The organism is Alsobacter sp. SYSU BS001988, from assembly GCF_054796215.1.
Window position 1 is genome coordinate 108,723 of the sequence record NZ_JBTAMK010000004.1, and the last position, 54,248, is coordinate 162,970.

Below are 54,248 nucleotides of genomic sequence, written 5' to 3' on the forward strand. Positions count from 1 at the left end.
CGGCTCCGCGCAGCGGTTGTTCCCCGGCCGCCGGCGGCGCGATGATGACCAGCCCTCTCCGCCGGCCGAAAGACCGTGACCGGGGTCTCGCCGAGCGCCAGCGTCTCGATCGCCGCCCCGTCCCTGGCGGCCTCGAGCCGCCGCACGGACGTGCGGCGAGGAGGCGTCGGCGGCTCGCGATGACCCCGTCGGGGCCGGTTCAGTCCTGGGGGGCGGCGGCCTTGCGGGCGCGCACGGCGTCGGTCAGCCCGTCATGGCCGCCCAGCGGGCGCGGGGGAGCGTCGTCCCACCAGTCCTCGCGGTAGTCCTTGCGGTCCGGGTTCACCGGGTAGAGCACCTTGTTCTCGGGCCGGGGCGTATCGCCGACCACCATCAGGCGGACCTCCCGGTCCGTGTTGTTGAGGAAGCTGTGGGAGAGCCCCGTCCCGGCCGGGAAGCCGACGCCGTCGCCGGGCCGCAGCCGGTGGAGAACGCCGTCCAGCCACACGTCCGGCTCGCCTTCGAGCACATAGACGAACTCGTCCTCCGCGCTCTCGGCGTGCGGGAACGAGGTGCGCCGGCCCGGCGGCAGCCGCTGGTGGTGGACGCCCAGCCGCTTCAGCCCGAAATGCCGGCCGAAGGGCGCGCCGACGCCCATCAGCTCGTCGTCGCCTTCGTAGCGTGAATCGTCGGGTCCCTCGATCTCGCTCCAGTGCACGATGCAGGACGGGCGGTCGGTCGGCGCCATGGGCGAACTCCATCGGGGCCTGCCCCCGGACGAGCCGAGCCTAGTCCAGTCGATTTCCCGGCGCCAATCGCGCCGACGGCCGCGGCATCGCAGGCATCTCGCGAAAGGGGGTTGTGGGTTGTGCGCCCCGGCGCAATCATCCCGCCGGACGCAGCCGGGGCCCCCGGTCCGACCGTCCGGCGGCCGCGGCCGCTCCGCCCCATCCCCCGTTGACCTGCACGGTGTGACATGACGACGACCAGGACGCTTCTCGCCGCCGCCGCCCTCGGACTGGCGCTCGGCCTCGCGGCGACCGGCCCCTCCCAGGCCGGACGCGACCAGTTCGTGGTGGACCTCGTGAACGAGCCGTCCTCGCTGGACCCGCAGGTGCAGTGGAACCCCGACAGCTACTACGTCTACCGCAACATCTTCGACAATCTGGTCACCCGCGACGACAAGGGCGCGCTCGCGCCGGAGATCGCCAAGTCGTGGAAGCAGGTCTCCGACACCGAGATGGAGTTCACGCTGCGCGACGACGTCACGTTCCACGACGGCCAGAAGCTGACCGCCGAGGACGTCGTCTTCAGCGTCAGGCGCATCATCGATCCCAAATTCGGCAGCCCGCAGCTCGGCCAGTTCAACAAGATTGTCGACGCGGCCGCGACCGGCCCCAACACCGTCAAGCTGGTCACGGACGGCGCCTACCCGGCCCTGCTGGCCCAGCTGGTGAAGCTCTCCATCGTGCCCAAGCACGTGGTCGAGGCCGTCGGCAAGGACGCCTTCAACCTGAAGCCGGTCGGCAGCGGCCCCTATGTCTTCCAGGAGTGGAAGCGCGGCGTCGCCGTCACCCTCAAGCGCAACGACGCCTATTGGGGCCGCAAGGGGCCGTTCCCGACCGCCGTGTTCCGGGCCGTGCCGGACGCCTCCACCCGGGTGGCGAACCTGCAGGCCGGCAGCAGCGATCTCGGCGTCAGCCTCGACAGCGACCTCGCCGCGCAGCTGAAGAACTCCCCCAAGGCCAAGCCGCTCTCGGTCCTGACCGAGCGCGTCGCCTATCTGCGGCTGAACCCCTCCAAGCCGCCCTTCGACAAGGCCGACATCCGCCGCGCCGTCGCCATGGCGATCGACAAGCAGGGCCTCGTGGACGGCATCCTCGGCGGCTACGACAAGCCGGTGCCCGAGATGCTGACGCCGACCCATTTCGGCTGGGTGGAGGCGATCGAGGCGCCCGCCTACGATCCCAAGACCGCCAAGCAGATCGTCGAGTCGGCCGGCGCCGCCGCCAAGCAGGAGATCGAGCTCTCCACCGCGCCGGTCTTCGACCAGCGCATCGTCCAGGCCGTGCAGCAGATGCTCGCCGAGGTCGGCCTGAACGTGAAGATCAACATGTCCGACATGGCGTCCTACCTGAAGCGGGCGCAGAGCGGGCCGGAGAACACGCCGGCGCTCAGCTACGGGCGCTGGTCCTGCGCCTGCCAGGACGCCGACGGCGTGCTGTTTCCGCTGATCCACCACTCGAGCGGCTGGTCGGCCTACCGCAACCCGGTCGCCGACAAGCTGCTGGAGGCGGCGCGCGCCACCCTCAACCAGGACAACCGGATGGCGGCCTACAAGCAGGTGCACGAGATCGTCGCCAAGGACGCGCCGCTGATCCCGCTCTACCAGTCCGCCATCATCTATGGCGGCGCCAAGGCGCTGGTCTGGCAGCCGACCCCGAACGAGAGCATGTTCCTCAACCGCATGGACTGGAAAGACTGAGCCGGGCCGGCCGATGGCCGCCTTCCTGGCCCGGCGGTTCGCCCAGGCCCTGCTGACGATCTTCGGCGTCGCCACGCTGATCTTCTTCCTGCAGCGCCTGACGGGCGACCCGACCTACCTGCTCGTGCCCGAGACCGCGACGCCGGCCGACATCGACGCGATGCGGCGCACGCTGGGCTTCGACCGTCCGCTGGTCGTCCAGTACGTCGCCTTCCTGGCCGACCTGGCGCGCTTCGACCTCGGCCGCTCCGTCATCCAGAACGTGCCGGTGACCGCCATCATCGCGTCGCGGGTGCCCTACACGCTGGCGCTCGCGGCGGGCGCCTTCCTGGTGGCCTGCGGCGTCGGCATCCCGGTCGGCGTGGCGCTGGCGCTCTGGCGCGACAGCCTCGCCGCGCGGGCGCTGGCCGGGCTGGTGCTGGCGGCGCAGAGCATGCCCACCTTCTGGAGCGGCATCCTGCTGATCCTGGTCTTCGCCGTGACGCTGGGCTGGCTGCCGCCCTCCTCGACGGGCGGCTTCTCGCACATCGTCATGCCGTCGATCGCGTTGGGCCTGCTCAGCATGGCGACCTTCGCGCGCATCACCCGCACCTCGCTGCTGGACGAGCTCTCGCGCGACTATGTCCGCACCGCCCGGGCCCGCGGGGTCGGCAAGGGCCGGCTGCTCGCCCGCCATCTCGCCCGCAACGCCGCCATCCCGGTCATCACCGTCGCGGCGCTGGAGATCTCCAACCTGCTCGCCGGCGCCGTCATCGTGGAGACCGTGTTCGCCTGGCCCGGCCTCGGGCAGGTCACCGTGCAGTCGATCCTGGCGCGCGACTTCCTGGTCGTGCAGGGCGTGGTGCTGTTGGGCGCCGTCGTGACGGTCGCCCTCAACCTCGCGGCCGACCTGCTCTACAGCGCCGTCGATCCGCGCATCCGGCTGGAAGGCGGCCGCGCATGACGCAAGCCGCCCTGCCCGCCCGCCGCCGCGTCCGCCGGGCGATCCGCCCCGCCGCCTGGGCGCCCGTGGCGCTGATCGCCGCCTTCGTGATCGCCGCCCTGGCCGCGCCCTGGCTGGCGCCCTACGAGCCGAACCAGCAGAACCTGCTCGCCCGCCTGAAGCCGCCGGGCTTCGCCTCGCGCGGGGTCACCTACTGGCTGGGCAGCGACGAGCTCGGGCGCGATCTGCTGAGCCGCCTCGTCCATGGCTCGCGCGTCTCGCTGGTGGTGGCCTTCTCCTCCGTCATCCTGTCCGGCGTGGTCGGGACCACGCTCGGCATGGCGGCCGGCTACCTGCGCGGCCCGGTCGAGACCGCGGTGATGCGCATCGTCGACGTGTTCCTGTCGGTGCCGGCCATCCTGCTCGCCATCATCACGGTCGCGGTGCTGGGCCCGGGGCTCGCCAACGTCATCCTGGTGCTGGCGCTGACGCGCTGGCCCCGCTACGCCCGCGTCGCCTACGGGCAGACGCTCGGCGTGGCGACCGCCCCCTATGTGCGTCTCGCCGCCTTCATGGGCGCCGGAGCGCCGCGCATCCTGCTGCGCCACGTGCTGCCCAACATCATCGGCGCGATGACCGTGGTGGCGACGCTGGAGTTCGGCCTGATGGTGCTGTTCGAGGCCGGCCTCAGCTTCCTGGGGCTCGGCGTCCAGCCGCCCACCGCGAGCTGGGGCGCGATGCTCAGCACGGGCCGCAACTACCTCGCCAACGCCTGGTGGATCGCCACCTTCCCCGGCCTCTGCCTCTTCCTGCTCGTGCTGGCCGTCAACCTGATCGGCGACGACCTGCGCGACCGCTTCGATCCCCGCTCGACCCCATGAGGACGCCATGACCGCCTTTCCTGACCTCGCCGGCAAGCGCGCCGTGGTGACCGGCTCCGGCGGCGTGATCGGCCGCTGGATCGCCGAGAGCCTCCGAGAAGCCGGATGCGCGCTGTGCCTCACCGACGCAAGCCAGCAGGACCTCGACGCCCAGGCGGCCGCGCTCGGCCTCTCGGGCGACAGCTTCGTCGCTCCGGCGGACCTCACGGACGAGGCCTCGATCGAGGCGCTCGTCGCCGAGGTTGGGCGGCGCTGGGGCGCGGCCGACATCCTGGTCAACAACGCCGGGATCTATCCTTCGGGCTTCCTGCTCGACATCTCGACGGCCGAGTTCGACCGCATCTTCGGCGTCAATCTGCGCGCGCCCTTCATCCTCACCAAGGGCGTCGCCACCCAGATGGTGCGCAAGGGCGTGAAGGGGTCGATCATCAACATCTCCTCCGGCGCGTCGCGGAAGATGCGCCGCACCGTGGTTCCCTACTGCACGTCCAAGACCGCGCTGGACCGCCTGACCAAGGGCTTCGCGGTGGAGCTGGCCGAGTTCGGCATCCGCGCCAACGCGCTCGAGCCGGGCTTTGCGGCCGGCAGCACGGTCAGCGAACTCACCGAGGAGCACATCCGCAACACGGTCGCCCAGATCCCGCTGGGGCGGCCGTCGTCGCGGGCCGACGTCGCCAACGCGCTGCTCTATCTGGCCAGCGACGCCTCCGGCTATGTCACCGGCTCGACCCTGACGGTCGACGGCGGCAACTCGATCGGCTCGCTCGCCGTCCACCAGGCCAAGAAGCATCCGCTGTGAGGCGCCCATGACCGCACCTTCCGCACCAGCGCCCGGCGGCGCCTATGAGTGGCCCGCCGGCAAGCGCAGCGCCTTCTGCTTCACGGTCGACGTGGACGCCGAATCTCCCTTCCTGTGGAGCCTCAAGGACGCGCCGCCCCCGCGCCTCCTGGGCCAGATGGAGCAGCGCCTGTTCGGCCCGCGCGTCGGGATCTGGCGCATCCTCGACCTCCTGGACCGCTACGGGATCAAGGGCTCGTTCTATGTCCCCGGCGTCGTCGCCGAGAACCACCCGGAGCTGCTGCCGGCCTTCGTCGAGCGCGGCCACGAGGTGGGGCTGCACGGCTATTTCCACGAGCTCGCCACCCAGGCGTCGGACGCCGAGTTCGACGGCGCGCTCGACGCCGCCCTGGCGCTGTTCGCCCGGCAGGGCGTGACGCCGGTCGGCTTCCGCTCTCCGGCCTGGGAGATGACGCCCCATATGCTGGCCGAAGTCCGCCGCCGCGGGCTCTATGACAGCTCGCTGATGGGCTACGACCATCCCTACACGATCGATGGCGTCGTCGAGGCGCCGGTCCAGTGGGTCCTGGACGACGCGGTCTATTTCAAGTTCGTCGGCGGCGGGGCCGACCACTGGCCGCCCGCCGCGCCGGGGCCGATCCTCGACGGCTGGATCGACGAGTTCGAGACCCTCCATCGCTACGGCGCGATGACGATGCTGACCGTTCATGACTGGATCTCCGGCCGGGCGCACCGCATCCGCATGCTGGAGCGCCTGCTGGACCGCGTCGTCGCCGACCCTGCGGTCTGGGTCGCCACAGTCGCCGAGGTCGCCGCCCACCACGCCGCCTCGCCCAACGCCGCCCGCTTTTCGGTCCCGGCCCGGACCCCGGAGGCGATCGCCTCCCGCCGCCATGGAGGAGCCTGAGATGCAGACTTTCACCTTGCGCAAGGCGCAGGTCCGCTCGCGCCACGGCGTCGTCGCCGCCCAGAACCGCATCGCGGCCGAAGCCGGGGCCGCCGTGCTGGCGCGCGGCGGCAACGCCGTCGACGCCGCCGTCACGACGGCGCTGACGCTCTCGGTGGTGGAGCCCTGGCTGTCGGGAATCGGCGGCGGCGGCTTCCTGCTGCGCGCCGACGGGGCGACCGGCGAGGTCGAGACGCTGGACTTCAACGTCGTCTCGGCGCGGCGGCTGGACCCGGCCGACTATCCGCTCAGCCGCTCGGGCGAGGGCAACTGGTTCGCCTGGCCGGCCGTGGAGGGCGACCGCAACGTCTCCGGCTACACGTCGATGGCGGTTCCCGGCGCGGTGGCGGGCCTCTCCGAGGCGCTGGCCCGCCATGGCTCGATCTCCTGGGAGGACGCGCTGGCGCCCGCCATCGAGCACGCCGAGCGCGGGCTGGAGATCGACTGGTTCGCGGCGCTGACCTTCGCCGTCGAGGCGGCGGGCCTCGCCCGGCATCCCTCCACCGCGGCGCTGTTCCTGGAGGACGGCCGGGCGCCCCGGCCGGGCGAGGCCGGCGCGACCAACCGCAAGCCCATGCCGCGCAAGGCCGCCACCCTGCGCCGCCTGGCCAAGGCCGGCCCGCGCGACTTCTACGAGGGCGAGATCGCCCGCATGGTCGCGGCCGACCTCGCCGAGGGCGGCTCCAAGATCGACCTCGCCGACCTGGCGGCGTTCCGCCCCGAATGGCGCGCCCCCTTGCGGGGGACCTATCGGGGCGTCGAGGTCAACGCGATCGCCGGGCTGAGCGGCGGCCCCAGCTATCTCCAGGCCTGCGCCGAACTGGAGCCGCAGGACGTCGCCCCCGTCCGCGATCCCGCCGCCGCGGCGCTCGCCTATGCGACGGCCATCCGCAACGCCTATGAGCGGCGCCTCACCGAGATGGGGCACGCGGCGAACCCGCAGGCCGGCTGCACCACCCATCTCAGCGTCGTCGACGCGTCCGGGACCATGGTGTCGCTCACCAACACGCTGCTGTCGCGCTTCGGCTCGCGAGTGGTCCTGCCCAACGCCGGCTTCCTGATGAACAACGGCGTGATGTGGTTCGACCCGCGGCCCGGCCAGCCCAACGCCATCGCGCCCGGGGCCAAGCCGCTGGCGAACATGTGCCCGCTGATCCTGCGGCGGGACGGCAGGCCCTGGTTCGCGCTCGGCGCCGCCGGGGGCCGCACCATCTTCCCGACCCTGCTGCAGCTGATGTCCTATGTGGTGGACGGGGGCCTGTCGCTGGAGGACGCCTTCCACGCGCCCCGGCTCGACGCCAGCACGCCCACCATCCGGGTGAACGCCAAGGCGGGCCCCGACGTCGCGGCCCGGGTGGGCGGCGCGTTCCCGGTCGAGGTGGTCGAGGACACGGTCTTCCCGACCAACTTCGCCGTTCCGTCGGCCGTGATGCGGACCCCCGAGGGCGAGAATATCGGCATGGCGCATCCCACCAGCCCGTGGGCGGCCGTGGCGGTCGGAGGGCCGGCTTGACCGCTGCGCTGTCCCCGGACGCCGCCGTCCCGGCGCCCCTGCTCGCCATCGAGGATCTCGGGATCGAGATCGGCGGCGTCGCCGTGGTGGACGGCGTCACCCTGCGGCTGCGGGCCGGGCGGGTCCTGGCCCTGGTGGGCGAGAGCGGATCGGGCAAGAGCCTGACGGCGCTGGCCGTGCTGGGCCTGCTGCCCGGCGTCGCCCGCCGCACCAGCGGGCGCATCCTGCTGGAGGGGCGGGACCTCACCGCCATGGCCGAGGACGGCCTCGCCCGGGTGCGGGGCGACCTCGCCTCGGTGGTGTTCCAGGAGCCGGTGGCGTCCCTCAACCCGCTGCTGCGCGTCGGCGACCAGGTCGCCGAGGCGCTGCGGCTGCATCGCGGCCTCTCCGGCCGGCAGGCCTGGGCCGAGGCGGTCGCCATGCTGGGCACGGTCGGCATCCCGGACGCGGCGCGCCGGGCCGAGGCCTATCCGTTCGAGCTGTCCGGGGGCATGTGCCAGCGCGTCATGATCGCGGCCGCGCTGGTCTGCCGCCCGCGCCTGCTGATCGCCGACGAGCCCACCACCGCCCTGGACGTCACCATCCAGGCCCAGATCCTCGCCCTGATGCAGCGCCTGCGCGCCGAGGCCGGGACCACCATCCTGCTGATCACCCACGACATGGGCGTGGTCGCCGACATGGCCGACGACGTCGCCGTCATGTATGGCGGCCGCATCGTCGAGAGCGGCCCGGTGGAGGAGCTCTTCGCCGACCCCGCCCATCCCTATACGCGGCTGCTCCTGGCCACGATCCCGCGGCTGGACGGCGCCCGGAAGGAGGCCCTGCGCACCATCGAGGGCGTGGTGCCGAGCCCGGAGGACTGGCCGGACGGCTGCCGCTTCCGCTCGCGCTGCCCGCTCGCCGCGCCGCAATGCGCGCAGGTCCCGCCGCTCGCCCCGGTCCGCGACGGCGGCGAGCGCCGCGCCGCCTGCTGGCGCGTCGGCGAAGCGGGGAGCCTGGCGTGACGGAGCCCCTGCTCAGCGTGCGCGACCTGCGCGTCCATTTCCCGCTGCGCGGCAAGGCCGGGCTGGTGCGCGCCGTCGACGGCGTGTCCTTCGAGGTCCCGGCCGGACGCACCGTGGCGCTCGTCGGCGAGAGCGGCTGCGGCAAGTCGACCACCGCCTACGCCATCCTGGGCCTGGAGCCGATCACCTCCGGCGCGGTCCGCTTCGACGGCCGCGACATCGGCGGGCGCCGCGACCGCGCCGCCCGGCGGGCGCTGGCCGGCGACATGCAGATCGTCTTCCAGGATCCCTCGGCGGCGCTGGACCCCAAGATGTCGATCGAGGACAGCGTCGCCGAGCCCCTGGCCATCCGGGGCTGGAGCCGGGCCGACCGCCGCAGGCGCGTCGCCGAGGCGCTGGACCTCGTCGGCCTGCCGGCCTCCTACGCGCCGCGCACCCCGAACGCGCTGTCGGGCGGCCAGCGCCAGCGCGTCGTCATCGCCCGCGCCCTGGCGCTCTCGCCGCGGCTGCTGGTTCTGGACGAGCCGGTCTCGGCGCTGGACGTCTCGATCCGGTCGCAGATCCTCAATCTGCTGATGAGCCTGCAGGCGGAGCTCGGCCTCGCCTACCTGTTCATCTCGCACGACCTCTCGGTGGTGCGGCACATCGCGGACGACGTCCTGGTGATGTATCTGGGGACCATCGCCGAGCGGGGCGCGACCGACGCCGTCTTCGGCGCCCCGGCGCATCCCTACACGGAGGCGCTGCTCTCGGCCATTCCGCTGCCAGACCCCGTGGAGCAGCGCCGCCGGCCCAAGATCGTGTTGCGCGGCGACCTGCCGAGCCCGCTGGCCGCGCCGGCGGGCTGTCCCTTCGTGACCCGGTGCCCGCTGGCGCAGGCCCGCTGCGGCGAGGTCAGGCCCGTGCTGGCGCCGGCGGCCGGCGGGACCGAGGCGGCGTGCCTCGTGCGCGTCCCGGCGGCCGATCCGGCGGCGCAGGCCTGCGCCTAGACCCCGCCGGCTTCGGCCAGGGCGGGGGCGGCCCGCATGTCGCGGGGCGTCTTGAAATCCCGGGCCGCCCCGCGCGCCTGCTGCAGCCCTTTCGGGAAGCCGCTGCGGTTCCGGTAGCGGTCCGGCGAGGAGGGCGCCGCGCGGGCGTGGCGCGCCGCGCTGGCCTTCGCGGCCGCGATGTCGAGGATCGTCACCCCGACCACCATGGCGAGCGCGAGGCCGACATTGTCCCGCTTGGGGTTGCCGGGCCTCATCGCCGCGAACAGGGTGGCGATGTCGAGGCCGTCTCCGGCGACGCGGGAGGCCAGCCCGACATTCTTCTCCGTCGACAGCGTCATCATCCCGGCCATGATCTCGCGCAGGCCGTAGACCCGCACCAGCGTCTCGGAGCCCTCCATGCCGAGCGCCCGCGTCAGCCGGCGCGGCGCGATCAGTTCGGCCGCCCCGAGGGCGATGCTGAACCAGCCGAGGCCTCGGGCGAGCCGGTCGGCCACGCCCAGCGAGCTCGGGCCGGACTTGACGATCTTGGGATCCCCCGCCGAGCGGGTCAGGTTGGAAAGGTGGAACATCGCGTCCTCGCCGGCTCAGGGTTTCAGAACGACCTTGACGCAGCCGTCCTGCTTGTCGCGGAAGACCTTGTACATTTCGGGCCCCTCTTCGAGGCTGGCCGTATGGGTGATCACGAAGGACGGGTCGATTTGGCCCTCCTCGATCCGCCGGAGCAGGTCGTCGGTCCAGCGGTTGACGTGGGTCTGGCCCATCCGGAAGGTCAGGCCCTTGTTCATGGCCTGGCCCATCGGGATCTTGTCGACGAGGCCGCTATAGACGCCCGGGATCGAGATCACGCCCGCCGGGCGGCAGACATAGATCATCTCCCGCAGCACGTGCGGCCGGTCGTTCTCCATCATCATCAGTTGCTTGGCGCGGTCATAGACCGTGTCGGGCTGCGAGAACGAGACGTGGCTCTCCATGCCGATCGCGTCGATGCACTTCTCCGGCCCCTTGCCGTCGGTGAGGTCGTTGAGGCGGCCGACCACGCTCTCCTTCATGAAGTCGATCGTCACGGCCCCGCCGGCCTCCGCCATGCCGAGCCGCTCGGGGAGGCAGTCGATCGCCACGACCTGCTTGGCGCCGAGCAGGATGGCGCTGCGGATGGCCATCTGGCCCACCGGCCCGCAACCCCAGATCGCGACCGTGTCGGTCGGCTGGATGTCGCACTGGACGGCGGCCTGCCAGCCGGTCGGGAAGATGTCGCCGAGGAACAGCACCTGCTCGTCCGACAGGCTGTCCGGGACCTTGATGTGCGTCTTGTCGGCGAAGGGGACGCGCAGGTATTCGGCCTGCCCGCCCGGATAGCCGCCGGTGAGATGCGTGTAGCCGAACAGCCCAGCCGTCGCGTGGCCGAACACTTTGTCGGCGAGGTGCTTCTTGCGGTTGCTCCGCTCGCAGACGGAGAAGTTGCCGCGCCTGCACTGGTCGCATTCGCCGCAGAAGATCGTGAAGGGGACGACGATGCGGTCGCCCTTCTTGAGGGCCCCGTTGACGCCGGACCCGACCTCCACCACCTCGCCCATCATCTCGTGGCCCATGACGTCGCCGGGCATCATGGCGGGGATGAAGTTGTGGAAGAGATGCAGGTCGGAGCCGCAGATGGCGCAGCTCGTCACCCGGATGATCGCGTCACGCGGATCCTCGATCTCGGGATCCGTGACCGAGTCGCAGCGGATGTCTTCCTTCCCGTGCCAAACCAGCGCTTTCATCGCGTTCTCCTGTCGGAATCTTCGTATCGCGGGGCCGGCGTCGCCCAGGAAGCCAGCGGCATGAGAGAGAGACCGCGCGGCCGATGCGCGGTCGCTTGGCCGCGACGGCGGAGCGTCGGTGGGAGTAATATTCGCCGCGCGGGAGTGTTCCTGCGTCGGCCACGAAAGATCGGCAGCGAACCGCCGGGGGCCGGGCGCGTTGCAAGCGGACCCGGCGCCCGCCGCCGGCGAGGGCGAACCAGGAGAGCCGAGCATGACCCAGCGCAGGGGCGAGGACGATCCGGCCGGCCAGCCGGGCGTGACGAAAGCGGCCCAGGCCGCGCCCGATCCGGCCCAGGCCCCGGCCGAAGCCGCGGATGACGCGGCCGAAAAGGACATCGCCGAGATGTTCGGCTTCGCCGACCGCGACGGCTCGGAGAGCTGGCCGCGCGAGCAGGACCCGCCGGATGGCGAGACCGCCGGCGCGCCGCTGCCCCAGGGCGAGGGCTGACCCCGAAACGAAAGCGGCCGCTCCCAGGAGCGGCCGCCGCGTTCACGGTGAGGGGGAGTTCAGCGCTGGTCGATGATGCGCACGACCTGGCGGCTGCGGGGCTCCACCACCACGATCTTGTCGTCCGGGGAGAGGAAATAGCCCAGCCGCTGCAGCCGCTGCGACCCGATCCCGTTCATCGGCTGCAGCTCGACGTCCTCCGGCACGATGCTGCCGACCCGGACGGAGCCGCGCTGGATCTCCACCGGGGCGAGCCGCTCCTCGATGATGCGGCGGCGGATGACCGTCTCCTGCTCGGGCGCGAACTCGTAAGGTTCGTCGATCGAGCCGGTCTGGTCCTCGATGATGGTCGTGGTCTGGGCCCGGACGCCCGGCGCCGCAAGCAGGCCCGCCGCGGCGACGCCGAAGAGGGCCGCCCGCATTGCGATCCGTAATGTCATGGTGTCGCTCCTTCCATTCAGGCTGGAGCAACGCCCCGCCTCAGGCGGGGTTCCGCGACGCGGCGGCGGCGGCGTCGGCCGCCGCCCCTAGTGGGCGAACAGCACCGGCAAGGCGGCGTTGGACAGGATGTGGCTCGTCGCGCCGCCGAAGATCATCTGCCGCAGCCGGCTCTGGGTGTAGGCGCCCTTGATCAGCAGGTCCGCCCCATAGGCGGAGGCGTGGTCCAGGATGGCCTCGCCGATGGTCCGGCCGGTCGGCGTCACCGTGACGGCGTCCGCCTCGACGCCGTTCTGGCGCAGGTGCCGGACGAGGTCCTCCCCGGACGGCCCCGGGGTGTTGCCGCCCTCCACGGTCAGCACCCGGATGCGGCGCGACTGGGCCAGGATCGGCATGGCGAGGGCGACCGCGCGCGCCGTCTCGGTGCTGCGGTTCCAGGCGATCACCACGGTGTCGCCGATGGGCGTCCCCTCGGGCGGCGCGATCGGCGGCGCCATCAGGACGGGCCGCCCGCTTTCGAACAGCACCGCCTCCAGCAGCGACAGGCGCGGGCCGGACGAGCCCGAGCCCGGCCGCCCCACCACCGTGACGTCGAACACCCGGGCGTGCGCCGCCACGGCGCTGTCGCCCATCAGGGCGCCCTCGCGCAGCGTCCAGCTCGGCCCCTCCGGGGCCCGCTCCCGGCGCTGCACGCCATGGCGCTCCATGAAGCGCTCGAACGTCATGAGCGCCTCGCGCGAGCTGTCCGCGGTGCCGTTCTGGGCCGGCGGCCACAGCGGCACCATCTCGCCCACGATGTAGTTGTCGATGAGCGGCAGGGTCGCGACGGCCTCCACGCAACTGCCGAAATGGCGCGCGAAGACCAGGGCGGTCTGCAGCACGGATGAGGCGTTCTCGTGCTCCTCGACCGGCACCAGCACCGATTTCATGACCATTTCGCGCCTCCCCGATGTGCGCTTCCCCCTGGTCAGAGTAGCACGGTTGCAAGACGCCGCGAGGGCTTGCTGCGAAGGTCGCGCCGGCCGGTCCACCGCATTTCGCGGGACGATCCTTGCGATTCGGCCGGAACTTTGCTGGATGGTCGCTGAATTCGAGGACGCTTCGATGATTTCCCGCCTCATTTTCGGCTTCGTCGCCGGAGTCCTGTCCGTGCTCGTGGTCCACCAGACCGCGCTCTATTTCGGCGCGCGGCTCGGATTTCCGGGCGGCCCGGCCTGGTCGATGGCGCCCTGGGCCGCCCCGGTTTCGCTGCCGCTGCGCGTCCCGCAGGTCGCGGCGACCGCCCTCCTGGGCGGGCTCTGGGGCGTCGCCCTCACGGCCGCGCTGCCGCGCATCGGCGCCGGCGTCGTCGGGGCCGTCTCCGCCGTACTGATCTTCGCCCTGCTGATCAGCGCGGTCGGCTGGCTGCACGGGCCGGCCCTCACGGGCGGCCCCGGCTTCGTGGCGAGCCGCGCCATCTACCCGCTGGCCTACAACGCGGTCTGGGCGATCGGCGCGCTGGCGGCGCTGCGGGTGGCGTCGCGCTAGAGCATGCTGCGAAAAGGTCGAATCCGGCTTTTCGCACGAAGCGTGCGACCCCCCAGAAACCTGGACCATGCTGTGTTTCCATCACAACACAGCATGGTCTAGCTCGTCTGCTCGCAGCGGCGCCAGATCTCGGCCTGCTGGCCGTCGCCGGCCTGCACCTGCACGGCGTTTTCGCTGATCAGCCCCATGGTGACGGCGGCCCCGGCGGGGGTCTCGCGCTCCGGCACCGTGTAGGCGAAGGAGTGGCGCGAGTAGCGCCCCTCGATCCGGCTGCCGCCCGGCGTCACGATGGACGGCCCCTGGATCTGCATGGTCTTGCCGGTCTTCTCGTTGCACCAGTTGCCGTCGATCGAATCGGCCAGGCCCGGCGCCGTCAGCGCGGCCAGACCGATGAGCGCGCCGGCGCCCCGGACGGACATGCGGAACCCGAACCCGCCAGACATCCACGGTTTCATGCGACGATCCTCCTCGCGCTCGTCCAGCGCGACGGCCAGCGTAGCCGGTCGCGCCGGAAACGACAGCCGGACCGGCGCCGCCTCACCGCAAGGTGATCAGGCCGGAACGCCGACGGCCGCATGCGGGGCCGGGGCCGGGGCGCGACGCGGCGCGGCGACCTCGATCGGCCGCGAGACGGGCGGAGCCGGCGCCAGGATCGGAGCGCCCGGCGCCAGGATCGGCGCGGAGGCCTCGCGCGGCTTCGGCTCCGAGAGCCAGTGGTCGAGGAAGCCGTCGAGCCAGCGCCGGACGGCGGAGTCGTGCAGGAACCAGCCGCCGAGATGCTCGTGCCGCTGCCGGGCGCCGGGCAGCGCCATGCGCTCATGCGCCCGCACCGTCCACCGGCACATCATCGCGTAGGTCACTTCCGGGTGGAACTGCAGCCCGTAGGCCCGCTCGCCGCAGCGGAACGCCTGGTTGGGGAAAATGTCGCCCTCGGCCAGCACCTCGCAGCAGCCCGGCGCGTCGAAGCCCTCCCGGTGCCACTGATAGACCCGGCCGGGCCACGCCACCCCGAGCTCCTCGGCGAAGCCATGGCCGTGCGGGTCCGTCGGCCGCAGGTCGTAATAGCCGATCTCGGCGTGCCCGTGGGGATGCGTCTCCACCTTGCCGCCGAGCTGGCGCACCAGCATCTGGGCGCCGAGGCAGAGCCCCAGATAGGGCTTGCCGGACTTCAGCACCGCGCCGATCCAGTCCGTCTGCCGCTTGATCCAGTCGTCCGGGTCGTTGGCGCTCATCGGCCCGCCGAACACCACCGCGCCGGCGTGCTCGTCCATGGTGTCCGGGAGAGGCTGGCCCAGCGGCGTGCGCCGGATGTCGAGGTCGTAACCGCGTTCGCGCAGGAGACGGCCCACGCGCCCCGGCGTGGAATGCTCCTGGTGGAGCACGATGAGGATGCTGTTCGGCACGGATTCGACGGTCCTGGGGTAGCCGGAAGAGTGCGTGGCTCGATCAAGCATCAACCGTGCCACAGACCGGCGGCCGGGTCGAGGCGCGCGCCGCAACGCCGCCATGCGTCCGCTCAGGGCGCCGGCGCGCCCTCGGCGGCCCGGATCGCCGCGGCGTCGGCCGGCCCGACGCCCAGGAGCTCGCAGGCGCGGCTGATCAGCGTGTCCTCGAACTCGTGGATGGAGCCGTCCGCCAGCGCCATCCGCCACATCATGGCGACGAGCTCGCGCTTCTGCCCGGCGTCCAGGCTGCGCCTGAGATTCGAGAGCGTCTCGGCGACGTCGCCCGCCTCGAGGTCGCGGCGGCTGGCCTGGGCGACGAAGCGCTCCGCCGCGTCGTCGGCGAGGCCGGTGCGCGCCTGCACGGTGTTGAGCAGCCACAGCCGCTCCGCGTCCGTGAGCGTTCCGTCGACCTGCGCCACATGCACCAGCACGGCCGCGGCGGTGAGCAGCCGGTCGTCGACCGGCGGGGCCGCCGGCCGGGGCGCCGCCCCCACCAGGGCGTCGAAGAAATGCGACAGCGCTTTCAGCATTCCGCTGGCTCCAGGCAGGACGATGGCGCCGCGCGGGCGATCTCGGGTCGAACGCGAGCATCGCCGAGTCGGGTCCGCCGCGGCCTGACCGCGGGCGGTTTTTCGTTCAACTTCACGTGATCCGGCGGCGCGTCTAGCGCGTCGAGGCCGCCGCGCAGTTGCGCCGGCCCGCCTCCAGGCAGTCCTGGACCTTGCTGGCCCGGTGCAAGGATTCGACGACGAAGAGCCCGGCCCCCAACAGGACGAGGCAGACGATGGCCACGATCAGGTTGGCCGTGGTCCTCTGCGCCTCGTCGGGATCGGTGTCCGCCGCCCCGCCGTCCTGGTCGCGCCGCGCCGCCATGAAGACCTCCAACTCGCAGGATACGCCAGTCCCGCGCCGAGGTGAACGGCGGTGCAACTCTGGTCGCGCAACGTGCGTTGGCCCGCATCCGCCGCTCCTCGCGGATCGGCGCGGGACGGGCGCGGAGCGGCCCTGTCCCGAATCGGCGCCTTGGAATGCCCCGCGACACGGCCCGTGCGATCCGGGCGCGGGGTCCCGATGACACTGCGTTCGGCCGACGCGAACGACGTCGGCGCGCCCGACTCGACAGGATGCCGTCATGAAGCTTGGACCCGCCGCGTGCGCGTTCGCGTTTTGCGTCGCTGCGTCGCCAACCGCCATCAGTCACGACTTCTGGATCAACAGCGGTCGATACAGGGACCCGCTGAGCGGGGTGCATTGCTGCGGGCCCAGCGACTGCGCCGCGATCACGCCGGCGCGGATCGTCGTCAACAAGGAGGGCTACCTCATCGACGGGCAGGAGCTGGTGCCCTTCGCCGAAGCCTATACGTCGGAGGACCGGGAATTCTGGCGGTGCCGCAAGGCCGACGGCTCGCGCCGGTGCTTCTTCGCCCCGACGATGAGCTTCTAGAGCATCATCCCGCCAAGTGGATTCCGGTTGGTGGAAGATGATGCTCGATCGGATTGCTCGAGCGACGACCTGATGCAATCAGGTCGGACTCCGCTCCAACCTAGCGCGGGATCCACCATTCCGACGGGTCGCGGACCCAGGACTTCAGCGAGCCCGACCGCGGGATGGGCGCGTAGCCCAGCGGCTCGGGCGCCATGCGCTTGGCCGCCGTCTGCGTCCGGCTCGCCTTGTGGCCCGCCACATGGGAGCGGCCGGACTTGCTGGCGACCGCGCTGGCCGGCGACACGCCCGTGATGGCGATGACGGCGCTCTCGCGCTGGACCATGGCGTAGAGCTGCGCCGCGTTGGCCTTGGAGAGCCGCACGCAGCCATGCGAGGCGGGACGCCCCAGCGCGCCGACCGCGCCGGTGCCGTGGATCGCGTAGCCGCCCTTGAAGAAGATCGAGTGCGGCATCGGCGACATGTCGTATTTGCGCGAATAGTGCATCTTCTCGAGCCGCTGCGCCCGGTAGACTCCGCGCGGCGTCGCGTAGCCGGACCGCGCCGTCGAGACTTTCCAGGTATAGACGCCCTGGTCGGACTGGACCCGCATGGTCTGGGTCGTGAGGTCGACATTGATGCGCACCACGGCCTGGGCGCTGTGGGCGGTGGCGAAGCACGCCAGCGCCATCGCGGCGAAAGCGGCGGCCCAACGGCCCAATACGCGCGACATCAACGACGCAGCCACGAGACGCATGGCGAACTCCCTCGGAATATCGGAATGACGACGACCCTGTCGGGCGACCGGTCGCGCCGGTCGCCTCGTTAACGGCCATCAAGACCCGCAAGTCTTTACGCCGCCCTACATCTTTCGCAGGACTCGGCCTCGGGCGCCAGCATCAATAAGAAGGGGTGAATTGAAATAACGGCGTTTTGATCGAATTGAATCAATCCAAAGGATAGGCGTGCCGGCCGCCGCGATAGTCCTCGACCTCCGCGCCGTCGAAGGCGTCCGGGGCCACCGAGGCCTTGCCGAAGCCTCCCGGGATGTCGAGCACGTAGGTCGGCTGGCACAGGCCCGACAGGCGGCCGCGCAGCGCCTTCACGAGCGCCCGGCCCTCGGCCAGCGAGGTGCGCAGATGCGAGGTGCCCGGCGCCAGATCGCCGTGGTGCAGGTAATACGGCTTCACCCGCGCCTCGACGAAGCCGCGCATCAGCGCCGACAGCGTCTCCACGTCGTCGTTGACGCCCTTGAGCAGCACCGTCTGGCTCACCATCGCGACGCCGGCCTCGATCAGCCGCGCGCAGGCCGCCCGCGCCGCTTCGGTCAGCTCGCGCGGATGGTTGGCGTGGAGAGCCACATAGGTGGTCAGCCGCGGGCCCGTCAGGGCCGCGATCAGCTCCGGCCCTACCCGCTGCGGATCGACGACGGGCAGCCGGGTATGCCAGCGCACGACCTTCACGTGCGGGATGGCCGCCAGCGCCTCCACCACGTCCTGCAGGCGCCGGGGCGACAGCACCAGCGGGTCGCCGCCGGTGATCACCACCTCCCAGATCTCCGGGCGGGCCGCCACATAGGCGACCGCGGCCGCGAAGGCCTCGGGCGACAGCATGCCGGACCCGGCCGGCCCTACCGTCTCGCGCCGGAAGCAGAACCGGCAATACACCGCGCAGACATGCACCAGCTTCAGCAGGACCCGGTCCGGATAGCGGTGGACCAGGCCCTCGGTCGGGCTGTGGACGTCGTCCCCGATCGGATCGGCGCGCTCCTCCGGCCGGGTCTCCAGCTCGCGCGGATCGGGCGTGAACTGCCGCGCGATGGGGTCGTCGGGATCGCCCGGAACGATGAGCGCCTGCATGGCGGGCGTGACGGCGACGGCGTAGCGCCCGGCCACGGCCTCGGCGCCGGCCCTCGCGGCCTCCGGGATCAGGCCCGCGGCCACGAGGTCGTCGGCGGTCCGCAGGGTGCGGGGAAGGGGCGTGGGCGGAACGGCGCGTGGGGCGCTCGACATCGGCAGGCTCGGGTGCGGAGGAAGGGACGGCGCGGGCCTCGTCATCTCACGGCGGCCTTGCGCTTACAACGCCGGACCCTGGGGCCCGGCCGGCAGCGGCGTCCAGATCACCTGGTCGATCCGGCTCGCGCCGGTCGCCAGCATGACCAGGCGCTCCAGCCCCAGCGCGGCGCCGCTGGCGGGCGGCATCAGGCGCAGCGCGGCCAGGAAGTCCTCGTCCACCGGGTAGCGCTCGCCATAGACGCGCTGCTTCTCGGCCATCTCGGCCTCGAAGCGGCGGCGCTGCTCGTCCGCGTCGGTCAGCTCGCCGAAGGCGTTGGCGAGCTCTACCCCGCAGGCGTAGAGCTCGAAGCGCTCCGCCACGCGCGGGTCGCCGGGCTTGGGCCGCGCCAGGGCGGCCTCGCCGGCCGGGTACTCGCACAGCAGCGTCGGACGCCCCATTCCCAGATGCGGCTCGATGCGCTCGACCAGCACGCGGCTGAACACGTCCGACCAGCCGTCGTCCTCCGCGATCCGGACGCCGGCCCGCGCCGCCGCCGCGGCCAGCGCGTCGCGGTCGGCGCCGTCCGGCCGCACGCTCGCCAGGAGGTCGATCCCGGCATGGCGGTCGAAGGCCTGGGCCAGCGTCAGGCGCTCCGGCTCGGCGAAGGGATCGCAGGAGCGGCCCCGGAAGGCGAGCGACGTCGCCCCGACGCTCCGCGCCGCGAGAGCGAGGAGGTCGGCGCAGTCGCGCATCACGGCCTCATAGTCCTCGTCCGCGCGGTACCATTCCAGCATGGTGAACTCGGGATGGTGCAGCGCCCCGCGCTCGCGGTTCCGGAACACCTTGGCCAGCGCGAAGATGCGCCGCTCGCCGGCCGTCAGCAGCTTCTTGCAGGCGAATTCCGGCGAGGTGTGCAGATGCAGCGGGGCGCGCTCGCCGCCCGGGCCGACGATCTGGGTCGAGAAGGCGTGCAGATGCGCCTCATTGCCGGGCGAGACCTGCAGGATCCCGCCGTCCACCTCGACGAAATCGCGCCGGCCGAACCAGTCGCGGACGGCGGCCACGATGGCGTTGCGGGCCAGCAGGAAGGGCCTGCGGTCGGCGTGCACGTCCGGCGTCCACCAGGGCGAGGCGGCCGGACCGGCGGCCGCGGGCCGTCCGGGGGGCGACGCGGCGCCCCGGGCGGGGTCGGTATTCTGGTGCGGAGCACTGGCCATTTTCGGAAATCCGTGCTGAAAGGCTGCAACCTCGCCGCAGCCGCGTCGGGGCCGGCTTCGCCGCGCCGCGGCGTCCCCGGCCGCCCAGCTGCGCTTGTGATGGCGACCCGCCCCGGGGCGCCTCCCCATTTGAGAGAGACACAGCCGTGAAGGTCATCGCCAGCTCGCTTCGCAAGGGCAACATCGTCGACAAGGACGGCAAGCTCTACGTCATCCTGACCGCCGAGAACATCCATCCCGGCAAGGGCACGCCCGTCACCCAGCTCGACATGCGCCGCATCTCCGACGGGGTGAAGATCTCCGAGCGCTACCGGACCACCGAGCAGGTGGAGCGGGCCTATGTGGAGGACCGCGACTTCAACTTCCTCTACAGCGACGGCGAGGGCCACCACTTCATGAACCCGGAGAACTACGACCAGGTCGTGGTGCCGGCGGACGTCATGGGCGACCAGGCGATCTGGCTGCAGGAGAACATGACCTGCGTGGTGAGCATGCATGAGGGCGTGCCGGTCGCGATCCAGATCCCGGCCCGCGTTACGCTCAAGATCACCCAGACCGAGCCCACCATGAAGGGCCAGACCGCCTCGTCCTCCTACAAGCCCGCGATGCTGTCCAACGGCGCCCGCACCATGGTGCCGCCGCATATCGGCCCCGGCACCCGCGTCGTCGTGATGACCGAGGACAGCTCCTATGTCGAGCGCGCCAAGGACTGAGGCGCGCTTTCCCCTGCGACGGCGGGCCTGACGGGACCGCCCTCCCGCCTCAGTGCCGGAAGTGGCGGCGCCCGGTGAAGGCCATCGCCAGCCCGGCCTCGTCGGCGGCCTTGATGACCTCGTCGTCGCGCATCGAGCCGCCCGGCTGGATCACGGCGGTCGCGCCGGCCTCGGCGGCGGCCAGCAGCCCGTCCGCGAAGGGGAAGAAGGCGTCCGACGCCACCACGGAGCCCTTGGCCAGCGTCTCGGGCAGGCCGGCGGCCCTGGCCGCCTCGGCCGCCTTCCAGGCGGCGATGCGCGAGGAATCCACCCGGCTCATCTGGCCGGCCCCGATCCCGACCGTGGCGCCGTCCCGCACATACACGATGGCGTTCGACTTCACGTGCTTGGCGACCCGGAAGGCGAAGCGCATGTCGGCGAGTTCGCCCGCGGTCGGCTGGCGCTTCGTGACGACGCGCAGGTCCATGTCGTCCACCACCGCGTTGTCGCGGGCCTGGACCAGGAATCCCCCCGCCACGCTGCGCAGCGACAGGCCCTCGGCGCGCGGGTCCGGCAGGCCGCCGGTCACCAGCAGGCGCAGGTTCTTCTTCGCCGCCACGATGGCGACGGCCTCCTCGTCGGCCTCCGGCGCGATGATCACCTCGGTGAAGATCTCCACGATGGCGCGGGCCGCCTCGGCGTCGAGCCGCCGGTTCAGCGCCACGATGCCGCCGAAGGCCGAGACCGGGTCGCAGGCCAGCGCCTTGCGGTAGGCCTCGGCCAGCGAGGCGCCCTCCGCCGCGCCGCACGGATTGGCGTGCTTGATGATCGCCACCGCGGCCGTGCGGGCCGGATCGAACTCCGACACGCACTCAAAGGCCGCGTCGGTGTCGTTGATGTTGTTGTAGGAGAGCTGCTTGCCCTGCAGCTGCCGCGCGGTGGCGACGCCCGGGCGGCTCTCCGCGGTGCGGTAGAACGCGGCCCACTGGTGCGGGTTCTCGCCATACCGCATCGTCTCGGCCAGCTTGCCGCCGATCGCCCGGTAGGTCGGCGAGGTCTCGCCCAGTTCGCGGGCGAACCAGGTGGAGATGGCCGCGTCATAGGCGCCGGTCCGGGCGTAGGCCTTGGCGGCGAGCCGCTTGCGCAGCGCCAGCGTGGTCGCCCCCGCATGGGCCTCGAGCTCGCCCAGGACGAGCGCGTAGTCCTCCGGCTCCACCACCACGGCCACGTCGGCGTGGTTCTTGGCGGCCGCCCGGATCATCGCCGGGCCGCCGATGTCGATGTTCTCGATGCAGTCGTCATAGGCCTTGCCGGCCGCCACCGTGGCCTCGAACGGGTAGAGGTTGACCACGAGCAGGTCGATCGGCGCGATGCCGTGGGCCAGCATAGCGGCCTCGTGCTCGGGATTCTCGCGGATGGCCAGCAACCCGCCATGCACCATCGGATGCAGCGTCTTCACCCGGCCGTCCATCATCTCCGGGAAGCCGGTGAGGTCCGACACGTCGCGCACCGGCAGCCCCGCCGCCGCGATGGCCTTGGCGGTTCCTCCCGTCGAGACCAGCTCCACGCCGGCCCGGTCCAGGGCGGACGCCAGGTCGATGAGCCCGGTCTTATCGGAAACCGAGAGGAGGGCGCGGGTCACGCGCCGGATATCGCTCGCCATCATGCACCTTGTCGCAAGGACCCGGTCGCGACGGGCCCGAAGCCCCGAAAAGGGCCATGTGGCGGGCGCGATAGCACGATCAGGGGCGGCGGGGAACCGTCAGGCGGGCGCGTCGGGCTCCGGCTCGCCCGCCGGCCGGGCGCGATCCGTCCCGTTAGGCCGTCCGGCCTCGCGGATGAAGGCCCACTCCACGCCGGGCGTGGCGTGGTAGCCGCCGTGGACCACGAGTTGCTCCGACCGGCGCGCGCCGTCCGGCGCGGCGAAGAAGATGCTCTCCTCCAGGGCGATCGGAAGGCCGCCGGCCGCAAAGCGCCATCGCGTCCCGCCCGGCAGCTCCAGCGCCACCGAGAGCCCGTCCGCCGCCCTGTCGGCGCGCACATGCGGATGCAGGTGGAACCGCAGCGCGAAGGCGTCCGCGCTGGCCTGAGCGCGGCCGGGGCTGACGACCGGGAAGGCGTCGCGGCCGGTGAGCCGGGCTCCGTTCAGGTCGAGCATCAGGCGCCGCTCGTGCAGCACCCCGAAGGCGGGCGCATAGCCGTCATGCGAAGCCTGGACGCCCACGGCGGGCTCCTCCGGCTCGCGCCGCGCCACCCGCTGCATCGGCACGTCGCGCGGGCCTGACAGGATGGGCGAGCCCAGGAAGGACGTGGCGTCCTCGGCCACGAAGCGGCAGGAGGATGTGTCGTTGACGGTCGCCGTGGAGTGCGCGGCCGTGGCACGGGCCATCTGGCGCCACTGCTCGGCCCCGGGCGGCGGCGCGCCGCAATTGACCACGATCCGGCACGGGCCGTCGGAGAACTCGAAGGACAGGCAGCCCGCATGGGCGCGGCCGGAGTAATCCTCCGGCGGCGGCGGGCCGGCGTCCATGACGACGAGCGCCGAGCGGGCCTGCAGGCGCTGAAACCCCGAATGGGGCGCGTTCTCCATCGGCTGCGACCGCGCGTCCGTATAGGCCAGCAGGGTCGCGAGCGTGTCGGCCGGGGTGGCGCTCATGCCGTTGAACAGCGCCAGCGAGCCGTCGGCGTGGCGGAACATCCGCACCATCGGCATCATCCGGTCGATGCCGTTGAGGAGCGCGCGCGGCGGCTCCAGGCCCTGGCTGGCGTAGAGCTGGCGCAGCGGCAGCAAGTCGGTGAGCAGGTCCACCAGCGTGCGGGGGTTGCGCCCCACATGCCCGCCGTCCGGCAGCAGCTGGCGCTGCAGCTCGTCGGCGAGCTGCCGCGAGGCGCGGCGCTGGGCGGCCGGGGCCGCCCCGGTGCAGATCGCCAGATAGGCGAGCGCGATGGCGGCCAGAAGGCGCCGCTCGCCGTCGTCCATGCGCGGCAGCTGCCGCTGCAGGCGCGCCGCCTGCCGGACGATCGAGCGCAGGAACTTGCGGTAGAAGTCGCGGTCCGCGCCGTCGAGGATCACCGGCGACTGGCTGAGCCAGGAGATCAGCCGGCGCGCCGCCACGCCCGGCTCGGCCGCGACGCCGCGCGAGCGGCCGCTGAGCGTGATCCAGTCGTCCACCAGGGCGCGGGCGTTGGCGCGGGCCAGGGCCGATTCGGCCGCCCGCAGGTGCCGCAGCCAGCCGAACCCCATCAGCCCCTCGGCCCAGGCCGCCGAGGGAGGCGACAGCGCGAAGGGCGAGCGCCCGCCGGCCGCCACGACCTTGCCGGCGAAGGCGAAGTAGCCGCCATAGATGTCGCTGGCCACGGTGGGGTCGGTGGTGCGCAGATCCTGAGGGGCCACCACGAGCCGCTCCGCCGCCGGCGCGCCGGAGGGCCACAGGGCCCGGACCGGCGCGGCCAACGCCCGAAGAGCGCGCCGCGCCCCCAGGCGCGCCACCAGCCATGCCAGGCGCCAGCGATCCGTGATCGCACGTGTCGTCAAGGCTGGCGCATCTCCGCAAGGCCAGCGGGGCCAAACGCACCGCCATTCACCGAACGCTAACCATAACCGCCCGGGGCTCGTCTCGCCCACCATGAAAGCATCATGGTTAACGCGATCTTACCGGCGCGCTCCGGCGGTCGTAGCCGGCGTCTCCCAGCGGCCATGCTCAGGAGGGTTCTGCGCTCGCGTGAGGCCGCGGTGAAGGGCGGCATCCGCCCCCTCGCCCCGGAACGGGGAGAGGGCTGGGGTGAGGGGGTGGCGCGTGGCTGGATGTCGGCCCCTCATCCGGCCCTTCGGGCCACCTTCTCCCCGTCCCGGGGAGAAGGGCACGCGCGTTCAGCTCCGCGGCCTTTCGGCCCGGAGGTGGAGGGCGGCGCGGAGCGGCGACGCTGGTTGCCCCACGGCGAGTGGGGTGTGGAAAAGAGAAGCCGGGAGGCCGCCAGGCCCCGCCGCTCCGCGCGCGACGTTGGAGGATGGAAGGAAGATCCCGGGGCGCTTTCAGCCCCTTCGCGCTTCGCTGGTCGGACGTTGTCTTCCGTCCGCCGCCTCGAACCGGGTGGTGAGCCCGGCCTTCGACGGCCGCCGCCCCTGGTCCACGTCCTCACGCTGCAGACGCCCCTCCGTGGACCAGAGCGTCACAAGAGTTATAGGATTTTTTTCCGTTTGTCAACTCGCCGTCATCCCCGGCGGCGCGAAGCGCCGGGAAGGGGATCCAGTCCGGTCGCGGAAGAGCCGCTTTTCGCCCAGCCTCCTGGATCCCCTTCCCGCGCCTGCGGCGCGCCGGGGATGACGGGGAGAGTGGGCCAAGGCCTCACCCCGGAAAATGAGCGCGCCGATGCGGCGGCAACGCTTGCACAGGCTGGCGCATTTACCTTCCCGGCAGGCTTTCGTCGCGGCCTGCGCCGCCCTGCGGTATCGATTCCCACACGAGGCAGGATGCAACAGCATGACCCGGTTTCAGGTTCTGGCCGTCGCGGCGGCCCTGGCGGCTTCGGCGGGCGCGGCCCAGGCCGCCGTGGAGCGCGTGCCCTTCCAGGGCGGCGCGGAGCGGGGCTCCATCGTGATCCGCACCGCGGAGCGGCGCCTCTACCTGCCGCTCGGCGACGGTACGGCGCTGCGCTACCCCGTCGCGGTCGGCAAGATGGGCAAGCAGTGGCATGGCGCGGCGCGCATCGACGGGAAATATGTCGAGCCGGCCTGGTCCCCGCCGGCCGAGGTGAAGCGCGACAATCCCCGCATGCCCAACGTGATCCCGCCCGGACCGCGCAACCCCATGGGCGCGCGCGCCCTAACGCTGGCCGGCGGCGAATACGCCATCCACGGCACCACACGCGGCATGCGCGCCTCGATCGGCACGGCCGCGTCCTATGGCTGCATCAGGATGTATAACGAAGACGTGATCGACCTCTTCGACCGGGTGTCGGTGGGCGCGCAGGTCTACGTTACGCCCTGAGCTTCGTCCGGCCCGGCCGCCGACGGCGGAGCGGGCGCGTAGAGATGCGCCCGGCTCGGCGGCAGGCCCGCCGGGCCCTTCGTCCGCCGCGAGACGAGCGTCTGGAAGATCCCCACCGCCGAGCGCTCGAAGGCGAGCGAGCAGCCCGCCAGATAAAGCAGCCACATGCGGGTCTTCTCCGGCCCGACCTCCGCCTCGGCGGCGGCCCGGTTGGCGTTGAGCCGGTCGAACCACAGCCGCGTCGTCCGCGCGTAATGCTCGCGCCAGCCCTCGACGTCGTGGACCTCGAACTTGGTCCGCTCCAGATTGGCGATCGACATGCCGAGATGGTCGAGCTCGCCGCCCGGGAAGATGTAGCGAACCAGCGCCTTGTACTCCGCCCGCATCTTGCGGAAGGCCTTGTCGTCGCCCTTGGCGGGCCGCGAGATGGCGTGGTGCAGATAGAGCCCCCGCGGCCTCAGCAGCCGGTGGACGGCGGCGAAATAGTCGCGGTGATTGTCGATGCCGACATGCTCGAACATGCCGATGCTGGCGATCTTGTCGAACTCCTGGTCCAGCGCCCGGTAGTCCTTGAGCTCCACCTTGACCCGCTCCGACAGGCCGAGGCGCTCGGCCTTCTCGGTCGCGAGCGCCGCCTGTTCCTTCGAGAGCGTCACCCCGGTGGCGTAGACGCCGTAGTGGCGGGCCGCGTGGCAGATCAGCGCCCCCCAGCCGCAGCCGATGTCGAGGAAGCGGTCGCCCGGCTGCAGCCGCAGCTTCCGGCAGATCATGTCGAGCTTGTCGCGCTGGGCGCGGTCCAGGTCGTCATGCCAGTCGGGCTGGAAATAGGCGCAGGTGTAGACCATCTCGCCGTCGAGGAAGAGGCGGTAGAAGGCGTTCGAGACGTCGTAGTGATAGGAGACGTTCTCGCGGTTCGTCTCCGCCGCGCCGCTGCGCCTCGAGGCGTCGTCCTCGATGCCGCCGAGGGCGGGCGGCGCGTCCCGCGGGGCGAACAGGAACAGGCCGGCGGCCCGAAGCAGCTTCAGCTTGGAGAGCTTGCGGGCGAGCTTGCCGGTCTTTCCCTCCGGCCGGGCGGCGGCGAGGTCGAAGATCGTCCCGTTCTCGATCTCGACCCGGCCGGCCACATGGGCCTCGATCAGCGTGTCGAGCTTCGGACGGCGCATCAGCGACGCGAAGACCCCCTCGTCGGCGACGCGGATCCGCAGGCCGTCGGCCGGCCAGTCGGCCGGGACGGTGGCCCCGTCCCACAGCGCGAAGCCGAAGCCGAGCTTCAGCGTCCTGTGCGCGTCGGCCAGCGCGGCCTTCAGCGCCGCGAGCCGCCTGCGCGCCTTGTCGTCGCGCGTCTTCTCATGCCGCGCCTTGTCTTGCATCGCCAGGTCATCCGCGCCGTCGGGGCGGCCACTCTACCCAGGATGGCCGCCGGATCAACGTGCACGCCCCCAGGCGCGGCGCGGACATGCGAACGGCCCGCGCGCGGGCGGGCCGTCGACCGGGATCCCGGAGGTCGGGGTCGGATCAGAACCGGTAGGTGACGCCGACGCCGACCAGCCAGGGGTCGAGATTGACCTTGGCCTTCACCGGCGTGGAGCCGCCCAGCACGGCCTTGGCGTCGGGCCGCAGCCAGAGCTTCTTGACGTCGATGTTGAGGCCCCAATGCTGGTCGAGCATGTAGTCCATGCCGGCCTGCAGGGCGAAGCCGAACTGGTCCTTCACGTCGAGGCTGGTGAAGGCGCTCTTGGACTTCTCGCCGTAGAACACCGTGTAGTTCACGCCCGCGCCCACATAGGGCTTGAACGCGCCGAACTGGGTGAAGTGATACTGCAGCGTCAGCGTCGGCGGCAGCAGCCACACGCGGCCGAGCGCCAGGTGGTTGGTCACCGGCCCCTTGATGGTGAGGTTGTGGGGCGTGGTGCCCAGCACCAGCTCGGCCGCGAAGTTCGGCGTGAAGAAGTAGCTGATGTCGAGCTCGGGGATGACGGTGTCCGACACCGAGATCTTGTCGGTGAGCGGGACGCCGCCGACCACCACGCTGCGGGTCGATTCCTGCGGCAGAACCGCGAGGCCGCGGACGCGCACCATCCACGGGCTCGGCGCGGCCGCGACGAAGATTGGAGCCTTGGCGGTCGGAAGGTCCGCCGCCTGGGCGGACAGCGGCGCGCAGCCCAGCAGCGCGGCCGCGAAAGCGGCGATGGCGGTGTATTTCATGGCAAAGCCCCCAGCCTGGAAGATGCAAGGTCGTTCGAGCGACCCGTATGGGGGTGATGCGCCTCGGCGTCGCGCGTGGAATTGCGCTAAATCAACCTCTGCGAGCTTAAACGGGGCTGTTGCGCTCCCGCAACAATCAGAAATCGCTGATCAGCCCCTTGATCTCCCAGTCGCCGTAGCGCACGGGTTCAAGCCCGCCGCGCCCGTCGCGCTCGGGCGGCGGGGCTTCGGCCTTCGCGTCGCGGGCGGCCCGACGGGCGGCGGCTTCCTCGAGGGCGCGCCGCGCGGCCGGGCTGAGGGCCTTGCCGGACTCCGGGGCGGACGGCTCCGGGGCGGCCGGAGGGATGGAAGGTTTGTCGGCGTCGGTCATGGTCGTGCTCTGGCGCGGCGAGGACAGGACGGAAGGCCGCGGCGTCTGGCGATCATAAAGAGCGCCCGCCCGCGAAGATCAACGCCATGCGGCGATCGGGCTCGCTCCCGGGACGCCCGAAGGACGACGCGATGACGCAGAACGAGAAGCCCGCAGGCCGATCCGGGCCGGACCGCAAGGGCCGCCCCGCCCGCAAGGGCGCGGCGCCCGGCAAGCCCGCCCGTCCGGCGCAGGACCCGGACGCGCCGGGCCTGCCCGCGCGCCGGCTCGCCGCCGAGGCGGTCGCCGCCGTGCTGGACGAACGCCGCGCCCTCGACGAGACGCTGGACCGGCTGCTGGAGGGAGAGCGCGCCGCCCGGCTGGAGGACCGCGACCGGGCGCTGGCGCGCGCCATCGCGACGGTGGCGATCCGGCATTTCGGCACGATCCGCAAGACGCTGCTGGCGCGCCTGAAGAGCGGCATGCCGGAGGATTCCGGCCTCTTCGCCGCCGCCCTCTCGACCGGCCTGGCGCAGCTCTTGTGGCTTGACGTCCCGGACCACGCCGCCGTCGACCTGACGATCCGGCTGATCCAGTCCGACCGCAAGGCCGAGCGCTATGCGGGGCTCGCCAATGCGGTGCTGCGCCGGATCGGCCGCGAGAAGGACGCCATCCTGGGCGCGCGCGACCCGCTCGCCGACGACGCTCCCGCCTGGCTGGCGGCGCGCTGGACGCAGCGCTACGGGGCCGAAGCGGCCGCCCGCATCGCCGCCGCCCAGACGCAGGAGGCCTCCGTCGACCTCACCGTGAAGGCCGACCCGCAGCTGTGGGCCGAGCGTCTCGACGCCATCGTGCTGCCCACCGGCTCGCTGCGGCTGCGCAACCGCGCCGCGCTGCCGAGCCTGCCGGGTTATGACGAGGGCGCCTGGTGGGTGCAGGACGCGGCGGCCGCCATCCCGGCCCGCCTGCTGGCGGTCCGGCCCGGCGAACGCGTCGCGGACCTGTGCGCGGCGCCGGGCGGCAAGACCGCCCAGCTCGCCGCGGCGGGCGCGACCGTGCTGGCGGTGGACCGCTCGGAGGTCCGCCTGAAGCGGCTCCAGGCCAACATGGACCGCCTGGGCCTCGCCGTGGAGACGCGCGCCGTCGACGCGCTGCAGCTCGACGAGCCGGAGGGCTTCGACGCGATCCTGCTGGACGCGCCCTGCACGGCGACCGGCACGCTGCGCCGGCATCCGGACGTGGCCTGGACCAAGGAGGAGGGCGACCTCGTGCGGCTCGCCAGCCTGCAGACGCGCCTGCTCGACAAGGCCGCCGCGATGCTGAAGCCGGGCGGCCGGCTGGTCTATTGCGTCTGCTCGCTGGAGCCCGAGGAGGGCGAGCGGCAGATCTCCATGCTGCTGGCCCGCAACGCCGCGCTGAGCCGCCTGCCGATCACCGCCGCCGAAGCCGGCGCGCCGGAGGCGGTCTCCCCGGAGGGCGACCTGCGCACGCTGCCCTTCATGCTGCCGCACGAGGAGCCGCGCCTCTCCGGCATGGACGGCTTCTACGCCGCCCGCCTCGAAAAGGCCCGCTGACCGCGCGCGCCAGGCTCGCCGGCCTTCCCCGGCCTTCCGGGCGGAAGGCCGGAACGGGACGTCGGCGGGCGCTCAGGCCCGCTTGTTCTGGCGGTGCTCGATCAGGTCGTTGACCACCGTCGGATCGGCCAGGGTGGAGGTGTCGCCCAGCGCGCCGAATTCGTCCTCGGCGATCTTGCGCAGGATGCGGCGCATGATCTTGCCGGAGCGCGTCTTGGGCAGGCCCGGGGCGAACTGGATGAGGTCGGGCGACGCGATCGGGCCGATCTCCTTGCGGACCCAGCCGACGAGCTCCTTGCGCAGCGCCTCGGTGGGCTCCTCGCCGGTCATCAGCGTCACATAGGCGTAGATGCCCTGGCCCTTGATGTCGTGCGGGTAGCCAACCACGGCCGCCTCGGACACCTTGGGATGCGCCACCAGCGCGCTCTCCACCTCGGCCGTGCCCATGCGGTGGCCCGAGACGTTGATGACGTCGTCGACCCGGCCCGTGATCCAGTAGTACCCGTCGGCGTCGCGGCGGCAGCCGTCGCCCGTGAAGTACTTGTCCGGGTAGGTCGAGAAGTAGGTCTCCATGAAGCGCTGGTGGTCGCCATAGACGGTGCGCATCTGGCCGGGCCAGCTGTCGGCGAGCACGAGGTTGCCCTCGCAGGCGCCCTCCAGCACGCGGCCTTCGGCGTCGACGATCTGCGGCTGCACGCCGAAGAAGGGACGCGTCGCCGAGCCCGGCTTCAGGGCCGTCGCGCCGGGCAGAGGCGAGATCAGGATGCCGCCGGTCTCGGTCTGCCACCAGGTGTCGACGATGGGGCAGCGGCCGTCGCCCACGACCCGGTGATACCACTCCCAGGCTTCCGGGTTGATCGGCTCGCCGACCGAGCCGAGCAGCCGCAGGGACGAGCGCGAGGTGCGCTTCACCGGCTCCTCGCCGGCGCCCATGAGCGAGCGGATGGCGGTCGGGGCGGTGTAGAAGATGCTGACCTTGTGCTTGTCGACGACGTCCCAGAACCGGGAGATCGACGGATAGGTCGGGATGCCCTCGAACATCAGCGTGGTCGCGCCGTTGGCGAGCGGCCCATAGACGATGTAGCTGTGGCCCGTGACCCAGCCGACATCGGCCGTGCACCAGTAGACGTCGCCGTCGTGGTAATCGAACACGTATTGGTGCGTCATCGACGCGTAGACCAGATACCCGCCGGTGGTGTGCACGACGCCCTTAGGCTTGCCTGTGGAGCCGGAGGTGTAGAGCAGGAACAGCGGATCCTCCGCGTTCATCGGCTCGACCGGGCACTCGGCCGAGACCTTGGCGGCCTCCTCCTCGTACCAGACGTCCCGGCCCGCCTGCATGGCGATGGAGCCGCCGGTGCGGCGCACGACCAGCACGGTCTTGAGGCACGCGGCCTTCTCGGCCGCTGCGTCCACATTGGCCTTGAGCGGCACCTTGCGGCCGCCGCGCAGGCCTTCGTCGGCGGTGATCACCACGGCCGACTCGGCGTCCTCGATGCGGCTCGCCAGCGAATCGGGCGAGAAGCCGCCGAACACGATGGAGTGGATGGCGCCGATGCGCGCGCAGGCCAGCATCGCATAGGCGGCCTCGGGGATCATCGGCAGGTAGATGGTGACGCGGTCGCCCCGCTTGACGCCATGCGCCTTGAGGACGTTGGCGAAGCGGCACACCTGCGCGTGCAGCTCCTTGTAGGTGATGCGCCTGGACTCGTTCGGGTCGTCGCCTTCCCAGATGATGGCGGTCTGGTCGCCGCGCGCGGCGAGATGCCGGTCGACGCAGTTCAGCGCCACATTGGTCTGGCCGTCCTCGAACCACTTGATCGAGACCGCTCCCGGCGCAAAGCTGACGTTCTTGACCACGCCATAGGGCTTGATCCAGTCGATCCGCTTGCCGTGTTCTCCCCAGAACGCAGCCGGGTCCTTGACGGAGGCGGAGTACATCGCCTGGTACTTGGCGTCGTCGACCCAGGCGCGCTTGGCCCAGTCGGCGCTGACGGGATAGACCTTCTCGGACATTGCGCTTTCTCCCAAAACGCGCGACCGCCCTTCGGCGGCCGTGGCAACTCGCAGGCGGAGGGGGCCGCGGGGTCGACTCCTCTTTGCGTGCATTATGCGGACCGCCTGTTTTCGCGGCAAGGCGCAGCGCGTCGTGCTTTGGTCGGGGCGACTTTGGGGGGAAGCGGTCAAAGCCCAGCAGGAGGCCGTGGCGGGTCGTCCCAAACGGATTGGCGACCGTCACCCCAGACCACGTGGAGCCGTCCTGCAGGTCGTCCGACAGGAGGAGCCGGCAGCCTGACTCGGCGGCGGCCGCCAAAACCACGGCGTCGAAGGTCTGGAACTCGTGATCGACGCACAGGTCCATGGCCCGAGCCAGAACCGCGCGGGTCGCCGGCTGGGTGAATGCGACGTCGTCCCACATCTGAACGGCGGCTCGGCACTCCGCCGCCGGTCGCCTCGCCTTGCGGGCGAGAACGCGGAACAGTTCGGCCAGGACCTGAGCCGGGACCACGACCTCGTGCCGCTCGACGAGCGCGCGGACCACGTCGAGAGCCCGCGCCTTGCGGGGTTCGTCGTTCAATCCCTCCGCAGAGGCGAGGACATTCGTGTCCAGCGCGACCCTCAATCCTCATCCTCGTAGAGTTCGTCGCGGCTGAAAGACCCAAGGTGGGCTGGCCTGCGCGACGATCCAGCAAGGCGGCCGCGCGACGCCCGGACCGAGCGAGCTCACAGCCCGCCCATCCTCCGCACCACGTCCCACTCCTCGTCGGTCACGGGCTGCACCGAAAGGCGCATGCAGGTGACGAGGGCCATCTTGGCGAGCTTCGGCTCGGCCTTGACGGCCGCGAGCGGCACCGGGCGGGGCAGGGCCTCCACGGCCTTGATGTCCACCATGACCCAGGGCGAGCCCTCCGGCGCCGTGTGGTCCGGATAGGCCTCGCGGATCACCTCGACGACGCCGACGATCTCCTTGCCGATGTTCGAATGGTAGAAGAACCCGCGATCGCCGAGCTTCATGGCGCGCAGGTTGAGCTTGGCGAGGTGGTTGCGCACGCCGTTCCAGTGCGTGCCCTTGTCGCCCTCGGCGACGAGATTGTCCCACGAGAACACGTCGGGTTCGGACTTGTAGAGCCAATGGGCCATGGTGGGGCGTTCCGGTCGCTGCGTCGGCGTGTTCTAGCGGAAGCCGGGCAGGCGGCGCTACTCCAGCCCGGCGATCGCCCGGGCGAAGTCGCGGGCCTCGAAGGGCTCGAGGTCCTCGATCCCCTCGCCGACCCCGATGAAATGCACCGGCAGGCCGAACTTCGCCGCCAGCGCCACCAGGATGCCGCCCCGGGCGGTGCCGTCGAGCTTGGTCATCACGAGGCCGGTGACACCCGCGATCTTGCCGAAGATCTCGGCCTGAGACAGGGCGTTCTGCCCCACGGTGGCGTCCAGCACCAGCAGCACCGCATGCGGGGCGCTGGCGTCCATCTTGCGGATGACGCGGACGATCTTCTCCAGCTCGGCCATCAGCTCGGCGCGGTTCTGCAGCCGGCCGGCGGTGTCGATGAGCAGCACGTCCGTCCCGGCCTCGCGCGCCTGGGTGAGGGCGTCGAAGGCGAGCCCGGCCGCGTCCGCGCCCTGCGGGCGGGACACCACCGGCGCGCCGGTGCGGTCGCCCCACACCTTCAGCTGCTCGATGGCGGCGGCCCGGAAGGTGTCGCCCGCGGCCAGCATCAGGCTCTTGCCCTCGCGCCGGAACTTGGCCGCGAGCTTGCCGATCGTGGTGGTCTTGCCGGAGCCGTTGACCCCGACCATGAGGATGACGAAAGGCCGCTTGGACCCATCGACGACGAGCGGCTTGGCCACTGGGGCCAGCGCGCGCTCGACCTCGGCGGCCAGGATGGTCTTCACCTCCTCGGGCGCGATGTCCTTGCCGTAGCGTCCCTTGCCGACCGCCTCGACGATGCGCGACGACACGTCCACCCCCAGATCCGCCTGGACGAGGATGTCCTCCAGCTCCTCCAGCGTGTCCGCGTCGAGCTTGCGCTTGGTGAAGATGTCCGTGATGCCGCCGCCGATGGCGGAGGAGGAGCGGGAGAGCCCCTCCTTGAGGCGCGTCCACCACGACCGCCGGCCCTCGGCGGGCTCCGGGGCGGGCGCCTCCTCGGCGAAGGGCGACGGCGTCTCGGGCAGCCGGAACCCGCCCGGGCCGACGGCCGGGGCGGGCTGCGGGACCGCTTCCGGCTCCGGCGCGAGCGCCTCGGCGGCCGGAGACGGCTCGGCGGCCGGCGCAGGCGCCGGGGCGGGCTGCTCGCGCCCGAACAGGCGGGAGAAAAATCCAGGCTTCTTCTCGGTCTCGTCGGTCATGGGGCCTCGATAGCGGTTTCGCGCCGCGGCCGGAAGGGATAAGCCCCAGATATGTCGCCCCACGCACTCGATCCACCCGCCGCGCCGGCGAAGCCGAAACGCCCCGCCCTGGACCTCGAGGCGCGCCTGCTGCACCGCGACGGGCTGATGCTGATCCTCGACAAGCCCGCCGGCGTGCCGGTGCATCGCGGGCCGAAGGGCGACCGGCCGGGCGAGATCCACCTGGAGCAGTTCTTCGACCAGCTGATGTTCGGCCTGCCGCGCGCGCCCTCCCTGGCGCATCGGCTCGACAAGGACACCTCCGGCTGCCTGGTGCTGGGGCGCCACCGCAAGGCGCTGGAGAAGCTCGGCCTCCTGTTCAAGCAGGGCAAGGTCGACAAGACCTACTGGGCCGTGGTGGAGGGCGAGCCCGCCGGGGACTCCGGCGAGATCGACCTGGCCCTCGGCCGCCTCGACGAGAGCCGCGGCTGGTGGATGAAGACGGATCCGGCGGGCCTGCCGTCCCGCACGCTCTGGCGCGTCCTGGGCCGGGGCGCCGATCCGGCGACCGGCGCGCCGATCGCCTGGCTCGCCCTGGAGCCGATCACCGGCCGCACGCACCAGCTGCGCGTCCATTGCCAGGCCATGGGCTGGCCCATCCTCGGCGATCCCATCTACGGCTCGGCGGCGCGCGCCGGCGGCCCGCCGCTGCACCTGCATTCGCGCGAGATCGTGGTGCCGATGTCGAAGAACAAGGACCCTGTGGTCGCGACCGCGCCGGTCCCCGAGCACATGCGCGAGCGGCTGCTTGCGTGTGGGTGGGATAGCGTGGAAGCGCCGCCGACCAGCGCGCCCCTTCTCCCCCCGGGAGATGGCGGCGGCGAAGCCGACGAGCGCTCAGCCGCTTCATAGAGCCTCACACAATGCCCTCATCCTTCGAGACACATCGCCAAGGGGCGATGTTCCTCAGGATGGGGGGATTCTAGGAGGGTGCGACAGGGCCGAAACGGCAGGGCCGGAAGCTAATCCGCCTTGCGGCGACCGAAATCCGGCTCGGGCGTTTCCTGGCCGACGTCGATGATGCCGCGCCGGATCGCCCGCGTGCGGGTGAAGAGGTTGAACAAGGCGTCGCCGTCGCCCCAGCGGATGGCCCGCTGCAGCGTGCTCAGGTCCTCGCTGAAGCGGCCCAGCATCTCCAGCACGGCGTCCTTGTTGTTGAGGAAGACGTCGCGCCACATCGTCGGGTCGGAGGCCGCGATGCGGGTGAAGTCGCGGAAGCCGCCGGCCGAGAACTTGATCACTTCCGACTGCGTGACCTCCTCGAGGTCCGCCGCGGTCCCCACGATGTTGTAGGCGATCAGGTGCGGCACGTGGCTGGTGATGGCCAGCACCAGGTCGTGGTGCTGCGGCGTCATGATCTCGACATTGGAGCCCAGCGCCTCCCAGAACGCCCGCACCTGCCCGACCGGATCGGGGTCGGTCCCCTCGGGCGGGGTCAGGATGCACCAGCGGCCGTGGAACAGCGTCGCGAAGCCGGCGTCCGGGCCGGAGTGCTCCGTGCCGGCCACCGGGTGGGCGGGGACGAAATGCACGCCGGACGTCAGGTGCGGCTGCACATTCGCGACCACCGCGCCCTTGACGGAGCCGACATCCGACACGATCGCGCCGGGCGCGAGCGCGCCGCTCATCTCGGCCGCCACTGCCCCGCAGGCGCCTACCGGCACGCACAGGATGACGTAGTCGGCGCCGCGCACGGCCTCGGCGACTTTGTCGGCGACCTCATCCACCAGGCCGAGCTCGGCGACGCGGCTGCGGACCTGCGGCGACGCATCCGCCCCCACCACGGTGCGGGCGAGGCGCAGATGCCGGGCGGCGCGCGCCAGCGAGGAGCCGATCAGCCCCAGGCCGACGATGACGAGCCGGTCGAACAGCGGCTGTTCGAGCGGCGGTCCAAGACGATCAGGCACCGGCCCCGCCTTTCATGAAATCGCCGAGCGCCTGCACGACCAGGCGGTTCGCCTCCTCGCTCCCGATCGTGAGCCGCAGCGCGTTCGGGAGCCCGTAGGCCCCGACGGCGCGCAGCACGAGGCCGCGCGAGGTCAGGAACGCGTCGGCCGCCTTGGCGGTCTTGCCCGTCTCCGGGAAGTGGATCAGCAGGAAATTGCCGACGCTCGGCGTCACCTTGAGGCCGAGAGCCTCGATGGCCTGCGTCAGCCAGGGCAGCCACCGCTCGTTATGCGCGATCGCCGCCGCCACATGGGCGTCGTCCGACACGGCGGCGACGCCGGCGTCCAGCGCCGGGCCGCCGACATTGAACGGCCCGCGGATGCGGTTCAGCGCGTCCGCCACATGGGCGGGCGCGTAGCACCAGCCGAGCCGCAGCAGCGCCAGGCCATAGATCTTCGAGAAGGTTCGGCACATCACGACGTTGTCGCTGGTCGAGACGAGCTCGATCCCGGACGCATAGTCGTTGCGACGGACATATTCGGCGTAGGCCGCGTCCAGCACCAGCAGCACATGGGGCGGCAGGCCGGCATGGAGGCGCTTCACCTCCTCGAAGGGCAGATAGGTGCCGGTCGGGTTGTTGGGGTTCGCCAGGAACACGATCTTGGTGCGCGGCGTCACGGCGGCCAGGATGCCGTCCACGTCGGCGTGGAAACCCTTCTCCGGCACGACCACGGGCGTTCCGCCGGCGGCCAGCAGGGCGATCTTGTAGACCAGGAATCCGTATTGCGAGTAGACGCCCTCGTCGCCCGGGCCCACATAGGCGTGCGTCAGCAGGTTCAGGAGCTCGTCCGAGCCCGCGCCGCAGACGATGCGGGCGGGATCGAGGCCGTACTTCGCGCCGATCGCCTCGCGCAGGCCGGTGGCCGAGCCGTCCGGGTAGAATTCGAGCTTGTCGGCCGCCTTGCGATAGGCCTCGGCGGCGCGCGGCGAGGGCCCGAGCGGCGTTTCGTTGGAGGACAGCTTGTGCAGTTTCACGCCGGCCGGGGCGCCGCTCTTGCCGGGAACATAGGCCTCGATGTCCAGGACGCCGGGGCGCGGAACGGGGCGGGTCGAAAGGGCTGTGCTCATCGGGCGGGTCCAGTGCGGGCGAAACGGAAAATCAGGCGGGAAGGCGGAAGCGGGCGGCGTGGCTGCCGATCTCGTGGACGTCGAACACCCCGACGCCGAGCCCCGCCATGGCGTCCATGACGCCGTCGAGCGAGACCGCGCCGGGGGCCGAGACCAGCAGGTTGAGGCCCGACTCGTCGCCGGCGCTGCTCTCCACGGTCGCGCCCATCCGGGCCAGCGCCGGCTGCAGCCCCTCGCGCCAGCGCTCGACGCCGAGCGCATAGAGCACGATGTCGCGCACGGCCGCGTCCTCGATCGGCTTGGAAATGCAATAGACCGGCATGCCGGCGGGGTGCTGCGGCCGCTCCACGAAGGGCAGGCGCGCGATGATCTTGGGGCGGTCGGGCCCGGCCAGCGCGGTCCACCACGCGCCGGCGGCGCGGCCGGGCTCGGCCCGGAACACGCCGAGGTCGCCGGCCGAATGCGCCACGGCGTCAATCACCGCCTTGGCGCTGTCATGCGGCATGTACGGAACCGTGAAGCCGAAATGGAAACGGCACGTGTCGCGCATCGGCGCGTCGCCGCCCGAAATGTCGGCGTGCACTGCGTAGGGCGCCTGCACATAGGTGAAGGTCGACACGATGATGCGCCAGATGCTCTCCACCGTGTCGAACGGCAGCGTGCCCTTGTGGCGTTCGGCCAGCACCCGCATCTGCGACGCCTCGCGGCCGGGCCGGAAGGCCGAGCCGGAGACCTGCGTCTTCTTCACCTGGATCAGCGTGTCGATGATGCGCCCGCGCTCCATCAGGAGCTCGTGCATCCCCGCGTCGATACGGTCGATCTCGCGGCGAAGATCGTCCAGCGTCAGTTTCGGGGCGTCTGCCATGGCTGCGATCCGGCGCGACCGGCCGTCCGCCGTCGCGAGGGCGCAGTCATAGAGCAAAAAAGGCCCGCGTGGGAACGGGGCGGCGCGCAGAAAAGCGCCGGCGAGGCGCGCCTGCCGCCGGCTACTTCGGCAGCACGTAGATGAACAGCTCGAGTTCGGCGTCGCCGGCGTTCTGGCCCTGGTTGACGTATTCCTCGGTGAAATTGTCCTTCACCTCGATCCCCTTGGCGTCCAGATAGGCCGAGATCGCCTCATAGGTGCTGTCGATGTCGTCATACGGCGCCTTGTGGACGAACCGGATGGCGCGCCCGGCGGGCGTCTGGCCGAACTGGACGTCGGGCGCCAGCTCGGGCGGCCGGGACGCCGGGGCGGCCTCGATCGGCAGCTGGGCCTCGAAGCGGAAGCCCATGTCGTCCGTCTCCAGGAAGGTCGCGACCGGATTGCCGGTGATCTTCACGCCGGCCTTGCTCATCTCCGACTGCAGCTTCTCGAAGCTCTGGGTGAGCTTCTCGTAGCCCTCGTCCCACGTCGCCATGCCGCGCGTCACCGCCGAGGGGCGGCTTTCGAGCGTGACTTCGTCCGGCGTGGACGGATCGGCCGGCGCGGGCGCCAGCGTGACGAGGCCGTTCGGCGCAGGAGCGGCCTGGGCCGCCGGAGGCGCGACGGGGGCGGGGGCGGGGGCGGGAGCCGGCGTCGCCGGCGCGGCCGACGGCGGCGCGGGCGTTCCCGGCGGGGGCGGCAGGGGCTGGCTCTCGACGGGGGCCGGGGCGGGCGCGGTCTGCGCCAAAGCGGCGCCGCACAGCGCGGGGCCGGCCGCCAGCGCCGCGAGCGCCGCGACGGCGGCCAGCGAGCCCGCGAAAGCGAGCCTCGGCTTGCCGCGGCCGCCCGACGCTGTTGTGAAGTCACCCGCCATGGCGCTGTCCCATCCTTCGAGGGTCCCGCCCGCGACGCGAATCGCCGGCATGGTCCGTGAGGCACAATAGGCCGACGCCCGAGGCGCGGTCGAGACGCCGGGGCGCCCGGCCTGGTCGGGCCGGACATGCAGCAAAGGGCGCCGGCCGGGCCGGCTTCCCGCGCGGCGACTCGCGTTCGGCCCGCGGATCGTTATATGACGCTGCAGCCCCGCCGCGGCGAGCGGAGGCTGAGCTGCGTCGCACCGCCTCCGCCGTGACGGACCCCACCGATGAGCACCCTGGTCGGCCGCCCCTTCCTGAAGATGAACGGCCTCGGGAACGAGATCGTGGTTCTCGACCTGCGCGGCGCGGCGATCCGGGTGCGTCCGGAGGAGGCCCGGGCCATCGCCCGCGCCCCCGCCTCGCGCTTCGACCAGCTGATGGCGCTGCACGACCCCCGCACCCCCGGGACGGACGCGTTCATGCGCATCTACAACACGGACGGGTCCGAATCCGGCGCCTGCGGCAACGGCACGCGCTGCGTCGCCTGGGCGCTGACGCAGGAGCCCGGCCTCGACGCGCCCAACGGCCGCACCGATCTGCTGCTGGAGACGAAGGCGGGGCTCCTGGCCTGCCGCCGCCAGCCCGGCGCCGACGTGACGGTCGACATGGGCGCGCCGCGCCTGCGCTGGGACGAGATCCCGCTCGCCGAGGAGTTCCGCGACACGACCGGCATCGAGCTGCAGGTCGGCCCGATCGACGCGCCGGTGCTGCACACGCCCTCGGTGGTCAACATGGGCAACCCCCATGCGATCTTCTGGGTCAGCGACATCGAGGCCCACGACCTCGCCCGGGTGGGCCCGCTGCTGGAGAACCACCCAATCTTCCCCGAGCGGGCCAACATCTCCCTCGCGCATGTGACCGCGCGCGACGCCATCGTCCTGAAGGTCTGGGAGCGCGGCGTCGGCCTGACGCGCGCCTGCGGGTCGGCGGCCTGCGCGGCGACGGTGGCGGCCGTCCGCAAGGACCTGACCGGCCGGACCGTGCGGGTGACGCTGCCGGGCGGCGTGCTGACGATCGAATGGCGCGAGAGCGACGGCCATGTGCTGATGACCGGCGCGACCGAGCTGGAGAGCCGCGGGACCTTCGCGCCGGACGTCTTCGCCGGAGCCGCCTGAATGGCCGTCGAGGTCCTCACTTTCGGCTGCCGGCTCAACATCGTCGAATCCGAGACGATGCGCCGCCAGGCCGAGGAGGCCGGGCACGCCGACCTCGTCGTGGTCAACACCTGCGCGGTGACGGCCGAGGCCGCCCGGCAGGCCAGCCAGGCCATCCGCCGCATCAAGCGCGAGAGGCCCGGCGCCCGCATCGTCGCCACCGGCTGCGCCGTTCAGGTGGAGCCCGACCGCTTCGCCGCCATGGCGGAGATCGACCGCGTCGTCGGCAATGTCGAGAAGCTGCAGCCGCGCACCTGGGCGACGCTGGCCGACCCGGCCGCCGACGCGCGGCGCGTGCTGGTGTCCGACGTCATGGCCGAGCGCTCGGCCGGCGGCCGCATGGCGGACGGCTTCGAGGGCCGGACGCGCGCCTTCGTGCAGGTGCAGAACGGCTGCGACCACCGCTGCACCTTCTGCATCATCCCGTTCGGACGCGGGAACTCCCGCTCCGTCCCCCTGGGCGAGGCGCTGGACCAGATCGCGCGCCTCGCTGACGCCGGCTACGCCGAGGTGGTGCTGACCGGCGTCGACATCACCAGCTATGGGGCGGACCTGCCGGGCGCGCCGCGCCTCGGCGCCCTGGTGAAGGCCGCCCTGCGCCGCGCGCCGTCGCTCCAGCGGCTGCGGATCTCCTCGATCGATTCGGTGGAGGCCGACGACGACCTCATGGACGCCATCGCGACCGAGCCGCGGCTGATGCCGCACCTGCATCTGTCGCTGCAGGCCGGCCACGACGTGATCCTGAAGCGGATGAAGCGCCGGCACCGGCGCGACGACGCCATTCGGTTCTGCGAGACGGTGCGGCGGCTGCGCCCGGGCGTCGCGCTGGGGGCCGACCTGATCGCCGGCTTCCCGACCGAGACCGAGGCCATGTTCGAGCGCTCGCTGGCCCTCGTGGACGAATGCGGGCTGACGCAGCTCCACGTCTTCCCGTTCTCGGCCAGGCCCGGAACCCCGGCCGCCCGCATGCCGCAGGTCGACGGCGCCGTCGTCAAGGAGCGGGCCGCCCGCCTGCGCCGCAAGGGCGAGGCCGCGTGGGCCGCCTATCTCGACGCGCAGGTCGGACGCCGGACCCGCGTGCTCGTGGAGCGCAACCGGCTGGGCCGCACCGAGGCGTTCTCGCCAGTGCGCTTCGCCGAGCAGCCCGAGCCGGGCCGCATCATCGACGTGCTGATCGCCGGACGGGACGGACGCGAGCTGCGCGCCGCCTGACGCCTCAGTAGAGCGGCGCCAACCGCGCCACCGGGATCGGCCCCAGATAGGCCTTGCCGCTGTCCAGCCGCAGCGGCAGCGTCACGCCCTTCAGCGCGCCGGTCGCGCCCGGCGGCGGCGGGGCGGCGTCGGCCGGACGCTTGCCGCCCAGCACGCCCGCGATCAGCCCGCCGATGGCGGCCGTGCGGCTGCTGACGCCGAGCGACTGGAGCAGCTCGTCGAGCCCCGTCAGGGTCAGCTCCACCCGGCCCTGGGCGCGGTGCAGCTCGTCCAGCCCCAGGCTGCCGTTCGCGTCGACGCGCTTGCCGCCCTTGAGCAGAGCCAGGCTGGTGACCTGCAGGCGGCCGCCCGCGTCGCGCCAGCGGTCGAGCTCGCGCCGGAAGCCGCCCGCGCCCAGCGGCTCGGCCTTCGTGACGGTGGCCAGCATCGTGGCGTCGGTCGGCTCGCCGCTGTTGAACAGCGCGTCGAGGGCCGGCAGGCGCACGCCGTTGAGGGTGGCGGCGACGTCATAGGCCCCGTCCTCGGCGGGCCTGTCGGGCGTGCGGCGCAGATGCAGCTCGACGGCGCGCGCGCCGGTCTCGATCGCGCCGGCGTCGTTGTTGGCCACCAGCGTCGGGCCGCCCATCTCGACCGAGATGCGCTCCAGGCCGCTGCCCGGCTTGCCGATCACGCTCGCCCGCAGGCTTTCCCAGGCCATCGAGAGCGCGCCGCCGGCGTCGTCGCGCAGCTCGAGCGGGCCGTCGGCCTCCACGATCACGTGGGTGGGCGAATAGACCTGCGCCACGGCCAGCACGCGGCCGATCTGGCCGGCCACGGCCCGGTTCTCGGCCCTGCCCTTGAAGCTCGGCTTGTCGCAGGAGACCTCGATCCGGAACGGGAAGCCGCCGATCCGGCGCGCCGGGCAGGTCCAGTCGCGGCCATGGGCCGCCTCGCGCTGCAGCCATGCGTCGATCTCGCGGTCCGTGCGCCACGACGCGAAGGCCCAGAACCCGCAGGCCGCCGCGCCGGCCGCCGCCAGCAGCGCCGCCGGTCCGAACAGCCGCAGCCGGGACGGCCGCGACCGCGACGGCGGGGAGCCCGAGGGACGCGCGGTCGCCGGGCGCCAGCGCTTGACCTGGTTCATGTCCGTCTCCTTCGCGCCCGCGGCGTCATGCGGGCTGCGGTCAAACGCCAGCGGGCGTGTTCGTTCCGGCCCGCCGGGCCGAAACGCGTTTCGCCGAGTCGCAAGATGGTCTACCTGCTGGCCTCGACCCCGCCAACAGGATGCGAGCGAGAGCGCTGGACGGATGACTGCGGAAACGGGCGATTTGTGGGTGTTCGGCTACGGGTCGCTCATGTGGCGCCCCGGCTTCGACTACGCCGAGCGCGTGATGGGCACCCTGCATGGCTATCACAGGGCCTTGTGCATCTACTCGCACGTGCATCGCGGCACGCCGGACCGGCCCGGCCTGGTCCTGGGCCTCGACCGGGGCGGCGCCTGCCGCGGGGTCGCGTTCCGGGTGGAGGCGGCCGCCGCGGCCGAGACGCTCGCCTATCTGCGGGCGCGCGAGCAGGTCACCATGGTGTACCGGGAGACCACGCACCGCCTGAGGCTGGCGGACGGGCGCGCCGTGCAGGCCATCGCCTATACGGTGAACCGGGGGCACGCCCAATACGCGCCGCGCCTGCCCGAGCCCGACCTGCTCGCCCTCGTCCGGCAGGGGGTCGGCGTCTCGGGCCCCAATCCCGACTATGTGCGCAACACGCACGCGCATCTCCTGGAGCTCGGCATCCGGGACGCGACGCTGGAATGGCTGGCGGAGCGGCTCGCGCCGGAGACCAGCGCCGTCTGAGCGCCGGCGTCGTTCGGCCGCAGGCCGAACGCTCACGCCGCAGGAGGCGGCCCGCCGAGATCGGACGCGGCGGCGGCGCGCGCGGACTCGTCCTCGGCCAGAAGGTGGAGATGCACCTCGTCGGCGTCCCTGAACGGCGCCAGCGCGGCGAGCGGAGCGTCGCCCGCCTCATGCGCGACCGCGCCGGTCACCCGCAATCCTCCGTCGGGAGCGCGCCGGACGGCGAGCGCCACCATGCCGGCGTAGTCGGGCGCAGCCCCGGGCTCATAGGCGGAGACGACGTAGCGGCGGCCGGACCGGCCGCGCCACGCGTGGAAGCGCCGCGCCAGCGGCGTGTCCGCCCCGGCGCGCAGCGCCACATGGCGCGCCGCGCCCGGGCCGGGGCGGTCCTGCGGCGGCTCTGCGGCGCGCGGCGAGATCGGAGGCTGCACGCCCGGGGGCTCGAGCTCGGTCACCATGTCGGATCCTCGTTGAAGAACGAAAGTGGAACAAACCGCCTGCGCGTGTCAAGGGCCGTTGCGCAAACCGCGGCCGAGCGCCGGGGCCGCCTTGCCGCCGGCGGGGCGCCGACCATCTAGGAGGCCATGAACAGGCGAACCCTGATGACGATGGCGACGATTCCGGCGGCGGCCGCGGCCGCGATGGGCCTGATGGGCTTCAGGGCCCGGGCCAACCCCTATTACGCCGGTCCGCCGAGCGATCATTTCGACGGCGTGCGCTTCTTCAACCCGGGCGGGCCCAACACGAAGGGCCTGAAGGAGCTCATCCGCTGGCGCCTGGGCGACGGCAAGGAGGACTGGCCGGCCGCCTTCCCGAGCCCGTTCCGCGACAAGCCGCCGGCGCGCGTCGAGGGCGCGGGCCTGCGCGTCACCCTGATCGGCCATGCGAGCTTTCTGATCCAGACCGCGGGGTTGAACATCCTGGCCGACCCGGTGTGGTCGGAGCGCTGTTCGCCGGTCAGCTTCGCCGGCCCGCGCCGCGTCAACGCGCCGGGCGTGGCGTTCGACGACCTGCCGCCCGTGGACGTCGTGATCGTGACCCATAACCACTACGACCATCTCGACGTGGACACCCTGAAGCGCCTGTCGGCGCGCTTCTCGCCCCGCATCGTGACGCCCCTCGGCAACGACGCCGTGATGCGCGGCGCCGGCGTGGCGGCCGACTACGCCACGCTCGACTGGGGCCAGAACGTCCCCGTCGGAAACGGCGTGGTCCTGCATGCCGAGCAGGCGCTGCACTGGTCGGCGCGGGGCGTGCTGGACCGCCTGAAGGCGCTCTGGGCCGCCTTCGTGATCGAGGGCCCCGCCGGGGCCGTGTACCATATCGGCGACACGGGCTTCGGCGACGGCGCCCATTTCGCGCGGGCGCGCGAGAAGCACGGGCCGCCGCGCCTGGCGCTGCTGCCGATCGGCGCCTATGAGCCGCGCTGGTTCATGCGCGACCAGCACATGAACCCGGACGACGCCGTGAGGGCGCTGCTCGCCTGCGGGGCCGAGCATGCGGTGGGCCATCACTGGGGCACCTTCAAGCTCACCGACGAGGGAATCGAGCGTCCGCCCGCGGCCCTCGCGGAGGCGCTGGCGCGCCACGGCGTGGCGCCGGAGCGGTTCCGGGCCCTGCGTCCGGGCGAGGTCTGGGAGGCCGCGGCGGCGTGAGCCGACCGCATGCGCAAGGTGTTGATACGGCGGCCGGAATACGAATTGACTTGCGGCGGGAAAGAACCCCCGCTACCCGTTTCGTTCTGTTCTCCGAACAATACGGACTGACAGCGGAACGATGCCACGCACCCTCGGGACGCACGCGACGTCATCCCCCGCCCCCAACGAGGCCGACGAACCCTCGAGCCTGGTGGCGCGCTTCGGCGCGGACCAGCCGCTCCATCTCGATTGCGGCGTCGCGCTGTCGCCGCTCACGGTCGCGTACCAGACCTACGGCACCCTGAACGCCGACAAGTCCAACGCGGTGCTGATCTGCCACGCCCTGACGGGCGACCAGCACGTGGCCAACGTGCATCCCCTCACCGGCAAGAACGGCTGGTGGGAGACCATGATCGGCCCCGGCAAGCCGATCGACACCAACCGCTTCTTCGTCATCTGCTCGAACGTGGTCGGCGGCTGCATGGGCACCACCGGCCCGGCGTCGCGCGCGCCGGTCGACGACCGCCCCTACGCCCTGGACTTCCCGGTCGTGACCATCCGGGACATGGTCCGCGCCCAGGCGATGCTGGTGGACCATCTGGGCGTCGACACGCTGTTTTGCGTGGCCGGCGGCTCGATGGGCGGCATGCAGGTGCTGCAATGGGCCGCAAGCTTCCCGCAGCGGGTGTTCTGCGCCCTGCCCATCGCCACCGCGGCCAAGCATTCGGCCCAGAACATCGCCTTCCACGAAGTGGGGCGCCAGGCCATCATGGCCGACCCCGACTGGAAGGCCGGCCGCTACCTGCAGGACGGCGCGCGGCCCGAGAAGGGGCTGGCGGTCGCCCGCATGGCGGCGCACATCACCTATCTGTCGGAGCCCGCCCTGCACCGGAAATTCGGGCGCAAGCTGCAGGACCGCGCCGCCCCGACCTTCTCGTTCGACGCCGATTTCGAGATCGAGAGCTATCTGCGCTACCAGGGCCGCTCCTTCGTCGAGCGCTTCGACGCCAACAGCTACCTCTACCTCACCCGCGCGATGGACTACTTCGACCTCGCCGCCGACTATGACGGCCGACTGGCCCAGGCCTTCCGGGGCTCCAAGACGAAGTTCTGCGTCGTCTCCTTCACGTCCGACTGGCTGTTCCCGACCTCGGATTCGCGCGCCGTCGTGCATGCGCTGAACGCCTCCGGGGCGTCGGTGTCCTTCGTCGAGATCGAGACCGACAAGGGACACGACGCCTTCCTGCTCGACCTGCCGGAGCTGTTCGCCACGACCCGCGGCTTCATCGATTCGGCCGCCCGCGCCCGGGGGCTTCCCGGCCCGGACGGCGCCGGAGCCCGGCATGGCTGACATCCAGTTCCCGACGGGGGCGTCCGCCACCCGCATCGACCTCCTGCTCGTCGCCGGAATGGTGGAGCCCGGCTCCCGCGTGCTCGACGTGGGCTGCGGCGACGGCACGCTCTTGCGCATGCTGCAGGACGGCCGCGACGTCGACGCGCGCGGCATCGAGCTGTCACAGCAGGGCGTCAACGAATGCGTGGCGCGCGGCCTGTCGGTGATCCAGGGCGACGCCGACACCGACCTCGCCGACTACCCCGACGACAGCTTCGACTATGTGATCCTGTCGCAGACCATCCAGGCGACCCGCCGGCCCAAGGTGGTGCTGGAGCACATGCTGCGCATCGGGCGGCGCGCCATCGTGTCCTTCCCGAATTTCGGCCACTGGAAGATCCGGGCCAAGCTCGCGCTCAGCGGCCGCATGCCGGTCACCGAGAACCTGCCGGTGTCGTGGCACGAGACTCCCAACATCCATTTCTGCACGATCCGCGACTTCATCGCGCTGGTGGACGAGATCGGGGCCCAGATCGAGAAGGGCGTGGCGCTGGACGCCGGCGGCAACCAGGTGCGCTTCACCATGCCCTGGTGGGTGTGGAACCTCTTCGGCGAACAGGCCGTGCTGGTGCTCACCCGCGGGCGGTGAGTCGACCCCGCAAACGTCTCGTCATTCCGCGTCGCCCAGCGGGTGCAGGTCCCGCACCAGGCTTTTCAGCCGCTCGTCGATCACGTGCGTGTAGATCTGCGTGGTCGAGATGTCGGCGTGGCCGAGCAGCTGCTGGACGACGCGAAGGTCGGCGCCGTTGTGCAGGAGGTGGCTCGCGAAAGCGTGGCGCAGCACGTGCGGGCTGACCTTGTCGGCCGAGAGCCCGGCCGCCGCAGCGCAGGCCTTGAGGTCGCGCGCGAAGGCCTGGCGGGTCAGGTGGCCGCTCTCGCTGTCGGCGGGGAACAGCCAGGCGCTTGGGGCGCCCAGCGCGCGGTCCCGGGAGCGGGCCTCCTCGCGCAAGGCGACATAGCGGGCGAGGCTCGCCTTGGCGCGGTCGTTCAGCGGCACGAGCCGTTCCTTCCCGCCCTTGCCGCGCACCGTGATGACCGGCTCGCGCACCCGCGCGGCGCTCGCCGGCAGGGCCACGAGTTCGCTGACGCGCAGGCCCGTGCCGTAGAGCGCCTCCAGCAGCGCCGACAGGCGCGCCGCCCGGATGCGCTCGCCCATGGGCCGGCCGGCGTCGTCGACGCCCTCCGCGGCGACGGCCAGCAGGCGGTCGACGTCGTCGATGCTCATCACCTTGGGCAGCGGCCGGCCGCGCTTCGGTCCCGCCAGCGCCACCGTGGGATCGTCGGCGCGGTAGGCCTCGCCATAGAGGAACTTGTGGAGCTGCTTGACGGCCGAGAGCCGCCGCGCCGCCGACGAGGCCTTCAGCCCCCGGGCGGCGAGATCGTCCAGATAGGCCCGGATGGCCTCGGTGGAGGCGTCGAGGGGCCCATGGCCTTCGCTCGCCAGGAACCCGGCGTAGTCCTCCAGGTCGCGCCGGTAGGCGTCGAGCGTGTTGCGGGCGGCGCCGCGTTCGGCCGCCATCATGGCGAGGAAGGATTCGACGGCCGATTCGCCCTGTCCCGCCGGCCTCGCCGCCGCCGCTGCGCGCGGCGTCCGCCGGGGCGCGGCGGGCTGCGACCGCGGGCGTCGGGCGCCTGCGGGCCTCATCGGGGCAGCTTGGAGGCCGGGATCGTCACCGTGATCTCCCGCTGGTCGGGTTCATACAGGGTCGCGAGGGCCAGCATGCCCCCATAGACGCAGCCGGCCAGGATGGCGCAAATCAGCAGGAAACGGAGGATGACGGGCACGGTGGGCTCATCGCGGCGATGTCTCTTTCGACCACGCCCCATGGTTGAACGCAAGAGGCGTGAAATGGCGGTGCGGTCCGTGCTAGAGGAAGCCTGAAGAGCCAGCCGGCTGGGGAACTGAGTTGAGCGTCGTCGCCGAATCCATGGGCATCACTGCAGCGAGCGGCGCCGCCATGGGCCCATCGCCCGTCGAGATCATCCGCAGCGGGCTGGCCGGCCGGTCGATCGTGCTCGTGGGCATGATGGGAGCCGGCAAGAGCTCGGTCGGACGCCGCCTCGCCACCCGCCTGCAGCTGCCCTTCTCGGACGCCGACGTCGAGATCGAGAAGGCCGCCGGCATGACCATCCCGGAGATCTTCGCCAGCCGCGGCGAGGCGGAGTTCCGCGACGGCGAGCGCCGCGTCATCGCCCGGCTGCTGGCCGAGGGGGCCAAGGTCCTGGCCACCGGCGGCGGCGCCTATATGAGCCAGGAGACCCGCGACCGCGTGGCGCGCTCGGGGATCTCGGTCTGGCTCAAGGCCGATTTCGACGTGCTGATGCGGCGCGTGCGCAAGCGGTCCAACCGCCCGCTGCTGAAGAACCCGGATCCGGAGCAGACGCTGAAGCGCCTCATGGACGACCGCTACCCCACTTACGCGCTGGCCGACCTGACCGTCCTGTCGCGCGACGTCCCGCACGAGGTGGTGGTCAACGAGATCATCCAGGAGCTCGCCGAGCGCCTCGGCCAGGAGGGGCCGGCATGAACGCGCCCGCGCACGAGGTCGTCCACGTCCCGCTGGGCGACCGCGCCTATGACATCCGGATCGGGCGCGGGCTGATCGAGCGCGCCGGCGAGGCGATCGCGGCCGTGGCGCCGGGCGCGGCCTGCGCCATCGTGACCGACGACAATCTGGCCCGCGAGCACCTGCCCGCCCTGGAGGCCGCGCTCGAGCGGGCCGGCGTCAGGTCCGCCCGAATCGTGGTCGCCCCCGGCGAGGCCTCGAAGAGCTACGCGGTCTTCGCGACCGTCTGCGACGCCGTGATCGCGGCCCGCATGGAGCGCGGCGACGTGGTCGTGGCGCTCGGCGGCGGCGTGGTGGGCGACCTCGCCGGTTTCGTGGCCGCCGTCGTGCGGCGCGGCATGCGCTTCGTCCAGATCCCCACGAGCCTCCTGGCCCAGGTCGATTCCTCCGTGGGAGGAAAGACCGGCGTCAACTCGCCCCACGGCAAGAACCTGGTCGGCGCCTTCCACCAGCCCTCCCTCGTGCTGGCCGACGTCGGCGTGCTGGACACGCTGCCGGTCCGCGAGTTCCGCGCCGGCTACGCCGAGGTGGTCAAATACGGGCTCATCGACGATCCGGGCTTCTTCGCCTGGCTCGAGCAGAACCACCGCGGCGTCTTCGCCGGCGGACCGGAGCGCACGCACGCCATCCGCGTCAGCTGCGCCGCCAAGGCCGCCATGGTGGCGCGCGACGAGCGCGAGGAGGGCGACCGCGCGCTCCTCAATCTGGGCCACACCTTCGCGCACGCCTTCGAGCGCCTCACCGGCTATGACGGCGCGCGCCTCGTCCATGGCGAGGCGGTGGCGATCGGGCTGTGCTGCGCCTACCGCTTCTCGACCCGCCAGGGCCTTTGCGCCGGCCAGGACGCGGGCCGCGTCGAGGGCCACCTGCGCGCGGTCGGGCTGCCGACCCGCATCCGCGACATCCCCGGATGGGCGGACGGCCCGGACGCCGTCCTGGACGCGATGTTCCAGGACAAGAAGGTCAAGCGCGGCGCGCTGACCTTCATCCTGGCGCGCGGCGTCGGACAGAGCTTCATCGCGCGCGGCGTGGAGGCGGATCCGGTTCGCGCCTTCCTTGACGAGGAGCTGGGGAGACCCTGATTCTAGGACCATGGAAAGCATAGAGGTCCAGGCCAATCCCTGGTTCGCCCTCGCCATCGTGATCTTCTGCCTGGCGTTGTCGGCGTTCTTCTCGGGGGCGGAGACGGCGCTGACGGCCGCGTCCCGCGCCCGCATGCATGCGATGCAGCAGCAGGGCGACAAGCGCGCCGCCATCGTCAACAAGCTCCTGATGCTGCGCGAACGCCTGATCGGGGCCATGCTGATCGGCAACAACGTCGTCAATATCGGCGCCTCGGCCTTCACGACGAGCGTTCTGGTGCAGTTCTTCGGCTCGGAGGGCGTCCTCTACGCCACCGTGGTGATGTCGATCCTGGTCGTCGTCTTCGCCGAGGTGCTGCCCAAGACCGTGGCGATCAACAAGCCCGACCAGGCCGCGCTGCTGCTGGCCCGCCCGGTCTCCTGGGTGGTGGCGCTGTTCGGGCCGCTCACCATGGCGATCGAGGCCTTCGTTCGCGCGGTGCTGCGCCTCTTCAAGATCGACATCAGCGAGAACCAGAGCGTCCTGTCGGCCAGCGAGGAGATCCGCGGCACGGTCGAGCTGCTGCACTGGGAGGGCGGCGTCGAGACCGAGGCGCGCCGCATGTTCGGCGGGCTCCTGGACCTGGAGGAGCTCGGCGTCTCCGACGTCATGATCCACCGCACCAAGATGCGGACCATCTCGGCGGACCTCACCTCCGAGGAGATCGTCCGCGAGGTGCTGGCCTCGCCCTATACGCGCCTGCCGCTCTGGTCCGGCACCCCTGAGAACATCATCGGCGTCCTGCACGCCAAGGACCTGCTGCGCGCCCTCGACGCCGTGAAGGGCGAGGCCGCCCGCCTGGACGTGAGGGCCATCGCGCTCGACCCGTGGTTCGTGCCCGACACCACCTCGCTGGCGGACCAGCTCAAGGCGTTCCTGAGCCGCAAGACGCACTTCGCCCTGGTGGTCGACGAATACGGGGAGGTGATGGGCCTGGTGACCCTGGAGGACATCCTCGAGGAGATCGTCGGGGACATCAAGGACGAGCACGACCTCAGCGTGCAGGGCGTCCGTCCGCATGCGGACGGTTCGGTCAGCGTCGACGGATCGGTGCCGGTGCGCGACCTCAACCGCGCCATGGACTGGCGCCTGCCCGACGAGGAGGCCACCACCATCGCGGGCCTCGTCATCCACGAGGCGCAGATCATCCCGGACGCCGGGCAGGTCTTCACCTTCTACGGCTACCGCTTCCAGGTCCTGCGCAAGTCCCGCAACCGCATCACGGCGCTGCGGATCACGCCCGTCAGCCGGCTGAACGCCGCCGAGTAGCGACCGGCTAGCCCGGGCGGCGTAGCGGCCCCGAGGGAACGGCCTGCGACGCGCCGGCGTTGGGGCTGGTCAAGCTCAGGGTGACCCGCACGTGCCGCAGGACCGCATCGACCGTCGACGTTTCGCCGCCGCTCTCGCCAGCGCGGCGGCGCTGGCCGCCGCCCGTCCGGCTCTCGCCCAGACCGCGCCGGCGCAGCCGCCGCAGCCGAGCTTCCGCTTCGAGGACGTGGTGGAGCGCGCCCGCCGGCTCGCGACGGAGCCGTTCCAGTCCGCGCCGCCGGCGCTGCCGGAGGCGCTGGCCTCTCTCGACTACGACGCCTATCGGGATATCCGCTTCCGCCCCGAGAAGGCGCTCCTCGGCGAGGACAGCCCCTTCCGGATGCAGCTCTTCCACCCGGGCTTCCTGTTCAAGCGCCCGGTGACGGTGAACATCGTCAATGGCGGCGTACCGGCGCCGGTGCCCTACTCGGCCTCGCTGTTCGACTACGGCAAGAACAAGTTCGACCGCCCGCTCCCGGTCGGCCTGGGCTTCGCCGGCTTCCGGCTGCATTACCCGCTGAACAGTCCGGACCAGCTGGACGAGCTCGTGGTCTTCCTCGGGGCGAGCTATTTCAGGTTCCTGTCGCGCGGGCAGCGCTACGGCCTGTCCGCCCGCGGTCTCTCGGTCGGCAGCGGCCAGGCGGACGAGGAGTTTCCGTTCTTCCGGGAGTTCTGGGTGGAGCAGCCCGGCAAGGGCGCCGAGTTCGTCGTCCTCTACGCGCTGATGGACGGCGCGTCGGCGACGGGCGCCTACCAGTTCGTGGTGCGGCCGGGCCCGGAAAGCACGGTCGAGGTGCGCAGCACGCTGTTTCCCCGCAAGCCCATCCCGGCGGTCGGCATCGCGCCGCTCACCTCGATGTTCTTCACCAGCGAGAACGATCGCCGCCTGCGCGACGACTTCCGCAACGAGATCCACGACTCCGACGGGCTTCTCGTCCATACGGGCGGCGGCGAATGGATCTGGCGCCCGCTCGCCAACCCGCCCGCCCCGCGCAGCTCCCATTTCATGGACCGCAACCCGCGCGGCTTCGGGCTGCTGCAGCGCGACCGCAACTTCGCCCGCTACGAGGACCTCGAGGCCCGCTACGACCTGCGGCCGAGCTACTGGGTGGAGCCGGGCGGCGACTGGGGCGAAGGCAGCGTCGACCTCGTCGAGCTGAACACCCCGGACGAGACCAACGACAACATCGTCGCGTTCTGGCGGCCGGCCCGTGCCCCGGAGCCCGGAACGCCGCTGGAGCTGACCTATGTGATCCGCTCGCTCGACCAGCGCGACCTGCATCGGGGCGGCAAGGTCACCGGCACGTTCCAGACGGCCTTCTCCGGGCCGCCGCCCGCGGCGGGCGCCTCCAAGCGGCGGTTCCTGGTGGATTTCACGTCCGGCGACCTGCCCTTCTACCTCGCCTCGCCCCGGAGGGTGAGCGTCGTCGTGCAGGCCCAGGGCGGGCGCGTGACCCGGCAGGTGCTGGAGCCCAATCCGGTGACGCAGGGGTTCCGGGCCTATCTGGACGTGGAGGCCGACAAGGGAGCGACGGCCGAGCTCAGGGCCTTCCTGACCGTCGACGGCCACGCCCTGACGGAGACATGGGCCTTCGCCTGGGTCGCCCCCGCCTGACGACGAACGCCCGTCACAGGCGTTCCAAGCTTGAAACAGGCGTTCCATCCGTGCTCATCTGGGCGGCGCTCCCTTGGCGTTCCCGGATGACGCATGCAGCCCAACGCGCCCCGCGACTTCGACAGCCTCAAGACCGTCCTGATGGCCCGGCGGGGCGAGTTGCCCGCCCGCCTGCAGCAGGTGGCCGAGTTCGCGGTGTCGCATCCGGACGAACTGGCCTTCGGCACGGCCGCCAGCATCGCCCAGCTGGCGCGGGTGCAGCCCTCCACACTGGTGCGCTTCGCCAAGGCGGTGGGCTATTCGGGCTTCTCGGACCTGCAAAGCGTCTTCCGGCACCGGCTGCGGGACCGCTGGCCGGATTACGGCGAGCGGCTTCAGTCGCTGCACGACGCCAAGCCGGCCGCCGGCGACCCCATGGGGCTGCTTCTCGGCTTCGCCGAGACCGCCGCGGCGTCCCTGCAGCGGGTGCGCCAGACCATCTCCGGGCAGGACCTCGAGACCGCCATCGACATCCTGGGGTCGGCCGAAACCATCTATCTCGTCGGGCTTCGCCGCGCCTTCCCGGTGGCCGCCTACCTGGCCTACGCGCTTCCCAAGCTGGGCATCCGCAGCGTCCTGATCGACAATGTCGCGCATCTGGGGGCGGACCAGCTGTCGCATTCCGGCCCGCGCGACGCGCTGGTGGCGATCAGCTTCTCGCCCTACACGCCCGCCACCATCGAGCTGACCCGCGCGGCGGCCGGACGGGGCGTGCCCGTGGTGGCCCTCACCGACAGCCCGTTCAGCCCGCTCACCGAGCAGGCCGCGGTGTGGTTCGAGATCATCGAGGCCGACTACGCGGCGTTCCGCTCGATGTCGGCGACGTTCTGCCTGGCGATGACGCTGGCCGTCGCGGTCGGCGAGCGCCGGGACGAAGCGCGGTCCCGGCGCTCCTAGATCATGCTGCGCTTCGACGAAAACGTAGCATGATCTCGGTTGCTGGCGGTCGCATGCTTGGGCGCGAAAAGCCGGTGTCCGCCTTTTCGCGGCATGCTCCTCGGGCGAGGGCTCAGAGCACGGTCGTCCAGGGCGCGGGGACGAGCGCGTAACCCTTCCCGTCCTTGGCGATGTAGCCGTTGGCCGGGAACGGGAAGTGGAAGCCGGCCACGTGCATGCGTTCGGCCGCCGCCATGTCGAGCATCTTGTGGCGCGTCGCCCGGGCCATCTCGGCGTCCTGGTCGAACACGGCCGACCAGTCGGGATTGCGCACGAAGAGCGCCGGATGGTTGGTGACGTCCGACAGGATCATCAGCCGGTCGGAGCCCGACGCGACCGCGAAGATCGTGTGCCCGGGCGTATGGCCGGGCGCGCCGATCGCCGTGATCCCGGGGGCGACCTCCTTGTCCCAGTCGTAGCGCTTCACGTCCTTGGCGATCGGACCGAAGACGCGCCGCACGTTCTGGAAATTGCCCTTCAGACCATCGGGCGCCTGCGCCATCCTGGCGTCGTCCATCCAGAAGTCCCACTCCTTGGCGGGAACCAGGATCTCGGCCTTGGCGAAGCCCTCGATGCCCTCTTTCGGC

At 71.8% G+C, this 54,248-nt stretch carries 55 protein-coding genes and 1 pseudogene (1 of these 56 only partly in view); 26 read left to right on the plus strand and 30 right to left on the minus strand.

Annotation, left to right across the window (positions count from 1 at the left end; translation table 11 throughout):
• Positions 1-199: 199 nt before the first annotated feature.
• Entirely contained in the window at positions 200-727 is a 528-nt protein-coding gene (locus ACYVO7_RS10045) for a cupin domain-containing protein (RefSeq protein WP_460449694.1), read from the minus strand.
• 228 nt (positions 728-955) lie between these two features.
• Here ACYVO7_RS10045 and ACYVO7_RS10050 point away from each other — a divergent pair, with 228 nt between their 5' ends.
• Genes ACYVO7_RS10050 through ACYVO7_RS10085 form a run of 8 tightly spaced genes read left to right on the plus strand, consistent with a single transcriptional unit; the run spans position 956 to position 9,518 of the window.
• Positions 956-2,464, plus strand: a complete 1,509-nt coding sequence (locus ACYVO7_RS10050; RefSeq protein WP_460449695.1) for an ABC transporter substrate-binding protein — start codon at positions 956-958, stop codon at positions 2,462-2,464.
• Between the two features lie 13 nt (positions 2,465-2,477).
• Positions 2,478-3,407 carry an ABC transporter permease gene (locus tag ACYVO7_RS10055; protein WP_460449696.1) on the plus strand — a complete coding sequence of 310 codons (930 nt, stop codon included), beginning with the start codon at positions 2,478-2,480 and terminating at the stop codon, positions 3,405-3,407.
• The gene (locus ACYVO7_RS10060; protein WP_460449697.1) at positions 3,404-4,267 is read left to right on the plus strand and encodes an ABC transporter permease; all 864 of its coding nucleotides are present in this window, start codon (positions 3,404-3,406) and stop codon (positions 4,265-4,267) included. The genes ACYVO7_RS10055 and ACYVO7_RS10060 overlap by 4 nt, the downstream gene beginning before the upstream one ends.
• 7 nt (positions 4,268-4,274) lie before the next feature.
• Positions 4,275-5,066, plus strand: a complete 792-nt coding sequence (locus tag ACYVO7_RS10065; RefSeq protein ID WP_460449698.1) for an SDR family NAD(P)-dependent oxidoreductase — start codon at positions 4,275-4,277, stop codon at positions 5,064-5,066.
• 7 nt (positions 5,067-5,073) lie between these two features.
• The gene (locus ACYVO7_RS10070; protein ID WP_460449699.1) at positions 5,074-5,973 is read left to right on the plus strand and encodes a polysaccharide deacetylase family protein; all 900 of its coding nucleotides are present in this window, start codon (positions 5,074-5,076) and stop codon (positions 5,971-5,973) included.
• A gap of 1 nt (position 5,974) precedes the next feature.
• Positions 5,975-7,525, plus strand: coding sequence for a gamma-glutamyltransferase family protein (locus tag ACYVO7_RS10075; protein WP_460449700.1), 1,551 nt, complete (start codon positions 5,975-5,977; stop codon positions 7,523-7,525).
• Positions 7,522-8,529 carry an ABC transporter ATP-binding protein gene (locus ACYVO7_RS10080; RefSeq protein WP_460449701.1) on the plus strand — a complete coding sequence of 336 codons (1,008 nt, stop codon included), beginning with the start codon at positions 7,522-7,524 and terminating at the stop codon, positions 8,527-8,529. The genes ACYVO7_RS10075 and ACYVO7_RS10080 overlap by 4 nt, the downstream gene beginning before the upstream one ends.
• The gene (locus ACYVO7_RS10085; RefSeq protein WP_460449702.1) at positions 8,526-9,518 is read left to right on the plus strand and encodes an ABC transporter ATP-binding protein; all 993 of its coding nucleotides are present in this window, start codon (positions 8,526-8,528) and stop codon (positions 9,516-9,518) included. The genes ACYVO7_RS10080 and ACYVO7_RS10085 overlap by 4 nt, the downstream gene beginning before the upstream one ends.
• Here the strand turns inward: ACYVO7_RS10085 and ACYVO7_RS10090 are convergent.
• A complete protein-coding gene (locus ACYVO7_RS10090) occupies positions 9,515-10,087 on the minus strand; it encodes a hypothetical protein (RefSeq protein ID WP_460449703.1) in 573 nt (190 codons plus the stop codon). The two genes, ACYVO7_RS10085 and ACYVO7_RS10090, sit on opposite strands and share 4 nt — an antisense overlap.
• Positions 10,088-10,102: 15 nt before the next feature.
• Positions 10,103-11,278 carry a zinc-dependent alcohol dehydrogenase gene (locus ACYVO7_RS10095; protein WP_460449704.1) on the minus strand — a complete coding sequence of 392 codons (1,176 nt, stop codon included), beginning with the start codon at positions 11,276-11,278 and terminating at the stop codon, positions 10,103-10,105.
• 253 nt (positions 11,279-11,531) lie between these two features.
• Between ACYVO7_RS10095 and ACYVO7_RS10100 the strand changes: the two genes are divergently transcribed.
• A complete protein-coding gene (locus ACYVO7_RS10100; RefSeq protein WP_460449705.1) occupies positions 11,532-11,768 on the plus strand; it encodes a hypothetical protein in 237 nt (78 codons plus the stop codon).
• A gap of 59 nt (positions 11,769-11,827) precedes the next feature.
• Here ACYVO7_RS10100 and ACYVO7_RS10105 read toward each other — a convergent pair whose 3' ends face one another.
• Both ACYVO7_RS10105 and ACYVO7_RS10110 read right to left on the minus strand, forming a co-directional pair.
• The gene (locus ACYVO7_RS10105) at positions 11,828-12,208 is read right to left on the minus strand and encodes a DUF1236 domain-containing protein (RefSeq protein WP_460449706.1); all 381 of its coding nucleotides are present in this window, start codon (positions 12,206-12,208) and stop codon (positions 11,828-11,830) included.
• A gap of 87 nt (positions 12,209-12,295) precedes the next feature.
• Entirely contained in the window at positions 12,296-13,141 is an 846-nt protein-coding gene (locus ACYVO7_RS10110; RefSeq protein ID WP_460449707.1) for a universal stress protein, read from the minus strand.
• Positions 13,142-13,310: 169 nt separating this feature from the next.
• Here ACYVO7_RS10110 and ACYVO7_RS10115 point away from each other — a divergent pair, with 169 nt between their 5' ends.
• On the plus strand, positions 13,311-13,733 hold the full coding sequence (locus ACYVO7_RS10115) for a hypothetical protein (RefSeq protein ID WP_460449708.1): 423 nt from the start codon (positions 13,311-13,313) through the stop codon (positions 13,731-13,733).
• Between the two features lie 98 nt (positions 13,734-13,831).
• On the opposite strand, the gene ACYVO7_RS10120 is transcribed toward ACYVO7_RS10115, so the two are convergent.
• The 4 genes from ACYVO7_RS10120 to ACYVO7_RS10135 all read right to left on the minus strand — a co-directional run bounded on the left by ACYVO7_RS10120 (position 13,832) and on the right by ACYVO7_RS10135 (position 16,051).
• Positions 13,832-14,188 (minus strand): hypothetical protein, encoded by a 357-nt coding sequence (locus ACYVO7_RS10120; protein WP_460449709.1) that lies wholly within the window; start codon positions 14,186-14,188, stop codon positions 13,832-13,834.
• 96 nt (positions 14,189-14,284) lie between these two features.
• Positions 14,285-15,136: a glutamine amidotransferase gene (locus ACYVO7_RS10125; protein ID WP_460449710.1), complete on the minus strand. Its 852-nt coding sequence runs from the start codon at positions 15,134-15,136 to the stop codon at positions 14,285-14,287.
• A 113-nt stretch (positions 15,137-15,249) separates the two neighbouring features.
• Positions 15,250-15,708: a tellurite resistance TerB family protein gene (locus tag ACYVO7_RS10130; protein ID WP_460449711.1), complete on the minus strand. Its 459-nt coding sequence runs from the start codon at positions 15,706-15,708 to the stop codon at positions 15,250-15,252.
• Between the two features lie 133 nt (positions 15,709-15,841).
• The gene (locus ACYVO7_RS10135; protein WP_460449712.1) at positions 15,842-16,051 is read right to left on the minus strand and encodes a hypothetical protein; all 210 of its coding nucleotides are present in this window, start codon (positions 16,049-16,051) and stop codon (positions 15,842-15,844) included.
• Positions 16,052-16,310: 259 nt separating this feature from the next.
• On the opposite strand from ACYVO7_RS10135, the gene ACYVO7_RS10140 reads away from it, so the two are divergent.
• Positions 16,311-16,622, plus strand: coding sequence for a hypothetical protein (locus tag ACYVO7_RS10140; RefSeq protein WP_460449713.1), 312 nt, complete (start codon positions 16,311-16,313; stop codon positions 16,620-16,622).
• 100 nt (positions 16,623-16,722) lie between these two features.
• On the opposite strand, the gene ACYVO7_RS10145 is transcribed toward ACYVO7_RS10140, so the two are convergent.
• From ACYVO7_RS10145 to epmA, 3 genes are all read right to left on the minus strand, one after another.
• On the minus strand, positions 16,723-17,358 hold the full coding sequence (locus tag ACYVO7_RS10145; protein ID WP_460449714.1) for a L,D-transpeptidase: 636 nt from the start codon (positions 17,356-17,358) through the stop codon (positions 16,723-16,725).
• Positions 17,359-17,548: 190 nt separating this feature from the next.
• A complete protein-coding gene (locus ACYVO7_RS10150; RefSeq protein ID WP_460449715.1) occupies positions 17,549-18,613 on the minus strand; it encodes a lysine-2,3-aminomutase-like protein in 1,065 nt (354 codons plus the stop codon).
• Positions 18,614-18,676: 63 nt separating this feature from the next.
• Positions 18,677-19,813 (minus strand): EF-P lysine aminoacylase EpmA, encoded by a 1,137-nt coding sequence (gene epmA, locus ACYVO7_RS10155; RefSeq protein ID WP_460449716.1) that lies wholly within the window; start codon positions 19,811-19,813, stop codon positions 18,677-18,679.
• Between the two features lie 146 nt (positions 19,814-19,959).
• Here epmA and efp point away from each other — a divergent pair, with 146 nt between their 5' ends.
• Entirely contained in the window at positions 19,960-20,526 is a 567-nt protein-coding gene (gene efp, locus ACYVO7_RS10160) for an elongation factor P (RefSeq protein ID WP_460449717.1), read from the plus strand.
• A 49-nt stretch (positions 20,527-20,575) separates the two neighbouring features.
• Here efp and purH read toward each other — a convergent pair whose 3' ends face one another.
• Both purH and ACYVO7_RS10170 read right to left on the minus strand, forming a co-directional pair.
• A complete protein-coding gene (gene purH / locus ACYVO7_RS10165; RefSeq protein WP_460449967.1) occupies positions 20,576-22,168 on the minus strand; it encodes a bifunctional phosphoribosylaminoimidazolecarboxamide formyltransferase/IMP cyclohydrolase in 1,593 nt (530 codons plus the stop codon).
• 99 nt (positions 22,169-22,267) lie between these two features.
• Positions 22,268-24,040, minus strand: coding sequence for a heparinase II/III family protein (locus ACYVO7_RS10170; protein ID WP_460449718.1), 1,773 nt, complete (start codon positions 24,038-24,040; stop codon positions 22,268-22,270).
• Between the two features lie 946 nt (positions 24,041-24,986).
• Between ACYVO7_RS10170 and ACYVO7_RS10175 the strand changes: the two genes are divergently transcribed.
• Positions 24,987-25,493 carry a L,D-transpeptidase gene (locus tag ACYVO7_RS10175; RefSeq protein ID WP_460449719.1) on the plus strand — a complete coding sequence of 169 codons (507 nt, stop codon included), beginning with the start codon at positions 24,987-24,989 and terminating at the stop codon, positions 25,491-25,493.
• Here ACYVO7_RS10175 and ACYVO7_RS10180 read toward each other — a convergent pair.
• The 3 genes from ACYVO7_RS10180 to ACYVO7_RS10190 form a co-directional block, all read right to left on the minus strand.
• On the minus strand, positions 25,478-26,863 hold the full coding sequence (locus ACYVO7_RS10180; protein WP_460449720.1) for a class I SAM-dependent methyltransferase: 1,386 nt from the start codon (positions 26,861-26,863) through the stop codon (positions 25,478-25,480). The genes ACYVO7_RS10175 and ACYVO7_RS10180 overlap by 16 nt on opposite strands.
• A gap of 145 nt (positions 26,864-27,008) precedes the next feature.
• The gene (locus ACYVO7_RS10185) at positions 27,009-27,698 is read right to left on the minus strand and encodes an OmpW/AlkL family protein (protein WP_460449721.1); all 690 of its coding nucleotides are present in this window, start codon (positions 27,696-27,698) and stop codon (positions 27,009-27,011) included.
• A gap of 136 nt (positions 27,699-27,834) precedes the next feature.
• Positions 27,835-28,068 (minus strand): DUF1674 domain-containing protein, encoded by a 234-nt coding sequence (locus ACYVO7_RS10190; protein ID WP_460449722.1) that lies wholly within the window; start codon positions 28,066-28,068, stop codon positions 27,835-27,837.
• A 131-nt stretch (positions 28,069-28,199) separates the two neighbouring features.
• On the opposite strand from ACYVO7_RS10190, the gene ACYVO7_RS10195 reads away from it, so the two are divergent.
• The gene (locus ACYVO7_RS10195; protein WP_460449723.1) at positions 28,200-29,621 is read left to right on the plus strand and encodes an RsmB/NOP family class I SAM-dependent RNA methyltransferase; all 1,422 of its coding nucleotides are present in this window, start codon (positions 28,200-28,202) and stop codon (positions 29,619-29,621) included.
• Between the two features lie 72 nt (positions 29,622-29,693).
• On the opposite strand, the gene acs is transcribed toward ACYVO7_RS10195, so the two are convergent.
• The 4 genes and pseudogenes from acs to ftsY form a co-directional block, all read right to left on the minus strand.
• Positions 29,694-31,637 carry an acetate--CoA ligase gene (gene acs, locus ACYVO7_RS10200; RefSeq protein WP_460449724.1) on the minus strand — a complete coding sequence of 648 codons (1,944 nt, stop codon included), beginning with the start codon at positions 31,635-31,637 and terminating at the stop codon, positions 29,694-29,696.
• Positions 31,638-31,899: 262 nt separating this feature from the next.
• A pseudogene (locus ACYVO7_RS10205) lies at positions 31,900-32,244 on the minus strand (PIN domain-containing protein); the annotation flags it as partial.
• A gap of 101 nt (positions 32,245-32,345) precedes the next feature.
• On the minus strand, positions 32,346-32,762 hold the full coding sequence (locus tag ACYVO7_RS10210) for an EVE domain-containing protein (RefSeq protein ID WP_460449725.1): 417 nt from the start codon (positions 32,760-32,762) through the stop codon (positions 32,346-32,348).
• 57 nt (positions 32,763-32,819) lie between these two features.
• Positions 32,820-33,971, minus strand: coding sequence for a signal recognition particle-docking protein FtsY (ftsY, locus tag ACYVO7_RS10215; protein ID WP_460449726.1), 1,152 nt, complete (start codon positions 33,969-33,971; stop codon positions 32,820-32,822).
• A 51-nt stretch (positions 33,972-34,022) separates the two neighbouring features.
• Between ftsY and ACYVO7_RS10220 the strand changes: the two genes are divergently transcribed.
• A complete protein-coding gene (locus ACYVO7_RS10220; protein ID WP_460449727.1) occupies positions 34,023-34,862 on the plus strand; it encodes an RluA family pseudouridine synthase in 840 nt (279 codons plus the stop codon).
• A gap of 110 nt (positions 34,863-34,972) precedes the next feature.
• Here the strand turns inward: ACYVO7_RS10220 and ACYVO7_RS10225 are convergent, their stop codons facing one another.
• The 4 genes from ACYVO7_RS10225 to ACYVO7_RS10240 all read right to left on the minus strand — a co-directional run bounded on the left by ACYVO7_RS10225 (position 34,973) and on the right by ACYVO7_RS10240 (position 38,803).
• The gene (locus ACYVO7_RS10225) at positions 34,973-35,917 is read right to left on the minus strand and encodes a prephenate/arogenate dehydrogenase family protein (protein ID WP_460449728.1); all 945 of its coding nucleotides are present in this window, start codon (positions 35,915-35,917) and stop codon (positions 34,973-34,975) included.
• Positions 35,910-37,025, minus strand: a complete 1,116-nt coding sequence (locus ACYVO7_RS10230) for a pyridoxal phosphate-dependent aminotransferase (protein WP_460449729.1) — start codon at positions 37,023-37,025, stop codon at positions 35,910-35,912. The genes ACYVO7_RS10225 and ACYVO7_RS10230 overlap by 8 nt, the downstream gene beginning before the upstream one ends.
• A 31-nt stretch (positions 37,026-37,056) precedes the next feature.
• On the minus strand, positions 37,057-37,890 hold the full coding sequence (locus ACYVO7_RS10235; RefSeq protein ID WP_460449730.1) for a chorismate mutase: 834 nt from the start codon (positions 37,888-37,890) through the stop codon (positions 37,057-37,059).
• A gap of 121 nt (positions 37,891-38,011) precedes the next feature.
• Positions 38,012-38,803 (minus strand): GyrI-like domain-containing protein, encoded by a 792-nt coding sequence (locus ACYVO7_RS10240; protein ID WP_460449731.1) that lies wholly within the window; start codon positions 38,801-38,803, stop codon positions 38,012-38,014.
• 270 nt (positions 38,804-39,073) lie between these two features.
• Between ACYVO7_RS10240 and dapF the strand changes: the two genes are divergently transcribed.
• Both dapF and mtaB read left to right on the plus strand, forming a co-directional pair.
• On the plus strand, positions 39,074-39,961 hold the full coding sequence (gene dapF, locus ACYVO7_RS10245; RefSeq protein WP_460449732.1) for a diaminopimelate epimerase: 888 nt from the start codon (positions 39,074-39,076) through the stop codon (positions 39,959-39,961).
• Positions 39,962-41,212, plus strand: a complete 1,251-nt coding sequence (mtaB, locus tag ACYVO7_RS10250; protein WP_460449733.1) for a tRNA (N(6)-L-threonylcarbamoyladenosine(37)-C(2))-methylthiotransferase MtaB — start codon at positions 39,962-39,964, stop codon at positions 41,210-41,212.
• 4 nt (positions 41,213-41,216) lie between these two features.
• Here the strand turns inward: mtaB and ACYVO7_RS10255 are convergent, their stop codons facing one another.
• A complete protein-coding gene (locus ACYVO7_RS10255) occupies positions 41,217-42,335 on the minus strand; it encodes a DUF2125 domain-containing protein (RefSeq protein WP_460449734.1) in 1,119 nt (372 codons plus the stop codon).
• A gap of 163 nt (positions 42,336-42,498) precedes the next feature.
• On the opposite strand from ACYVO7_RS10255, the gene ACYVO7_RS10260 reads away from it, so the two are divergent.
• Positions 42,499-43,044, plus strand: a complete 546-nt coding sequence (locus tag ACYVO7_RS10260) for a gamma-glutamylcyclotransferase (protein WP_406855407.1) — start codon at positions 42,499-42,501, stop codon at positions 43,042-43,044.
• Between the two features lie 32 nt (positions 43,045-43,076).
• Here the strand turns inward: ACYVO7_RS10260 and ACYVO7_RS10265 are convergent, their stop codons facing one another.
• Positions 43,077-43,502, minus strand: coding sequence for a hypothetical protein (locus ACYVO7_RS10265; protein WP_460449735.1), 426 nt, complete (start codon positions 43,500-43,502; stop codon positions 43,077-43,079).
• A gap of 126 nt (positions 43,503-43,628) precedes the next feature.
• Here ACYVO7_RS10265 and ACYVO7_RS10270 point away from each other — a divergent pair, with 126 nt between their 5' ends.
• The 3 genes from ACYVO7_RS10270 (at position 43,629) to metW (ending at position 46,663) form a co-directional block, all read left to right on the plus strand.
• Complete coding sequence (locus tag ACYVO7_RS10270) at positions 43,629-44,699, plus strand: MBL fold metallo-hydrolase (protein ID WP_460449736.1); 1,071 nt, start codon at positions 43,629-43,631, stop codon at positions 44,697-44,699.
• A 121-nt stretch (positions 44,700-44,820) separates the two neighbouring features.
• Entirely contained in the window at positions 44,821-46,032 is a 1,212-nt protein-coding gene (gene metX, locus ACYVO7_RS10275; RefSeq protein WP_460449737.1) for a homoserine O-acetyltransferase MetX, read from the plus strand.
• Entirely contained in the window at positions 46,025-46,663 is a 639-nt protein-coding gene (gene metW, locus ACYVO7_RS10280) for a methionine biosynthesis protein MetW (protein WP_460449738.1), read from the plus strand. Before metX ends, metW begins: the two co-directional genes overlap by 8 nt.
• Positions 46,664-46,684: 21 nt before the next feature.
• On the opposite strand, the gene ACYVO7_RS10285 is transcribed toward metW, so the two are convergent.
• Together ACYVO7_RS10285 and ACYVO7_RS10290 are read right to left on the minus strand one after the other, a co-directional pair.
• Complete coding sequence (locus ACYVO7_RS10285; protein WP_460449739.1) at positions 46,685-47,596, minus strand: site-specific tyrosine recombinase XerD; 912 nt, start codon at positions 47,594-47,596, stop codon at positions 46,685-46,687.
• A gap of 119 nt (positions 47,597-47,715) precedes the next feature.
• Positions 47,716-47,859, minus strand: a complete 144-nt coding sequence (locus ACYVO7_RS10290) for a histidine kinase (protein WP_460449740.1) — start codon at positions 47,857-47,859, stop codon at positions 47,716-47,718.
• A gap of 173 nt (positions 47,860-48,032) precedes the next feature.
• Here ACYVO7_RS10290 and ACYVO7_RS10295 point away from each other — a divergent pair, with 173 nt between their 5' ends.
• The 5 genes from ACYVO7_RS10295 to ACYVO7_RS10315 all read left to right on the plus strand — a co-directional run bounded on the left by ACYVO7_RS10295 (position 48,033) and on the right by ACYVO7_RS10315 (position 53,622).
• The gene (locus tag ACYVO7_RS10295; protein WP_460449968.1) at positions 48,033-48,602 is read left to right on the plus strand and encodes a shikimate kinase; all 570 of its coding nucleotides are present in this window, start codon (positions 48,033-48,035) and stop codon (positions 48,600-48,602) included.
• Entirely contained in the window at positions 48,599-49,723 is a 1,125-nt protein-coding gene (aroB, locus tag ACYVO7_RS10300; RefSeq protein WP_460449741.1) for a 3-dehydroquinate synthase, read from the plus strand. Before ACYVO7_RS10295 ends, aroB begins: the two co-directional genes overlap by 4 nt.
• A 10-nt stretch (positions 49,724-49,733) precedes the next feature.
• On the plus strand, positions 49,734-51,032 hold the full coding sequence (locus ACYVO7_RS10305; RefSeq protein WP_460449742.1) for an HlyC/CorC family transporter: 1,299 nt from the start codon (positions 49,734-49,736) through the stop codon (positions 51,030-51,032).
• A gap of 91 nt (positions 51,033-51,123) precedes the next feature.
• Positions 51,124-52,686 carry an OpgD/OpgG family glucan biosynthesis protein gene (locus tag ACYVO7_RS10310; protein ID WP_460449743.1) on the plus strand — a complete coding sequence of 521 codons (1,563 nt, stop codon included), beginning with the start codon at positions 51,124-51,126 and terminating at the stop codon, positions 52,684-52,686.
• Between the two features lie 93 nt (positions 52,687-52,779).
• Positions 52,780-53,622 (plus strand): MurR/RpiR family transcriptional regulator, encoded by an 843-nt coding sequence (locus ACYVO7_RS10315; RefSeq protein WP_460449744.1) that lies wholly within the window; start codon positions 52,780-52,782, stop codon positions 53,620-53,622.
• Between the two features lie 112 nt (positions 53,623-53,734).
• Here ACYVO7_RS10315 and ACYVO7_RS10320 read toward each other — a convergent pair whose 3' ends face one another.
• Positions 53,735-54,248, minus strand: the 3' portion of a protein-coding gene (locus tag ACYVO7_RS10320; RefSeq protein ID WP_460449745.1) for an MBL fold metallo-hydrolase. Its footprint extends 452 nt past the window's final position; the window shows 514 of its 966 coding nt (coding positions 453-966); the start codon falls outside the window, past its right edge — the gene reads right to left on this strand; its stop codon occupies positions 53,735-53,737.

Coding starts and splice junctions, on each gene's coding strand:
- ACYVO7_RS10045 (WP_460449694.1), bottom strand. CDS start 727: ATGGCGCCGACCGACCGCCCGTCCTGCATCGTGCACTGGAGCGAGATC.
- ACYVO7_RS10050 (WP_460449695.1), top strand. CDS start 956: ATGACGACGACCAGGACGCTTCTCGCCGCCGCCGCCCTCGGACTGGCG.
- ACYVO7_RS10055 (WP_460449696.1), top strand. CDS start 2,478: ATGGCCGCCTTCCTGGCCCGGCGGTTCGCCCAGGCCCTGCTGACGATC.
- ACYVO7_RS10060 (WP_460449697.1), top strand. CDS start 3,404: ATGACGCAAGCCGCCCTGCCCGCCCGCCGCCGCGTCCGCCGGGCGATC.
- ACYVO7_RS10065 (WP_460449698.1), top strand. CDS start 4,275: ATGACCGCCTTTCCTGACCTCGCCGGCAAGCGCGCCGTGGTGACCGGC.
- ACYVO7_RS10070 (WP_460449699.1), top strand. CDS start 5,074: ATGACCGCACCTTCCGCACCAGCGCCCGGCGGCGCCTATGAGTGGCCC.
- ACYVO7_RS10075 (WP_460449700.1), top strand. CDS start 5,975: ATGCAGACTTTCACCTTGCGCAAGGCGCAGGTCCGCTCGCGCCACGGC.
- ACYVO7_RS10090 (WP_460449703.1), bottom strand. CDS start 10,087: ATGTTCCACCTTTCCAACCTGACCCGCTCGGCGGGGGATCCCAAGATC.
- ACYVO7_RS10095 (WP_460449704.1), bottom strand. CDS start 11,278: ATGAAAGCGCTGGTTTGGCACGGGAAGGAAGACATCCGCTGCGACTCG.
- ACYVO7_RS10100 (WP_460449705.1), top strand. CDS start 11,532: ATGACCCAGCGCAGGGGCGAGGACGATCCGGCCGGCCAGCCGGGCGTG.
- ACYVO7_RS10105 (WP_460449706.1), bottom strand. CDS start 12,208: ATGACATTACGGATCGCAATGCGGGCGGCCCTCTTCGGCGTCGCCGCG.
- ACYVO7_RS10110 (WP_460449707.1), bottom strand. CDS start 13,141: ATGGTCATGAAATCGGTGCTGGTGCCGGTCGAGGAGCACGAGAACGCC.
- ACYVO7_RS10115 (WP_460449708.1), top strand. CDS start 13,311: ATGATTTCCCGCCTCATTTTCGGCTTCGTCGCCGGAGTCCTGTCCGTG.
- ACYVO7_RS10120 (WP_460449709.1), bottom strand. CDS start 14,188: ATGAAACCGTGGATGTCTGGCGGGTTCGGGTTCCGCATGTCCGTCCGG.
- ACYVO7_RS10130 (WP_460449711.1), bottom strand. CDS start 15,708: ATGCTGAAAGCGCTGTCGCATTTCTTCGACGCCCTGGTGGGGGCGGCG.
- ACYVO7_RS10135 (WP_460449712.1), bottom strand. CDS start 16,051: ATGGCGGCGCGGCGCGACCAGGACGGCGGGGCGGCGGACACCGATCCC.
- ACYVO7_RS10140 (WP_460449713.1), top strand. CDS start 16,311: ATGAAGCTTGGACCCGCCGCGTGCGCGTTCGCGTTTTGCGTCGCTGCG.
- ACYVO7_RS10145 (WP_460449714.1), bottom strand. CDS start 17,358: ATGCGTCTCGTGGCTGCGTCGTTGATGTCGCGCGTATTGGGCCGTTGG.
- ACYVO7_RS10150 (WP_460449715.1), bottom strand. CDS start 18,613: ATGTCGAGCGCCCCACGCGCCGTTCCGCCCACGCCCCTTCCCCGCACC.
- epmA (WP_460449716.1), bottom strand. CDS start 19,813: ATGGCCAGTGCTCCGCACCAGAATACCGACCCCGCCCGGGGCGCCGCG.
- purH (WP_460449967.1), bottom strand. CDS start 22,168: ATGGCGAGCGATATCCGGCGCGTGACCCGCGCCCTCCTCTCGGTTTCC.
- ACYVO7_RS10175 (WP_460449719.1), top strand. CDS start 24,987: ATGACCCGGTTTCAGGTTCTGGCCGTCGCGGCGGCCCTGGCGGCTTCG.
- ACYVO7_RS10180 (WP_460449720.1), bottom strand. CDS start 26,863: ATGCAAGACAAGGCGCGGCATGAGAAGACGCGCGACGACAAGGCGCGC.
- ACYVO7_RS10185 (WP_460449721.1), bottom strand. CDS start 27,698: ATGAAATACACCGCCATCGCCGCTTTCGCGGCCGCGCTGCTGGGCTGC.
- ACYVO7_RS10190 (WP_460449722.1), bottom strand. CDS start 28,068: ATGACCGACGCCGACAAACCTTCCATCCCTCCGGCCGCCCCGGAGCCG.
- ACYVO7_RS10195 (WP_460449723.1), top strand. CDS start 28,200: ATGACGCAGAACGAGAAGCCCGCAGGCCGATCCGGGCCGGACCGCAAG.
- acs (WP_460449724.1), bottom strand. CDS start 31,637: ATGTCCGAGAAGGTCTATCCCGTCAGCGCCGACTGGGCCAAGCGCGCC.
- ACYVO7_RS10210 (WP_460449725.1), bottom strand. CDS start 32,762: ATGGCCCATTGGCTCTACAAGTCCGAACCCGACGTGTTCTCGTGGGAC.
- ftsY (WP_460449726.1), bottom strand. CDS start 33,971: ATGACCGACGAGACCGAGAAGAAGCCTGGATTTTTCTCCCGCCTGTTC.
- ACYVO7_RS10220 (WP_460449727.1), top strand. CDS start 34,023: ATGTCGCCCCACGCACTCGATCCACCCGCCGCGCCGGCGAAGCCGAAA.
- ACYVO7_RS10230 (WP_460449729.1), bottom strand. CDS start 37,025: ATGAGCACAGCCCTTTCGACCCGCCCCGTTCCGCGCCCCGGCGTCCTG.
- ACYVO7_RS10235 (WP_460449730.1), bottom strand. CDS start 37,890: ATGGCAGACGCCCCGAAACTGACGCTGGACGATCTTCGCCGCGAGATC.
- ACYVO7_RS10240 (WP_460449731.1), bottom strand. CDS start 38,803: ATGGCGGGTGACTTCACAACAGCGTCGGGCGGCCGCGGCAAGCCGAGG.
- dapF (WP_460449732.1), top strand. CDS start 39,074: ATGAGCACCCTGGTCGGCCGCCCCTTCCTGAAGATGAACGGCCTCGGG.
- mtaB (WP_460449733.1), top strand. CDS start 39,962: ATGGCCGTCGAGGTCCTCACTTTCGGCTGCCGGCTCAACATCGTCGAA.
- ACYVO7_RS10255 (WP_460449734.1), bottom strand. CDS start 42,335: ATGAACCAGGTCAAGCGCTGGCGCCCGGCGACCGCGCGTCCCTCGGGC.
- ACYVO7_RS10260 (WP_406855407.1), top strand. CDS start 42,499: ATGACTGCGGAAACGGGCGATTTGTGGGTGTTCGGCTACGGGTCGCTC.
- ACYVO7_RS10265 (WP_460449735.1), bottom strand. CDS start 43,502: ATGGTGACCGAGCTCGAGCCCCCGGGCGTGCAGCCTCCGATCTCGCCG.
- ACYVO7_RS10270 (WP_460449736.1), top strand. CDS start 43,629: ATGAACAGGCGAACCCTGATGACGATGGCGACGATTCCGGCGGCGGCC.
- metX (WP_460449737.1), top strand. CDS start 44,821: ATGCCACGCACCCTCGGGACGCACGCGACGTCATCCCCCGCCCCCAAC.
- metW (WP_460449738.1), top strand. CDS start 46,025: ATGGCTGACATCCAGTTCCCGACGGGGGCGTCCGCCACCCGCATCGAC.
- ACYVO7_RS10285 (WP_460449739.1), bottom strand. CDS start 47,596: ATGATGGCGGCCGAACGCGGCGCCGCCCGCAACACGCTCGACGCCTAC.
- ACYVO7_RS10295 (WP_460449968.1), top strand. CDS start 48,033: ATGGGCCCATCGCCCGTCGAGATCATCCGCAGCGGGCTGGCCGGCCGG.
- aroB (WP_460449741.1), top strand. CDS start 48,599: ATGAACGCGCCCGCGCACGAGGTCGTCCACGTCCCGCTGGGCGACCGC.
- ACYVO7_RS10305 (WP_460449742.1), top strand. CDS start 49,734: ATGGAAAGCATAGAGGTCCAGGCCAATCCCTGGTTCGCCCTCGCCATC.
- ACYVO7_RS10315 (WP_460449744.1), top strand. CDS start 52,780: ATGCAGCCCAACGCGCCCCGCGACTTCGACAGCCTCAAGACCGTCCTG.